This is a genomic window from Geodermatophilus sp. SYSU D00691, from assembly GCF_054050275.1.
Window position 1 is genome coordinate 1 of the sequence record NZ_JBJGYZ010000015.1, and the last position, 54,471, is coordinate 54,471.

General features: G+C 75.2%; 59 protein-coding genes, 1 pseudogene and 1 riboswitch (1 of these 61 only partly in view). Of the genes and pseudogenes, 14 read left to right on the forward strand and 46 right to left on the reverse strand.

Features of this window, described 5'->3' with window-relative positions:
- Positions 1-308 precede the first annotated feature (308 nt).
- The 8 genes from dapB to ACI797_RS12750 form a co-directional block, all read right to left on the reverse strand.
- Positions 309-1,130: a 4-hydroxy-tetrahydrodipicolinate reductase gene (gene dapB / locus ACI797_RS12715; protein ID WP_456858991.1), complete on the reverse strand. Its 822-nt coding sequence runs from the start codon at positions 1,128-1,130 to the stop codon at positions 309-311.
- A gap of 44 nt (positions 1,131-1,174) precedes the next feature.
- Entirely contained in the window at positions 1,175-1,537 is a 363-nt protein-coding gene (locus ACI797_RS12720) for a VanZ family protein (protein ID WP_456858992.1), read from the reverse strand.
- A 10-nt stretch (positions 1,538-1,547) separates the two neighbouring features.
- On the reverse strand, positions 1,548-2,912 hold the full coding sequence (locus ACI797_RS12725) for a M16 family metallopeptidase (RefSeq protein WP_456858993.1): 1,365 nt from the start codon (positions 2,910-2,912) through the stop codon (positions 1,548-1,550).
- A complete protein-coding gene (locus ACI797_RS12730) occupies positions 2,909-5,197 on the reverse strand; it encodes a polyribonucleotide nucleotidyltransferase (RefSeq protein ID WP_456858994.1) in 2,289 nt (762 codons plus the stop codon). Before ACI797_RS12730 ends, ACI797_RS12725 begins: the two co-directional genes overlap by 4 nt.
- A 266-nt stretch (positions 5,198-5,463) precedes the next feature.
- Complete coding sequence (rpsO, locus tag ACI797_RS12735; RefSeq protein ID WP_448627413.1) at positions 5,464-5,733, reverse strand: 30S ribosomal protein S15; 270 nt, start codon at positions 5,731-5,733, stop codon at positions 5,464-5,466.
- A 129-nt stretch (positions 5,734-5,862) separates the two neighbouring features.
- Complete coding sequence (locus ACI797_RS12740; RefSeq protein WP_456540333.1) at positions 5,863-6,840, reverse strand: bifunctional riboflavin kinase/FAD synthetase; 978 nt, start codon at positions 6,838-6,840, stop codon at positions 5,863-5,865.
- Between the two features lie 2 nt (positions 6,841-6,842).
- Positions 6,843-7,982, reverse strand: a complete 1,140-nt coding sequence (locus tag ACI797_RS12745) for a branched-chain amino acid aminotransferase (protein WP_456858996.1) — start codon at positions 7,980-7,982, stop codon at positions 6,843-6,845.
- A gap of 67 nt (positions 7,983-8,049) precedes the next feature.
- Positions 8,050-8,379: an antibiotic biosynthesis monooxygenase family protein gene (locus ACI797_RS12750; RefSeq protein ID WP_456858997.1), complete on the reverse strand. Its 330-nt coding sequence runs from the start codon at positions 8,377-8,379 to the stop codon at positions 8,050-8,052.
- A 51-nt stretch (positions 8,380-8,430) separates the two neighbouring features.
- On the opposite strand from ACI797_RS12750, the gene larB reads away from it, so the two are divergent.
- Together larB and ACI797_RS12760 are read left to right on the forward strand one after the other, a co-directional pair.
- Entirely contained in the window at positions 8,431-9,105 is a 675-nt protein-coding gene (larB, locus tag ACI797_RS12755) for a nickel pincer cofactor biosynthesis protein LarB (RefSeq protein ID WP_456858999.1), read from the forward strand.
- A 167-nt stretch (positions 9,106-9,272) separates the two neighbouring features.
- A riboswitch (cyclic di-AMP (ydaO/yuaA leader) is annotated at positions 9,273-9,417 on the forward strand.
- A gap of 8 nt (positions 9,418-9,425) precedes the next feature.
- On the forward strand, positions 9,426-10,559 hold the full coding sequence (locus ACI797_RS12760; RefSeq protein WP_456859000.1) for a LysM peptidoglycan-binding domain-containing protein: 1,134 nt from the start codon (positions 9,426-9,428) through the stop codon (positions 10,557-10,559).
- A gap of 61 nt (positions 10,560-10,620) precedes the next feature.
- Here the strand turns inward: ACI797_RS12760 and larE are convergent, their stop codons facing one another.
- Entirely contained in the window at positions 10,621-11,481 is an 861-nt protein-coding gene (gene larE / locus ACI797_RS12765; protein WP_456859001.1) for an ATP-dependent sacrificial sulfur transferase LarE, read from the reverse strand.
- 33 nt (positions 11,482-11,514) lie between these two features.
- Between larE and ACI797_RS12770 the strand changes: the two genes are divergently transcribed.
- Positions 11,515-12,333, forward strand: coding sequence for a hypothetical protein (locus ACI797_RS12770; RefSeq protein WP_456859002.1), 819 nt, complete (start codon positions 11,515-11,517; stop codon positions 12,331-12,333).
- Here ACI797_RS12770 and truB read toward each other — a convergent pair.
- The 11 genes and pseudogenes from truB to rimP all read right to left on the reverse strand — a co-directional run bounded on the left by truB (position 12,330) and on the right by rimP (position 21,868).
- Positions 12,330-13,247, reverse strand: coding sequence for a tRNA pseudouridine(55) synthase TruB (gene truB / locus ACI797_RS12775; protein WP_456859004.1), 918 nt, complete (start codon positions 13,245-13,247; stop codon positions 12,330-12,332). The genes ACI797_RS12770 and truB overlap by 4 nt on opposite strands.
- Positions 13,244-14,545, reverse strand: a complete 1,302-nt coding sequence (locus ACI797_RS12780; protein WP_456859005.1) for an MATE family efflux transporter — start codon at positions 14,543-14,545, stop codon at positions 13,244-13,246. The genes truB and ACI797_RS12780 overlap by 4 nt, the downstream gene beginning before the upstream one ends.
- Entirely contained in the window at positions 14,542-15,540 is a 999-nt protein-coding gene (locus ACI797_RS12785) for a DHH family phosphoesterase (RefSeq protein WP_456859006.1), read from the reverse strand. The genes ACI797_RS12780 and ACI797_RS12785 overlap by 4 nt, the downstream gene beginning before the upstream one ends.
- 4 nt (positions 15,541-15,544) lie before the next feature.
- A complete protein-coding gene (locus ACI797_RS12790; RefSeq protein WP_456859008.1) occupies positions 15,545-15,787 on the reverse strand; it encodes a hypothetical protein in 243 nt (80 codons plus the stop codon).
- The gene (gene rbfA, locus ACI797_RS12795; protein ID WP_456859009.1) at positions 15,784-16,272 is read right to left on the reverse strand and encodes a 30S ribosome-binding factor RbfA; all 489 of its coding nucleotides are present in this window, start codon (positions 16,270-16,272) and stop codon (positions 15,784-15,786) included. The genes ACI797_RS12790 and rbfA overlap by 4 nt, the downstream gene beginning before the upstream one ends.
- A gap of 80 nt (positions 16,273-16,352) precedes the next feature.
- A complete protein-coding gene (locus tag ACI797_RS12800) occupies positions 16,353-16,709 on the reverse strand; it encodes a DUF503 domain-containing protein (protein WP_456859010.1) in 357 nt (118 codons plus the stop codon).
- A gap of 26 nt (positions 16,710-16,735) precedes the next feature.
- Positions 16,736-18,568 (reverse strand): translation initiation factor IF-2, encoded by a 1,833-nt coding sequence (infB, locus tag ACI797_RS12805; protein ID WP_456540340.1) that lies wholly within the window; start codon positions 18,566-18,568, stop codon positions 16,736-16,738.
- Between the two features lie 969 nt (positions 18,569-19,537).
- Positions 19,538-19,678, reverse strand: a pseudogene (locus ACI797_RS12810) (translation initiation factor IF-2 N-terminal domain-containing protein); the annotation flags it as partial.
- Positions 19,679-19,737: 59 nt separating this feature from the next.
- The gene (locus tag ACI797_RS12815) at positions 19,738-20,139 is read right to left on the reverse strand and encodes a YlxR family protein (RefSeq protein WP_456859011.1); all 402 of its coding nucleotides are present in this window, start codon (positions 20,137-20,139) and stop codon (positions 19,738-19,740) included.
- Between the two features lie 8 nt (positions 20,140-20,147).
- Positions 20,148-21,266, reverse strand: a complete 1,119-nt coding sequence (gene nusA, locus ACI797_RS12820) for a transcription termination factor NusA (RefSeq protein ID WP_456540320.1) — start codon at positions 21,264-21,266, stop codon at positions 20,148-20,150.
- Positions 21,263-21,868, reverse strand: a complete 606-nt coding sequence (gene rimP, locus ACI797_RS12825; protein WP_456859013.1) for a ribosome maturation factor RimP — start codon at positions 21,866-21,868, stop codon at positions 21,263-21,265. The genes nusA and rimP overlap by 4 nt, the downstream gene beginning before the upstream one ends.
- 258 nt (positions 21,869-22,126) lie before the next feature.
- Here rimP and ACI797_RS12830 point away from each other — a divergent pair, with 258 nt between their 5' ends.
- From ACI797_RS12830 to ACI797_RS12840, 3 genes are all read left to right on the forward strand, one after another.
- Entirely contained in the window at positions 22,127-22,615 is a 489-nt protein-coding gene (locus tag ACI797_RS12830; RefSeq protein WP_456859016.1) for a hypothetical protein, read from the forward strand.
- 3 nt (positions 22,616-22,618) lie between these two features.
- The gene (locus ACI797_RS12835; RefSeq protein ID WP_456859018.1) at positions 22,619-23,080 is read left to right on the forward strand and encodes a ferritin-like domain-containing protein; all 462 of its coding nucleotides are present in this window, start codon (positions 22,619-22,621) and stop codon (positions 23,078-23,080) included.
- 93 nt (positions 23,081-23,173) lie between these two features.
- Positions 23,174-23,896, forward strand: a complete 723-nt coding sequence (locus tag ACI797_RS12840) for a hemerythrin domain-containing protein (RefSeq protein ID WP_456859019.1) — start codon at positions 23,174-23,176, stop codon at positions 23,894-23,896.
- 8 nt (positions 23,897-23,904) lie between these two features.
- Here ACI797_RS12840 and ACI797_RS12845 read toward each other — a convergent pair whose 3' ends face one another.
- The 6 genes from ACI797_RS12845 to dxr form a co-directional block, all read right to left on the reverse strand.
- Complete coding sequence (locus ACI797_RS12845) at positions 23,905-25,803, reverse strand: penicillin-binding transpeptidase domain-containing protein (protein ID WP_456859020.1); 1,899 nt, start codon at positions 25,801-25,803, stop codon at positions 23,905-23,907.
- 60 nt (positions 25,804-25,863) lie between these two features.
- Positions 25,864-26,346 carry a GyrI-like domain-containing protein gene (locus ACI797_RS12850; protein WP_456859021.1) on the reverse strand — a complete coding sequence of 161 codons (483 nt, stop codon included), beginning with the start codon at positions 26,344-26,346 and terminating at the stop codon, positions 25,864-25,866.
- A 112-nt stretch (positions 26,347-26,458) separates the two neighbouring features.
- Positions 26,459-27,310, reverse strand: a complete 852-nt coding sequence (locus tag ACI797_RS12855) for a GNAT family N-acetyltransferase (protein ID WP_456859022.1) — start codon at positions 27,308-27,310, stop codon at positions 26,459-26,461.
- Positions 27,311-27,317: 7 nt separating this feature from the next.
- Positions 27,318-28,478 carry a flavodoxin-dependent (E)-4-hydroxy-3-methylbut-2-enyl-diphosphate synthase gene (ispG, locus tag ACI797_RS12860; protein WP_456859023.1) on the reverse strand — a complete coding sequence of 387 codons (1,161 nt, stop codon included), beginning with the start codon at positions 28,476-28,478 and terminating at the stop codon, positions 27,318-27,320.
- Positions 28,479-28,543: 65 nt separating this feature from the next.
- Positions 28,544-29,920 carry a M50 family metallopeptidase gene (locus tag ACI797_RS12865; RefSeq protein ID WP_456859120.1) on the reverse strand — a complete coding sequence of 459 codons (1,377 nt, stop codon included), beginning with the start codon at positions 29,918-29,920 and terminating at the stop codon, positions 28,544-28,546.
- Between the two features lies 1 nt (position 29,921).
- Positions 29,922-31,094, reverse strand: coding sequence for a 1-deoxy-D-xylulose-5-phosphate reductoisomerase (gene dxr / locus ACI797_RS12870; protein WP_456859024.1), 1,173 nt, complete (start codon positions 31,092-31,094; stop codon positions 29,922-29,924).
- Between the two features lie 180 nt (positions 31,095-31,274).
- Between dxr and ACI797_RS12875 the strand changes: the two genes are divergently transcribed.
- Positions 31,275-31,586: a DUF2631 domain-containing protein gene (locus ACI797_RS12875; protein WP_456859025.1), complete on the forward strand. Its 312-nt coding sequence runs from the start codon at positions 31,275-31,277 to the stop codon at positions 31,584-31,586.
- A gap of 86 nt (positions 31,587-31,672) precedes the next feature.
- Here ACI797_RS12875 and ACI797_RS12880 read toward each other — a convergent pair whose 3' ends face one another.
- The 3 genes from ACI797_RS12880 to ACI797_RS12890 form a co-directional block, all read right to left on the reverse strand.
- Complete coding sequence (locus tag ACI797_RS12880) at positions 31,673-32,392, reverse strand: VIT1/CCC1 transporter family protein (RefSeq protein WP_456859026.1); 720 nt, start codon at positions 32,390-32,392, stop codon at positions 31,673-31,675.
- A gap of 73 nt (positions 32,393-32,465) precedes the next feature.
- The gene (gene rlmN, locus ACI797_RS12885; protein WP_456859027.1) at positions 32,466-33,641 is read right to left on the reverse strand and encodes a 23S rRNA (adenine(2503)-C(2))-methyltransferase RlmN; all 1,176 of its coding nucleotides are present in this window, start codon (positions 33,639-33,641) and stop codon (positions 32,466-32,468) included.
- Between the two features lie 84 nt (positions 33,642-33,725).
- Positions 33,726-34,136: a hypothetical protein gene (locus ACI797_RS12890; RefSeq protein WP_456859028.1), complete on the reverse strand. Its 411-nt coding sequence runs from the start codon at positions 34,134-34,136 to the stop codon at positions 33,726-33,728.
- A 142-nt stretch (positions 34,137-34,278) separates the two neighbouring features.
- Between ACI797_RS12890 and ACI797_RS12895 the strand changes: the two genes are divergently transcribed.
- Entirely contained in the window at positions 34,279-35,421 is a 1,143-nt protein-coding gene (locus ACI797_RS12895; protein ID WP_456859029.1) for a sensor histidine kinase, read from the forward strand.
- On the forward strand, positions 35,418-36,077 hold the full coding sequence (locus ACI797_RS12900; protein ID WP_456859030.1) for a response regulator: 660 nt from the start codon (positions 35,418-35,420) through the stop codon (positions 36,075-36,077). The genes ACI797_RS12895 and ACI797_RS12900 overlap by 4 nt, the downstream gene beginning before the upstream one ends.
- A gap of 7 nt (positions 36,078-36,084) precedes the next feature.
- Here the strand turns inward: ACI797_RS12900 and ACI797_RS12905 are convergent, their stop codons facing one another.
- Entirely contained in the window at positions 36,085-37,266 is a 1,182-nt protein-coding gene (locus tag ACI797_RS12905) for a hypothetical protein (protein WP_456859032.1), read from the reverse strand.
- A gap of 143 nt (positions 37,267-37,409) precedes the next feature.
- Here ACI797_RS12905 and ACI797_RS12910 point away from each other — a divergent pair, with 143 nt between their 5' ends.
- Positions 37,410-38,189, forward strand: coding sequence for a polyphosphate kinase 2 family protein (locus ACI797_RS12910; protein WP_456859034.1), 780 nt, complete (start codon positions 37,410-37,412; stop codon positions 38,187-38,189).
- Between the two features lie 175 nt (positions 38,190-38,364).
- On the opposite strand, the gene ACI797_RS12915 is transcribed toward ACI797_RS12910, so the two are convergent.
- The 3 genes from ACI797_RS12915 to ACI797_RS12925 form a co-directional block, all read right to left on the reverse strand.
- Entirely contained in the window at positions 38,365-38,985 is a 621-nt protein-coding gene (locus ACI797_RS12915) for a hypothetical protein (protein ID WP_456859035.1), read from the reverse strand.
- A gap of 242 nt (positions 38,986-39,227) precedes the next feature.
- Positions 39,228-39,890, reverse strand: a complete 663-nt coding sequence (locus tag ACI797_RS12920) for a TrmH family RNA methyltransferase (protein ID WP_456859036.1) — start codon at positions 39,888-39,890, stop codon at positions 39,228-39,230.
- The gene (locus ACI797_RS12925; RefSeq protein WP_456859037.1) at positions 39,887-40,870 is read right to left on the reverse strand and encodes a DUF2332 family protein; all 984 of its coding nucleotides are present in this window, start codon (positions 40,868-40,870) and stop codon (positions 39,887-39,889) included. The genes ACI797_RS12920 and ACI797_RS12925 overlap by 4 nt, the downstream gene beginning before the upstream one ends.
- An 18-nt stretch (positions 40,871-40,888) precedes the next feature.
- Here ACI797_RS12925 and ACI797_RS12930 point away from each other — a divergent pair, with 18 nt between their 5' ends.
- Complete coding sequence (locus ACI797_RS12930) at positions 40,889-42,022, forward strand: GNAT family N-acetyltransferase (protein ID WP_456859038.1); 1,134 nt, start codon at positions 40,889-40,891, stop codon at positions 42,020-42,022.
- On the opposite strand, the gene ACI797_RS12935 is transcribed toward ACI797_RS12930, so the two are convergent.
- The 5 genes from ACI797_RS12935 to rpsB all read right to left on the reverse strand — a co-directional run bounded on the left by ACI797_RS12935 (position 41,989) and on the right by rpsB (position 46,422).
- The gene (locus ACI797_RS12935) at positions 41,989-43,077 is read right to left on the reverse strand and encodes a phosphatidate cytidylyltransferase (protein ID WP_456859039.1); all 1,089 of its coding nucleotides are present in this window, start codon (positions 43,075-43,077) and stop codon (positions 41,989-41,991) included. The genes ACI797_RS12930 and ACI797_RS12935 overlap by 34 nt on opposite strands.
- 19 nt (positions 43,078-43,096) lie before the next feature.
- Positions 43,097-43,654 carry a ribosome recycling factor gene (gene frr / locus ACI797_RS12940; protein WP_456540298.1) on the reverse strand — a complete coding sequence of 186 codons (558 nt, stop codon included), beginning with the start codon at positions 43,652-43,654 and terminating at the stop codon, positions 43,097-43,099.
- A 67-nt stretch (positions 43,655-43,721) separates the two neighbouring features.
- Positions 43,722-44,501: a UMP kinase gene (gene pyrH, locus ACI797_RS12945; RefSeq protein ID WP_456859040.1), complete on the reverse strand. Its 780-nt coding sequence runs from the start codon at positions 44,499-44,501 to the stop codon at positions 43,722-43,724.
- Between the two features lie 142 nt (positions 44,502-44,643).
- Positions 44,644-45,459, reverse strand: coding sequence for a translation elongation factor Ts (gene tsf / locus ACI797_RS12950; RefSeq protein ID WP_456859041.1), 816 nt, complete (start codon positions 45,457-45,459; stop codon positions 44,644-44,646).
- A 42-nt stretch (positions 45,460-45,501) separates the two neighbouring features.
- Positions 45,502-46,422, reverse strand: a complete 921-nt coding sequence (gene rpsB / locus ACI797_RS12955; protein ID WP_456540295.1) for a 30S ribosomal protein S2 — start codon at positions 46,420-46,422, stop codon at positions 45,502-45,504.
- A gap of 303 nt (positions 46,423-46,725) precedes the next feature.
- Between rpsB and ACI797_RS12960 the strand changes: the two genes are divergently transcribed.
- The 3 genes from ACI797_RS12960 (at position 46,726) to ACI797_RS12970 (ending at position 48,162) form a co-directional block, all read left to right on the forward strand.
- Complete coding sequence (locus ACI797_RS12960) at positions 46,726-47,235, forward strand: murein hydrolase activator EnvC family protein (RefSeq protein WP_456859042.1); 510 nt, start codon at positions 46,726-46,728, stop codon at positions 47,233-47,235.
- Between the two features lie 9 nt (positions 47,236-47,244).
- Positions 47,245-47,850 carry a TMEM175 family protein gene (locus ACI797_RS12965; protein WP_456859043.1) on the forward strand — a complete coding sequence of 202 codons (606 nt, stop codon included), beginning with the start codon at positions 47,245-47,247 and terminating at the stop codon, positions 47,848-47,850.
- A gap of 75 nt (positions 47,851-47,925) precedes the next feature.
- Entirely contained in the window at positions 47,926-48,162 is a 237-nt protein-coding gene (locus ACI797_RS12970; protein ID WP_456859044.1) for a hypothetical protein, read from the forward strand.
- Between the two features lie 7 nt (positions 48,163-48,169).
- Here ACI797_RS12970 and ACI797_RS12975 read toward each other — a convergent pair whose 3' ends face one another.
- From ACI797_RS12975 to ACI797_RS13010, 8 genes are all read right to left on the reverse strand, one after another.
- Positions 48,170-48,598, reverse strand: coding sequence for a hypothetical protein (locus tag ACI797_RS12975; RefSeq protein ID WP_456859045.1), 429 nt, complete (start codon positions 48,596-48,598; stop codon positions 48,170-48,172).
- Positions 48,598-49,401, reverse strand: a complete 804-nt coding sequence (gene whiG / locus ACI797_RS12980) for an RNA polymerase sigma factor WhiG (RefSeq protein WP_456859046.1) — start codon at positions 49,399-49,401, stop codon at positions 48,598-48,600. The genes ACI797_RS12975 and whiG overlap by 1 nt, the downstream gene beginning before the upstream one ends.
- Positions 49,402-49,480: 79 nt before the next feature.
- Entirely contained in the window at positions 49,481-50,416 is a 936-nt protein-coding gene (locus tag ACI797_RS12985) for a tyrosine recombinase XerC (protein ID WP_456859047.1), read from the reverse strand.
- Between the two features lie 79 nt (positions 50,417-50,495).
- Positions 50,496-51,734, reverse strand: a complete 1,239-nt coding sequence (gene dprA, locus ACI797_RS12990) for a DNA-processing protein DprA (protein WP_456859049.1) — start codon at positions 51,732-51,734, stop codon at positions 50,496-50,498.
- Entirely contained in the window at positions 51,731-53,251 is a 1,521-nt protein-coding gene (locus ACI797_RS12995) for a YifB family Mg chelatase-like AAA ATPase (protein ID WP_456859050.1), read from the reverse strand. Before ACI797_RS12995 ends, dprA begins: the two co-directional genes overlap by 4 nt.
- Positions 53,248-53,607: a YraN family protein gene (locus ACI797_RS13000; protein ID WP_456540286.1), complete on the reverse strand. Its 360-nt coding sequence runs from the start codon at positions 53,605-53,607 to the stop codon at positions 53,248-53,250. Before ACI797_RS13000 ends, ACI797_RS12995 begins: the two co-directional genes overlap by 4 nt.
- Positions 53,608-53,687: 80 nt before the next feature.
- A complete protein-coding gene (locus tag ACI797_RS13005) occupies positions 53,688-53,996 on the reverse strand; it encodes a DUF2469 domain-containing protein (RefSeq protein WP_448627367.1) in 309 nt (102 codons plus the stop codon).
- On the reverse strand, positions 53,993-54,471 hold the 3' portion of the coding sequence (locus ACI797_RS13010) for a ribonuclease HII (RefSeq protein ID WP_456859052.1). The gene runs 289 nt beyond the window's last position; 479 of the gene's 768 nt are visible here — the last part of the coding sequence; its start codon lies off the right edge, out of view; it ends in the stop codon at positions 53,993-53,995. Before ACI797_RS13010 ends, ACI797_RS13005 begins: the two co-directional genes overlap by 4 nt.

Sequence of the window (54,471 nt, forward strand, 5' to 3'; positions counted from 1 at the left end):
CCCACCCCAACCCGAAACGAGCCGGGGCATCGGGGGTTGTTACTTGGCACTGACTTTCGGCACGCTGTTGAGTTCTCAAGGAGCGGACGCGCAACAAACCAGCCCTTCCGGGCGTCGTCGTTGGCGGCTTCTCTATGTTACGCCGTGCTGCGCATCGGGCTCACCCCGGGGGGTTCCTCCGGCCGGCCTCTCGGCCCGCGCGGCGCAGAGAAGACTGTACACCATCCCGCAGGGCCCGTGCAGGGCCCTCCAGGAGTTACCGTCCTCACCCTGCCCAACCCACCGGCGGGCGCCGGTGTTCCCGAAGCTCAGGTCAGGCCGAGGAAGCTCTCGATGCCCACGGTGAGGCCGGGACGACGGCCGATCTCGCGGACCGCGAGCAGCACGCCGGGCATGAACGACGCCCGGTCGTAGGAGTCGTGGCGCAGGGTGAGCGTCTCCCCCGGCGCCCCCATGAGGACCTCCTGGTGCGCGACCAGCCCCGAGAGCCGGACGGAGTGCACCGGGATGCCTTCCACGTCGGCCCCCCGGGCCCCGGCGAGGGAGTCCTCGGTGGCGTCCGGCGCCGGCGGGAGCCCCGCGGCCCGTCGTGCGGCGGCCACCTGGCGGGCGGTGCGGACGGCGGTCCCCGACGGGGCGTCGACCTTGTGCGGGTGGTGCAGCTCCACGACCTCGACCGAGGGGAAGAACCGCGCCGCCTCCTGGGCGAAGCGCATCAGCAGCACCGCGCCGATGCCGAAGTTCGGCGCGATGATCACGCCGAGGTCCGGCTTCGGCTGCAACCACTCGGCGACGGTGGCGAGCTTCTCCTCGTCGAAGCCCGTCGTCCCCACGACGCAGTGGATGTCGTTGTCGATGCAGAACCGGATGTTGTCCATGACGACGTCCGGGCGGGTGAAGTCGACGACCACCTGGGCGCCGGCGTCGGCGACGTTGAACAGCCAGTCGCCGGCGTCGACCATCGCGACCAGCTCCAGGTCCTCGGCGGCGTTGACCGCCTTGACCACCTCGGTGCCCATCCGACCCCGGGCGCCGAGCACACCGACGGTGAGGACGGGCGACTCGTCGCTCGCGGAGGGGCTCGCGGTGGGGTTCGCCTGCCGGCCGGTGTCGGGGGTGCTCCTGGTCACCGCGTCAGATTTCCCAAGCGGCGCCTCCGGCGCAACACCGCCGGTCAGCGTGCTGCGAGCCGCCGGGCGAGCACGCCCCAGAGGAGCAGCCCGAGGAGCACCCCGGCGACGTCGGCCACCCAGTCGGCCACCGACGACGAGCGGGCCACGACGGGCAGCGCCTGCAGCAGCTCGCTGGCCGCGGCGTAGAGGACGAGCAGCCCGGCGAGCGGTGCGCGCGGCAACCCCGCCCACCGCCCGGTGAACGCCAGGACGCCGAACAGCACCAGGTGGATCACCTTGTCCACGCCGGGTGGCGCCGACGGCACGTCGCCGGACGGCGCGAACAGCACCGCCAGCGAGACGAGCACCGCGACGGCGAACACCAGCCGCGCCAGCGCGCCGTGCTCGTGCATGACCTCGGTCACCACCCGACCGCTACAGGCGGTCCAGGTCGGACTCGCGGTAGGGCCCGACGACGGCGAGACAGGTCTCCCGGGTGAGGAGGTCGGCGGCGACCGCCCGCACCTGCTGCTCGTCGACGGCGTCGAGCCGGGCGAGGACCTCGCGCACCGGCAGGTACTCGCCGTAGGACAGCTCGCTCTTGCCCAGCCGGCTCATGCGGGAGCCGGTGTCCTCGAGGCCGAGGACCAGCCCGCCCTTGAGCTGGCCCCGCCCGCGGGCGACCTCCTCGGCCGTCAGACCGTCGGCGGCCACCCGCGCCAGCTCCTCGCGGACCAGGCGCAGCACCTCCGGCACCCGCTTGGGCGAGCAGCCCGCGTAGACGGAGAACGTGCCGGTGCCGGCGTAGTGGGTCAGCGACGACCCGACGCTGTACACCAGGCCCCGCTTCTCGCGGATCTCCTGGAACAGCCGCGAGCTCATGCCGCCGCCCACGGCCGCCTCGAGGACGGACGCGGCGTAGCGCCGGTCGTCCAGCCGCCCGATGCCGAGGCCGCCGTAGAGCAGGTGCGTCTGCTCCGTGCGGCGCTGGATCAGGCCGGTGGAGCTGGCCGGCTGGGCGAGGCTGACGTCGTCCCCGCGCCGGAGCTCGGCCGGCCGGGCCTCGCCGCCGAGCCGGTCGGCGAAGGCCGCCGTCACCAGGTCGAGGACCTGCTGGTGGTCCACCCGGCCGGCGGCGGTGACCACGATCGAGGGCATCGTGTACCGCTGCCGGTACCACCCGTCGACGTCGTCGCGGCTCAGGTTCTCGATGGAGTCCACGGACCCCAGCACCGAGCGCCCCAGCGGCGTCGCGCCGAACAGCGTCTCGGCGAACAGGTCGTGCACGGCGTCGGAGGGCTCGTCGTCGCGCATGGCGATCTCCTCGAGCACCACCGTGCGCTCCGACTCCAGGTCCGCGGCGGTGTTGCACGCCTCCGTGACCAGGTCGGAGAGCAGCGTGACGGCCAGCGGCAGGTCGCTGGCGAGCACGTTCGCGTAGTAGCAGGTGTGCTCCTTGGCGGTGAAGGCGTTCATCTCACCGCCGACGGCGTCCATGGCCGTCGCGATCTCCAGGGCGCTGCGGGTCGCCGTCCCCTTGAACAGCAGGTGCTCGAGGAAGTGCGAGGACCCGGCCAGGGCCGGCGACTCGTCGCGCGAGCCGACGCCCACCCAGATCCCCAGCGTCGCCGACAGGACGCCGGGCATGGTCTCGGTCAGGACCCGCAGGCCCCCCGGGAGCTCGGTGCGCTCCACCCGGCCGCCGACCTCGTCGAGGTCGAGCAGCTCGGTCTTCCCGACGAGCGACGGGGCGGGTGCGGCCGCACCCACCCCGTCGCCCAGAACCTCAGCCGTGGTCACTCACCCGCGGGGGCGGCAGCGGCCTCGGCGGGCGCGTCCGGCGTGCCGGAGGCGTCACCGCCGTTCGGGCCGTCGGCGGCGACCGGGACGAGGCTGATCTTGCCGCGGGCGTCGATGTCGGTGATCTCGACCTGCAGCTTGTCGCCTACGTTGACGACGTCCTCGACCTTGGCGATGCGCTTGCCGCCGCCCAGCTTGCTGATGTGCACCAGGCCGTCCTTGCCCGGCAGCAGCGAGACGAAGGCGCCGAACGGCGTGGTCTTCACGACCGTGCCGAGGAAGCGCTCGCCCACCTTGGGCATCTGCGGGTTGGCGATGGCGTTGATGCGGTCCACCGCCGCCTGCGCCGACGGGCCGTCGGAGGCGCCGACGTAGATCGTGCCGTCGTCCTCGATGGTGATGTCGGCGCCGGTCTCGTCCTGGATCGCGTTGATCATCTGGCCCTTGGGGCCGATGACCGCGCCGATCTTGTCGACCGGGATGCGCACCGTGGTCACGCGCGGGGCGTACGGGCTCATCTCGTCGGGGCCGTCGATGGCCTCGTTCATGACGTCGAGGATGTGCAGCCGGGCGGCGCGGGCCTGGGTCAGCGCCTGGGCTAGGACGTCGGACGGGATGCCGTCGAGCTTGGTGTCCAGCTGCAGGGCGGTGACGAAGTCCCGGGTGCCGGCGACCTTGAAGTCCATGTCACCGAAGGCGTCCTCGGCGCCGAGGATGTCGGTCAGCGCGACGTACTCGGTCGTGCCGTCGACCTCGTCGGACACCAGGCCCATCGCGATGCCGGCGACGGGGGCCTTGAGCGGCACACCGGCGTTGAGCAGGGCCAGCGTGGAGGCGCAGACCGAGCCCATGGACGTCGAGCCGTTGGAGCCCAGCGCCTCGGAGACCTGCCGGATCGCGTAGGGGAACTCCTCGCGGTCGGGCAGCACCGGCAGCAGCGCCCGCTCGGCGAGCGCGCCGTGGCCGATCTCGCGGCGCTTCGGGGAGCCGACGCGGCCGGTCTCACCGGTGGAGTACGGCGGGAAGTTGTAGTTGTGCATGTAGCGCTTGCGGGTCTCGGGCGAGAGCGTGTCGAGCTGCTGCTCCATGCGCAGCATGTTCAGCGTGGTGATGCCGAGGATCTGCGTCTCGCCGCGCTCGAACAGCGCCGACCCGTGCACCCGCGGCACGACCTCGACCTCGGCCGACAGCGGCCGGATGTCGGTGACGCCGCGGCCGTCGATGCGGACCTTCTCGCGCAGGATGCGCTGCCGCACGACCTTCTTGGTCACCGCGCGGAACGCCGCGGAGACCTCCTTCTCGCGGCCGGCGAACTGGTCGGCCAGCTTCGCCTTGACGTTCTCCTTGAGCTCGTCGGTGGCCTGCTCGCGCTCCTGCTTGCCCGCGATCGCCTGGACGGTGGCGAGCTCCGCGGCGGCCTCGGCCTCGACGGCGGCGTAGACGTCGTCCTGGTAGTCGAGGAAGCGCGGGAAGTCGGCGACCGGCTTGGCGGCCTTGTCGGCCAGCGCGCTCTGCGCCTCGCAGAGCACCTTGATGAACGGCTTGGCGGCCTCGAGGCCCTGCGCGACGACCTCCTCGGTCGGCGCGGTGGCGCCGCCGGCGACCAGCTGGATCGTCTTCTCGGTCGCCTCGGCCTCGACCATCATGATCGCGACGTCGCCGTCGGGCAGGACGCGGCCGGCCACGACCATGTCGAAGACGGCGTCCTCGAGCTCCTTGTGGGTCGGGAAGCCGATCCACTGGCCGTTGACCAGGGCGACGCGGGTGCCGCCGACCGGGCCGGAGAACGGCAGGCCGGACAGCTGCGTGGACGCCGAGGCGCCGTTGATGGCCAGCACGTCGTACAGGTGGTGGGGGTCCAGCGACAGGACGGTGATGACCACCTGGACCTCGTTGCGCAGGCCCTTGGCGAAGGTCGGCCGCAGCGGGCGGTCGATCAGCCGGCAGGTGAGGATCGCGTCCTCCGACGGCCGGCCCTCGCGGCGGAAGAAGGAGCCGGGGATGCGCCCGGCGGCGTACATCCGCTCCTCGACGTCGACCGTCAGCGGGAAGAAGTCGAACTGGTCCTTGGGCTGGCGGCCGGCCGTGGTGGCCGACAGCAGCATGGTGTCGCCCATGGTCACGGTGACCGAGCCGGCGGCCTGGCGGGCGAGCCGGCCGGTCTCGAAGGTGATGCTGCGGCTGCCGTAGCTGCCGTTGTCGATGACCGCGGTGGCGGTGGTGACCCCGTCCTCGGGGTCGAACTCAGCGGTGATCCCGCTGCTCTGGGTGGTGGGTGCGGACACGTGTCCTTCTCTCGTCGTCGCACGTGGCCCTCGTGGCCGTCGTGCGCTCTCCTCTTTCGTGGCGACCTGGCGCCGACTGCGGATCCGGAGCGACCGGTCTTCGATCGAAGCTCCCGGGAACGGTGTTCCCCGCTCCGGGGGGCGCATGCCCGGGAGCCACTACCGAGGACCGGCGGCGTCTGCGGACGGCGGCGGGTCGTCGCGTCCCGTGCGGCGGGTGCCGCACGAGAGAGGGGACCGCCCGGTGGACGGTCCCCTCGTCGTGCTTACCGGCGCAGCCCGAGCCGCTCGATGAGCGAGCGGTAGCGGTTGATGTCGGTCTTCGCCAGGTAGTTCAGCAGCCGCCGGCGGCGGCCGACCAGCAGGAGCAGGCCCCGCCGGCTGTGGTGGTCGTGCTTGTGCTGCTTGAGGTGCTCGGTCAGGTCGCTGATCCGGCGGGTCAGCATCGCGACCTGGACCTCCGGCGAACCGGTGTCGTTCTCGACCGTCGCGTACTCGGTCATGATCTGCTTCTTGACAGCGCTCTCGAGCGCCATAGGACGGCCTCCTGGCCAGGTCACGTGTGGCCCCCGGTCTGGGTCACGGGGGCAGCCTGCACACACGCCGGGTTCTCCGACGCCGGGTCCACGGTACCAGCGGGCCGATCACCCCATCCGGGGCGCGGGTCAGCCCGGCTCGGGGACGTCCAGCAGCACCCGGGTCCGGCGCACGTCGTCGTCCATGGCCGCGACGAGGGAGGCGACGTCGGCGAAGGCCGCCATGCCGCGCAGCCGCGAGACGAACTCGACCCCGACGTGCTCGCCGTACAGGTCGCCGTCGTAGTCGAGGACGAACGCCTCCACCGTGCGCCGGCTGCCCTGGAACGTCGGGTTGGTGCCGACCGAGATCGCGGCGGGGTAGCGCTCCTTGCTCGCCCCGCTGCGCGGGTCGCGCAGCACCAGGTGGCCGGCGTAGACGCCGTCGGCCGGGATCGCCGTGAACGGCGGGGTCTCGACGTTCGCCGTCGGGTAGCCCATCGCCCGGCCCCGGCGGTCCCCGCGGACGACGACGCCGTCCACCCGGTGCAGCCGGCCGAGCGCCCGCGCCGCGGTCTCCACGTCCCCCGCTGCCACGCAGGCGCGGATGTAGGTGGAGGAGATCGTGACGTCGTCCTCGCCGCCGTTCCCGCCGACGGCCGCCAGCGGCAGGCCCTCCACCGTGAAGCCGAAGCGCCGGCCCTCCTGGGCGAGGCTCTCCACGGTGCCGGCGGCCTTGTGCCCGTAGGTGAAGTTCTGGCCGACGACGACCTGGGCCGCGTGCAGGTGCTCGACGAGCACGGTGTGCGTGAAGGTCTCCGGCGAGAGCCGCATGAACTCCTGGGTGAACGGCAGCACGCACATCAGGTCGACGCCGAGCTCGGCGACCAACTCGGCCTTGCGGTCCATCGAGGTGAGGATCGCCGGGTGCGAGCCGGGCCGGATCACCTCCGCCGGGTGCGGGTCGAAGGTGAGCAGCAGGCTGGGCCGGCCGAGCGCGCGGGCACGCTCGACCGCCGTGCCGATCAGCTTCTGGTGCCCCCGGTGGACCCCGTCGTACATCCCGATGGTGACGACGGTGCGGCCCAGGTCGGCCGGGGTGGCGTCGAGCCCCCGCCAGCGCTGCACGCTCAGGAGACCCGGTGCAGCCAGCCGTGGGTGTCGGGCACCCGGCCGTGCTGGATGTCGAGGAGGGACGCGCGCAGCTCCATCGAGAGCGGACCGGGGCTGCCGTCGCCGATCACGAAGTCGCCGGTGCGGGCCCGCACCTCGCCGACCGGGGTGATGACGGCGGCGGTGCCGCAGGCGAAGGTCTCGGTGACGGTGCCGTCGGCGACGCCCTTGCGCCACTCCTCGACGCTGAACCGCCGCTCGGTGACCCGGTGGCCCCTCTCCCGGGCGAGGGTGATCAGCGAGTCGCGGGTGATCCCGGGCAGCAGGGTGCCGGTGAGCTCGGGGGTGACCAGCTCGGCGTCGGCGCCGGAGCCGAGGACGAAGAACAGGTTCATCCCGCCCATCTCCTCGACGTAGCGCTTCTCCACCGCGTCGAGCCACACGACCTGGTCGCAGCCGGCCGCGATGGCCTGCTCCTGCGCCAGCAGGCTGGCCGCGTAGTTGCCGGCGCACTTGACGTCGCCGGTGCCGCCGGGCGCCGCGCGGATGTAGTCCTCGGAGAGGTAGACCGACACCGGCTGGACGCCGCGGGCGAAGTACGGGCCGGCGGGGCTGGCGATGACCAGGAACAGGTACTCGTTGGCCGGCCGGACGCCGAGGAACGGCTCGGTGGCCAGCTGGTAGGGCCGGATGTAGAGGGTCTGGTCGGGGCCGGTGGGCACCCAGTCGCGGTCGGCGTCGACGAGCGCGTCCACGGCGGCGATGAACGCCGACTCGGGCACCGGCGGCATGGCCAGCCGCTTCGCGCCGCGCACGAAGCGGGCGGCGTTGGACCCCGGCCGGAAGGTGGCCACGCTGCCGTCGGGCTGGGCGTAGGCCTTGAGCCCCTCGAAGATCGACTGCGCGTAGTGCAGCGCCGCGGTGCTCGGGTCCATCTGCAGCGGCGCGTACGCGGTGAGCCGGGCGTCGTACCAGCCCTGCCCGGTGCGGTACCGCGCGACGAACATCGAGTCGGTGAAGTGCTTGCCGAACCCGGGGTCGGCCAGCACCTGCGCGAGCTCGGCGGCGGGGCGGCGCGGCACGTCCTCCACGACGACCGGCACGCCCTCGGAGAACACCCGGTCGGTGGTGCGGCTGTCGGCGAGCGTGTCGGTCATGGCTCCTACCTGCACGTGCGGGGGCGAGGCGGGCGCACCGGCCCGCCTCGTCACAGTATCCCGCTCGTCAGGCCGTGCCCGACTTCGGACCCGTGCTCTCGATGACCTCGTAGCTCCACAGGTGGTGGGAGTCGCTGGCCGCGGGGGCGAGGTCGCTGCCGCCGCCGGAGTGGGCGCGCGCGAAGTCCTGGCCGCTCTCCCAGGCCCGGTAGGCCTCCTCGCTGCTCCACCGCGTGTAGACCAGGTACTGGTCGGTGCCCTCCTGCGGGCGCAGCAGCTCGAACCACTCGAAGCCGTCGGTCTCCTCGACGGCCCCGGCCCGGCCGCGGAAGCGCTCCTCGAAGCGCTCCTGCTTGTCCTTGGGCACGGTGATCGCGTTGATCTTGACGATGCTCATGGCCGGTGCCCTTCCCGTCGCGGCTGGTAATCAATCCAGCATGCTCTGGGCGTGGACTCGCAGCGCACCGCACACCTGGGGTTCGCCCGGCTCGACGTCGACCGGGCCGCGCGGACCGGGACGCCGGAGGTGGTCTACGCCGCGGGCAAGACGCCGGAGCAGACCGTCGCCTGCCTGGCCGGTCTGCTCGAGGCCGGCACCCCGCTGGCCTGGGCGACCCGGGTGGACGACGCCACCGCCGCCGCCGTGGCGGCCCGCTGGCCCGACGCCGTCGTCGACACGGAGGCCCGCTGCGTCTTCGTCGGCACCCCGCCGGAGCCGTCCGGCGACGTGCTGGTGCTCACCGCCGGCACCTCCGACGGGCCGGTCGCGGCCGAGGTGGCGGCGACGCTGGCGGCGGCCGGTGTGCGCTGCCGCCGGGTCGACGACGTCGGGGTGGCCGGGGTGCACCGCGTGCTCGAGGTCGCCCCGGACATCGCGGCGGCCGACGTGGTGGTCGTCGTCGCCGGCATGGACGGCGCCCTGCCCAGCGTCGTCGCCGGGCTGACCGACCGGCTGGTCGTCGCGGTGCCCACGTCGGTGGGGTACGGCGCGGCGTTCGAGGGGCTCGCCGCCCTGCTCACCATGCTCACCGCGTGCGCTCCGGGGGTGCTCGTCGTGAACATCGACAACGGCTTCGGGGCGGGCGTGGCCGCTGCCCGCATCGCCCGCCCGCCGAAGGTGTGAGCCGGCTTTCACAGGTTGCGGCTGACCAGTCCGTTCACAGGCGACACGCCGTGGTGTGACCGCCGTCACGGCGACAGTTCACATAACCGCTCGTAGCGTTTTGGCTGCGCTCAGCAAACGGAGAGCGTGACGCGCCGGTCCGCCAAACCCTGTCCACCGGCCCGCGTCATCCGGAACAGCTTCAGGACAGGGGTGGGGGACCCACGTTCGCGGCGCGCGGGGGGCGCGCCTGGGGGTGAAGCCGCGTTGCGCGGCCGGGCACCGATCGCCCGAACCCGACAGCTCACCTCGCCGGCGGTGATCGGAGATCACACATCCCCATGGCAAAGCATCGCGCGCCCCGCTACGTCCGCACCAAGAAGGCCCTCGTCAAGGCCCCCGTCGCCGCCGGAGCCACGGCCGTCGGGCTCGGCATACTCACCACCCCGGCCAACGCCGCCACCACGCACGACTGGACCGGCGTCGCCCAGTGCGAGTCGAGCGGCAACTGGAGCATCAACACCGGCAACGGCTACTACGGCGGCCTGCAGTTCAGCCAGTCGACCTGGGAGGCCTACGGCGGCACGGGCTACGCGCCCCGCGCCGACCTGGCCACCCCGGCCCAGCAGATCGACGTCGCCGAGAAGGTCCTCGTCGGGCAGGGCATCGGCGCCTGGCCGACCTGCGGCAAGCACCTGACCGAGGGCACCACCCCGGCCGCGGCCCAGGCCCCCGCCGCCGCCCCCGAGGCCCAGCCGGCCCCGGCCCCCGCCCCGGCCGCCGAGTCCACCGAGGCCGACGGCCACGGGCAGCACGCCGCCCCGGCCGGCGACTACACCGTCGTCCGCGGCGACACCGTCGCGAAGATCGCCTCCGCCCACGGGCAGGCGTGGCGCGACCTCTACCAGCGCAACGTCGACGTGATCGGCAGCAACCCGAACCTGATCTTCCCGGGTCAGGTGCTGCTGGTCTCGGCGACGGTCGACACCGCCCCGGCCCCCTCGGGCTCGATCGGCGACTCGGCCCCGGTCGAGGCCCCGGCCGCCCCGGCCCCCGCGCCGGCGCCGGCCCCCGCGCCGGCGCCGGCCCCGGCGCCCGCGCCGGCCGCCGTCACCGCGCAGATCACGAACACCGCCGGCGCCACCAAGCCGCAGGCGCAGGCCGCGGCCGACAACGTGGTCACGAACGTCTCCGGGGCCGCCGGCATCACCATCGGCGGCACCCGCGCCAGCGCGGTGGACCCGCACGGCCACCCGTCCGGCCTGGCGCTGGACTACATGGTGATGTCCGACGCCGCCCTCGGCGACGCGATCGCCCAGTACCACGTCGACCACTGGGCCGAGCTGGGCGTGGAGTACATCATCTGGCAGCAGCGGATCATCACCTCGCCGGGCGCCGCGTGGAAGGCGATGGAGGACCGCGGCAGCGCCACGGCCAACCACTTCGACCACGTGCACGTCAACTACGTGGGCTGAGCCCCACCGGCACGCGACAGCGGCCCCTCCCCGGCGACCGGGGAGGGGCCGCTGTCGCGTGTCAGCGGTAGCGGACGGGGTCCGGCAGCAGCTCGTTCATCGAGCCGGAGCGGAAGCCCCGCGGGTCCAGCTCCACCCGCGCGAACCCGCCGACGGCGGCCAGCAGCTCCGGTCGCGCCCGCACGGCCGGCACCAGCGCGGCGTCGACCTCCACCCGTGCGACGTCGGCACCCAGGTCGCGCACCCGCAGGTCGCGCACCGGCAGCCCGGCACCGGTCAGCGCGGCCCGCAGCGACGCCTCGGCCGCCTCCACGCGGGCCAGGCCCTCGGCGCTCACCGGGACGCCGTACGCGATCCGGCTGGCCAGGCACGCCGCGGCCGGCTTGTCGGCCAGCGACAGCCCCCAGCGCCGGGCGGCGGCGCGGACGTCGTCCTTGGTCAGGCCGGCGCGGGCCAGCGGCGCCCACGCCCCGCGCGCGGCGGCCGCGGCGATGCCGGGCCGGAAGCCGGCGACGACGTCGTCGGCGTTGGTGCCGGTGACGACGTCGGCGATGCCCAGCCGGGCCGCCACGGGCGCCAGGACGTCGACGAGCTCGGTCTTGCAGAAGGCGCAGCGGTCGCCGGCGTTGGCCACGTAACCCGGGCGGGACAGCTCGTCGGTGCGCGGCAGCTCGTGCCGGACGCCGAGCCCGGCGGCGAAGGCCTCGGCACCCGCCCGCTCGGCCGCCGGCAGGCTCGGCGAGACCGCGGTCGCCGCGACCACCCGGTCGGCACCGAGCACCCGGACGGCGGCGGCCAGCAGCATGCCGGAGTCCACGCCGCCGGAGAACGCCACCAGCACGCCCGGCAGCGGGCGCAGCAGCCCGGCGAGGGCCGTGAGGCGCTCGTCGAGCTGCTGATCCGGTGAGATGGCGGCGACCACGTGCCCGAGGCTGCCACATCCCACGGGAGACCCATGACCGCGCTCGCGCTGCTCGCCGCCCTCGCGGCGATGCTCTCGAACAGCGCGGCCTCGCTGCTGGAGTCCGACGGCAGCCGGCGGGCGGCCGCCGGTCGGCCGGTGTGGCGCCAGCCGCGCTACCTCGTCGGCCTGGTCCTCGACGCAGCCGGCTGGCTGCTGTCCGTGGTCGCCCTGCGCTTCCTGCCCGTGTTCGCGGTCCAGGCGGTGCTGGCCGGCACCGTGCCGGTCACCGCGGCGGCGGCCTCCCGGGGGCTGCGCGGGTGGTCCCGCGCCCGGCTGCTCGCGCTGGCGGGGGTCGTGCTGGGGATCGCGCTGGTCGCGGCGGCCGCCGCCCCCGGGCGGGCGCCGCGGCGGCCCGCGCCGGCCACGCCGGTGCTGCTGGCCGCGGCCGGGGTCCTCGTGCTCGCCGCCGTCCCACTGCTGCGCTCCGGCCGTCCGCTGGCCCTGGCCGGAGCGGCGGGCGCGGCCTTCGGCGGGGTGTCGCTGGCCGTCCGGGCCGTGCACGTGCGCTCGGCGGGTTGGTCCTCGGTGCTGGAGCTGCTCGCCGAACCGCTCGCCTACGCCGTCGTGGTGTTCGGCGCCACCGGCACGGTGCTGCTGGCCCGCGCGCTGCGCGCCGGCGCCGTCGCGGCGGTGGTCGCCGTCCTGACCGTGACGGAGGTGGTGCTCCCGGGCCTGGTCGGGCTGGCGCTCCTCGGCGACCGGGTGCGGCCCGGGTGGGCGCCGGCCCTGGTGGCGGGGTGGCTGCTCACGGTCGCCGCGGTCGTCGTGCTGGCCCGGACGCCGGCGGGCGGGCGGGTCGGGACGCGCTAGCCGGGCGGGAAGCCGACGGCGACGCGGGCCGAGCGGCCGGCGTCCTCGACGAGGGCGACCAGCCGGCCGTCGGGGTCGACGGCGGCGTGCAGCCCGGGCGCCCCGGTGGCGGGGATGCGCTGCCCGAACACCAGCGCCTTCGCCTCCTCGGCGCCGACCGGCCGGGCGGGGAAGACGGTCGTCGCGGCCCGGGTCAGCGGGAGGTACCCCGCTCCCCCGCCGGCGACCAGCGCCGCGGCGGCGTCCTCCACCGGAGCGGCCTCGGCCACGGTGTACGGCCCCGACGCGGTGCGGCGCAGCGCCCTGAGGTGCCCGCCCACGCCGAGCGCCGCCCCGGCGTCGCGGGCGATCGCCCGGACGTAGGTGCCGGCCGAGCAGGTGACGGTCACGTCGACGTCGACCAGGTCGGGCCCGGGCCGGGTCACCCGGTGGACGACGAGGGCGTGCACGGTCACCGCCCGGGGGGCCAGCTCGACCTCCTCGCCGGCGCGCACGCGGTCGTAGGAGCGCCGGCCGGCGACCTTGACCGCGCTCACCGACGACGGCACCTGCTGGAGCGGGCCGGTCTGGGTCGCCAGCGCCGTCCGCACGTCGTCGTCGGTGAGGTGCCCCGCCGGCGTGCTGGTGAGCACCTCGCCCTCGCGGTCGTCGGTGACGGTGGCCTGGCCGAGGCGGATCGTCGCGTCGTAGGTCTTGTCGTGGCCGCCGACGTACCCGAGCAGCCGGGTGGCGGCGCCGACCCCGAGGATGAGCAGCCCGGTGGCCATCGGGTCCAGCGTGCCGGCGTGCCCGACCTTGCGCACCGACAGCGCCCGGCGGGCCCGGGCGACGACGTCGTGCGAGGTCATGCCGCCGGGCTTGTCGACCAGCAGCAGACCGGGCGGGACGTCGGCGTCGGGCCGTCTCGGGCTCATGCGACCACCCCAGCAGACAGCCACCGCCGGCCGGCCACCCGGGCCAGGACGGCGACCAGCCGCAGGGCGATGAACAGGTCCAGCCCGGTCCAGACCCCGGCCAGCCCCCAGCCCAGCGGGTGCGAGAGCAGCGAGAGCGGCAGGAACCCGACCAGCGCCGCACCGATCGTGGTGGTGCGCAGGTAGCCCACGTCGCCGGCGCCCATCAGCACCCCGTCGAGCGCGAACACGACACCGGCCAGCGGCTGCATCAGCGCCAGGAACCACCAGACCAGCGCGGCCTGCTCGAGGACGGCGGGGTCGGAGGTGAACAGCGGCGGGAGGACGTCGCGGAGCGCGAGCAGGACGACCGCGACCAGCGCGCCGGTGCCCAGGCCCCAGAGCGTGACCCTTCGGGCGGTCGCCCGCGCCTCGTCGGGCCGGCCGGCGCCCAGCGCGGAGCCGACCAGCGTCTGCGCCGCGATGGCGTAGGCGTCGAGCACCAGGGCCAGGAAGAAGAACAGCTGCAGCGCGATCTGGTGCGCGCCGAGCGGGGCGGCGCCCTCCCGTGCCACGACGCCGGCGGCGACGAGGAACGACACCTGCAGCACCGCCGCCCGCAGCAGCAGGTCGCGGCCGATGCCGAGCTGGGCGCGGATCGCCGCCGGCCGGGGGCGCAGCGGCAGCCCCTCGCGCCGCAGGGCACGGAGGAACAGCGCGGCCGAGACCGCCTGGCCCGCGACGTTGGCCAGCGCCGAGCCGGGCAGGCCCAGCCCGACCGGGTGGACCAGCAGCGGGCACAGCACGAGGCTGACGGCGCTGCCGGCCAGCACGTAGCGCACGGGCCTGCGCAGCTCCTGCACACCGCGCAGCCAACCGTTGCCGGCCAGCGAGAGCAGCAGCAGCGGGGCGCCGAGGGAGGCGATCCGCAACCAGGTCTCCCCCGCCTCGGCCACCGGTCCGGCGCCGCCGGCCAGCAGCCGGGACAGCGGCCCGGCCAGCAGCTGGAACAGCAGCAGGACCGCGGCGCCCAGGGCGAGCGCCAGCCAGGTGGCCTGCACGCCCTCGGCCACGGCGCCGGCGCGGTCGCCGGCCCCGGCCCGGCGGGCGGCGCGCGCCGTCGTCCCGTAGGCGAGGAAGTTCAGCAGCGCGGTGGCCCACGCCAGCAGCCCGCCGCCGACGGCCAGGCCGCCGAGCGCCACGGTGCCGAGGTGGCCGACGACGGCGGTGTCGACCAGCAGGTACAGCGGCTCGGCCGCGAGGACGACGAGCGCGGGAACGGCGAGCGCGAGGACGCCCCGCTGCGGCGGGGCGGTCACTCGGGGGCGAGTTCGGCCCTCAGCGCGGCGATCGTCGCCTCGCGGTCGAGCCAGCTCGTGTAGCCGGCGGCGGCGCGGTGCCCGCCCCCGCCGAGCGCCATCGCGACGCGGGCGACGTCGGTGGCCCCGCGGGAGCGCAGCGAGACCGACCACGAGCCGTCGTCCTGGCCCTTGAGCACGCAGGCGACGTCGGCCTCCTCGGTGGACCGGACGACGTCGACGAGCGCCTCGAGCTGCTCGCCGGGCAGGCCGTGCTCGGCCGCCTCGGCGGTGCTCGACCAGGTCCAGACCAGGCCGGCGCCCACCGCGGGCTCCAGCACGGCCCGGCCGGTGACGGCGGAGAGCAGCCGGAGCCAGCCGAACGGTGCCGTGTCGAACAGCCGGCGGCTGATCGCCGCGTGGTCGATGCCGGTGGACAGCAGCCGGGCGGCGAGCTCGTGGGTCTCCGGGCGGGTGCTGCCGAAGCGGAAGGACCCGGTGTCGGCGGCCAGCCCCGCGTAGAGGCAGGTGGCGATGGTGCGGTCGACGAGCACCCCGAGGCCGTCGAGCACCTCGGCCACCAGGGTCACCGTGGCCGGCGCCGCCGGGTCAATCAGCGACACGTCGCCGAAGCCGGGGTTGCTCGCGTGGTGGTCGATGACGACCGCCGTGCCCGCCGATCCCAGCAGCCCGGCCAGCTCCCCCAGCCGGCCGGGCGAGGCGGCGTCGAGGCTGACGAAGACGTCCGGCGAGGACGGCAGCTCCGACGACGGCACCAGCGCCTCGGCGCCGGGCAGCCAGCCCAGCGAGGCCGGCAGCACGAACGGGTCGGGGAAGGTCGGCAGCACGCGGGCGCCGCGGCGGCGCAGCCCCTCGGCCAGGGCCAGGGTGCTGCCGAGGGCGTCGGCGTCGGGCTGGACGTGACCGGAGAGGACGACGGTGGCGCGCGCGGCCGCCGCCTCGTCGAGGACGGAGGCGACGGTCCGCCGCGCGACCTTGCGCAGGGGAAGGCTCATGGCGTCAGGCGCCCGGACCGGGGTCGGCGACCGGCGGGGCGTTCCCCTCGTCCCCGACCCGCCCGCCACCGGGCGGGAAGGTGCTGCCGTCGTCGGGCTCGTCGGCGGCGATGCTCGGCGCCTCGCCGATCTCGCCCCGCTTGCCACCCTCCGTCGGGTCGCCGCCGGCGGGCTCGCCGCGGCCGCCCAGCTCCGCGCGGCCCTGGCCCTCGTCGGGGAGGTTCGGGTCCGGATCCACTTCACTCATGAACGGCTCCCGGAGTCGGCGGTCTCGTCAGCGATCTCATCGGCAGTCTCGTCGTCGTCCGGGTCCTCGGCGGGACGGCGGTACGGGTCGGCGTCCCCGGCGTAGCTGGCGCCCTCCCGGGCGCGGGCGAGCTCGGCGTCGGCGTGCTTGACCCGCTCGATGGCGGCGTCGAGCTCGCGCGCGGTGTCGGGGACGAGGTCGGCGACGAAGGTGAGCGTGGGGACGAACTTGACGCCGGTCTGCCGGCCGACGGTGGAGCGCAGCACCCCGGTGGCGCTGGCGAGGGCCTTGGCGGAGTCGGCGACCTCGGTCTCGTCGCCGAAGACGGTGTAGAAGACCGTCGCCTCGCGCAGGTCATTGGTGACCCGGGCGTCGGTGACGGTGACCATGCCCAGCCGGGGGTCCTTGATCTGGGTCTCGATCGCGGCCGAGACGATCTGCCGGATGCGGACGGCCAGTTTGCGGGCGCGGGCCGGATCGGCCATGGACCCTCCTCGGGACGGGGCGCACGCCACGTGCGCCCGGACGGACAGGGGACGGCGAGGGCTGCGCCGGTCGGAGCGGTTCAGTCGTCCTCGTCGGAGAACAACTGCCGGTGCGTCGACAGCAGGGTCACCTCCGGCCGCTCGGCCAGCAACCGCTCGCACGAATCGAGGACGTCGGTCACCTGACCGGCGTCCCCCGCCACCGTGGCGACGCCGATCTGCACCCGGCGGTGCAGGTCCTGGTCGCCGACCTCGGCGGCGGAGACGGCGAAGCGGCGCCGCAGCTCGGCCACGATGGGCCGGACCACGGCGCGCTTGCCCTTGAGCGAGTGGACGTCGCCCAGCAGCAGGTCGGCGGAGAGCGTGCCGGTGAAGATGAGGACCCTCCTGCCCACCACCGCTCGCACGCTCGCGGCGGGCCCCTGCAGGAGGGCCATCGGCTCTCCTGCAGGGGCCTCCTACGTCAGGCGCGCGGCTTCTCGCGGACCTCGAAGGTCTCGATGACGTCCTCGACCTTGACGTCGTTGAACGACCCCAGGCCGATACCGCACTCGTAGCCCTCGCGGACCTCGGTGACGTCGTCCTTGAAGCGGCGCAGCGACTCGACGGTCAGGTTGTCCGCGATGACGACGCCGTCGCGGATGACCCGGGCCTTCGAGTTCCGGTTGATCGTGCCGGACCGGACGATCGAACCGGCGACGTTGCCGATGCGCGGCACCCGGAAGACCTCGCGGATCTCCGCCGTGCCGAGCTCGACCTCCTCGAACTCCGGCTTGAGCATGCCCTTGAGGGCCGCCTCGATCTCCTCGATCGCCGAGTAGAGGACCGAGTAGTACCGGACGTCGACGCCCTCGCGGTTGGCCAGCTCGGTGGCCTGCCCCTCGGCCCGGACGTTGAAGCCGATGACGATGACGTCGTCGGCCAGCGCCAGGTCGATGTCGCTCTTGCTGATCGCACCGACACCGCGGTGGATGACCCGCAGCGAGACGTCGTCGCTCACCTCGATCTTCATGAGCGCGTCCTCGAGCGCCTCCACGGTGCCCGAGTTGTCGCCCTTGATGATCAGGTTGAGCTGACGGTTCTCCTTGAGCGCCGCGTCGAGGTCCTCCAGGCTGATCCGCTTGCGCATCTGCGCGTTCTGCGCGTTGCGGATGCGGGCCTGGCGCCGGTCGGCGATCTGCCGGGCGACGCGGTCCTCCTCGACGACGAGGAAGGTGTCACCGGCACGCGGCACCGAGGTGAGGCCGACGACCTGGACGGGCCGGGCCGGCAGGGCCTCCTTGAGCCGGGTGCCGTGCTCGTCGAGCAGCGACCGGACGCGCCCGAAGGCGTCGCCGGCGACCAGCGAGTCGCCGACCCGCAGGGTGCCGCGCTGGACCAGGACGGTGGCCACGGGGCCGCGACCGCGGTCGAGCTTGGCGTCGATGACGACGCCCTGCGCGTCCATCTCGGTGTTGGCCCGCAGGTCGAGCGCGGCGTCGGCGGTGAGCAGGATCGCCGCGAGCAGGTCGTCGAGGCCCTGGCGCGTGACCGCCGAGACGTCGACGAACATCGTGTCGCCGCCGTACTCCTCGGCCACCAGCCCGTACTCGGTGAGCTGCTGGCGGATCTTGGCGGGGTTGGCCCCCTCCTTGTCCACCTTGTTCACCGCGACCACGATCGGCACCTCGGCCGCCTGGGCGTGGTTGAGCGCCTCGATCGTCTGCGGCATGACGCCGTCGTCGGCGGCCACGACCAGGACGACGATGTCGGTCACCTTCGCGCCACGGGCACGCATCGCGGTGAACGACTCGTGACCCGGGGTGTCGATGAAGGTGATCGCCCGCTCCTGGCCGTCCAGCTCGGTGTCGATCTGGTACGCGCCGATGTGCTGGGTGATGCCGCCGGCCTCCCGCGCCACCACGTTGGTGTTGCGGATGGCGTCGAGCAGCTTCGTCTTGCCGTGGTCGACGTGACCCATGACGGTGACGACCGGCGGACGGGTCTCCCAGTCCTCCTCGTCACCCTCGTCGCCGAAGGTGAGGTCGAAGGTCTCGAGGAGCTCGCGGTCCTCGTCCTCCGGCGAGACGACCTGGATGTCCCAGCCGATCTCGGCACCGAGCAGCTGCAGCGTGTCCTCGTTCACCGACTGCGTCGCGGTGACCATCTCGCCCAGGTGGAACAGGGCGGTCACCAGCGCGGCCGGCTGGGCACCGATCTTCTCGGCCAGGTCGGTCAGCGAGGCACCGCGCGGCAGCCGGACGGTCTGGCCGTTGCCGCGGGGCAGGCTGACGCCGCCCATGCTCGGCGCGGCCATCTGGTCGAACTCTTGACGCCGCTGCTTCTTGCTCTTGCGACCGCGGACCGGACCGCGACCACCGGGACGCCCGAAGGCACCCGCGGTACCCGCACCGGAACCGCCGCGACCACGGCCACGGCCACCGCCGCCACCGCGGAAACCGCCGCCGGCACCGGCCGGGGCGCCACCGCCGCCGCCGCCACCGCCGCCGCCACCGGGACGGAAGCCGCCGCCACCGCCACCCGGGCCACCGCCCGGACGGCCGCGGCCACCGGCACCGCCGGGGCCGCCGCCGGGACGCCCGGCACCGGCCGGACGCGGCGGCATCATGCCGGGCGAGGGCCGCGGCGGCATCATGCCCGGGTTCGGGCGCGGACCGCCGGGACCGGCGGCCGGACGGGGACCGCCCGCGCCGGGACCCGGACGCGGGCCGCCGGGACGCGGACCACCCGCACCGGGAGCCGGGCGGGGACCGCCGGGCGCACCCGGACGGGGACCACCCGGACCGGCCGCGGGGCCCGGTCGCGGACCACCGGCCGACGGAGCCGGACGCGGGGTGCTGCTGAAGGGGTTGTTGCCCGGCCGCGGAGCCGGACGGGGACCCGGCCGCGGGCCGGGAGCGCCGGGCCGCGGAGCACCCGGCGCGGCGCCGCCGGCCGGGGCCGGACGCGGACCGGGGGCACCCGGACGCGGGGCACCCGGAGCCGGCGCCGGACGGGCCGGGGACGGCGCCGGGGCGGACGGGGCCGAGGCCGCCGGCGCCTGGGGCGCGGCGGGACGGGGCTCCGGACGCGGCCCGGGCGTGGGGGCCGCGGGGCGCGCTACCGGGGCCACCGGGGCCGCCGGGGCCGACGGGGCGGCCGGGGACGGCGCCGCGGCCGCGGGACGCGGCGCGGGAGCAGCCGGGGCGGAGGGACGGGCGGGCGCCGGCGCGGGCGCGCCACCGCCGTTGGAGCCGCCGGAGCCACCGGCGACGAAGGCCTCACGCAGCCGCCGGGCCACGGGGGCCTCGACGGTGGAGGAAGCGGACTTCACGAACTCGCCCTGCTCCTTGAGCTTGGCGAGCACGGCCTTGCTGTCGACACCGAACTCCTTGGCGAGTTCGTGTACGCGGGCTTTGCCTGGCACGGATCTCCTCTTCGAGGCCGGCGGCTCACCCGCTCGACCTGGTCGTTAGTGGTGCATGGTCATCGCTGGGACTTCACGGCTGACTCATCCGACGACGTCCTGACTTCGATGTGCTCACCGGCCTGGTGCCGGTTCGCCCGGGGTGCTGCTGGTCCTGCGGTGCTGCGCCCGTCCCGGTCCGCACCCGCGAGCGACTCCGGGGAGGCGCCGAGGACGTGGGCTCGGAGCGGACCGGCCTCCAGCGGGGCGCTGCAGCGCAGCGCCCGCCCGAAGGCCCGGCGTCGCTCCGCTGCGTGCAGGCACTCCGGTGTGGGGTGCACGGAGGCACCCCGGCCGGGGAGCCGGCGCCGCGGATCCGGGACCAGGGTCCCGCTCCGGGCGACGACACGCAGCAGCTCGGTGACCGGAACACGCTTCCGGCAGCCCACGCAGGTGCGCACCGGGATCGACGATTCGGCCACCGGTAACTCTAGCGCGCGGCAGGTCCCGGATGTTCCGCCCGGCGTGGCGGGGGCCGGTGACCTGCCCCTCTCGGGGGTTGCGCCTGGCCGGGGGGAGCCCCGGTGCGCAGCGGCGGCCGGCCGACGCCCGGGGAGGGCGTGGCCGGGTCGTCGGGCTGCGCGTCGCTGCGGATGTCGATCCGGCAGCCGGTCAGCCGGGCGGCCAGGCGGGCGTTCTGCCCCTCCTTGCCGATCGCCAGCGACAGCTGGTAATCGGGCACGATCACCCGCACCGCCTTGGCCGTCGGGTCGACGACCCGGGCGCTGCTGACCCGCGCCGGGCTCAGGGCCGAGGCGACGAACGTGGCGGGGTCGTCGGACCAGTCGACGATGTCGATCTTCTCGCCGTGCAGCTCGCTCATGACGTTGCGCACCCGCTGCCCCATCGGACCGATGCAGGCGCCCTTGGCGTTGAGCCCGGCGACCTTCGTCCGGACCGCGATCTTCGAGCGGTGGCCGGCCTCGCGGGCGACGGCCACGATCTCCACGCTGCCGTCGGCGATCTCGGGCACCTCGAGGGCGAACAGCTTGCGCACCAGGTTCGGGTGGGTGCGCGACACGGTGACCTGCGGCCCCCGGAACGTGCGCGAGACCGAGACGACGTAGGCCTTGATCCGGGTGCCGTGGGCGTAGGTCTCCCCCGGCACCTGCTCGGCCGCCGGCAGCACGGCCTCCACCTTGCCGATGTCGATCATCACCACGCCGCTGGCGTTGCGGCGCTGGTCGGCCTGCACGATGCCGCTGACGATGTCGCCTTCCTTGCCGGCGTACTCGCCGAAGGTCTGCTCGTGCTCGGCGTCGCGCAGCCGCTGCACGATGACCTGCTTGGCGGTGCTGGCCGCGATCCGGCCGAAGTCCGACGGGGTGTCGTCCCACTCGCGGACCACCTCGCCGTCGGGCCCCAGCTCCTGGGCCAGCACGGCCACCTCCCCGGTCTTGCGGTCCACGTGCACGCGGACGTGCTTGGCCGCGCCGTCGGCGTGCCGGTACGCCGTCACCAGCGCCGACTCGATGGCCTCGATCACCGTGTCGGCGGGGATGCCCTTCTCGCGCTCGACCGCCTTGAGCGCGGTCACGTCGATGTTCACCGTTCTCCTCCGTCGTCCCCCGCGTCATCCTCCCGCGCGTCGTCCTCCGCCGTCGCGTCCTCCGCCGTCCCGGGGACCGGCCGGCCGAACTCGACCTGCACCCGGCCGGTGCCCAGCAGCGCCCAGGGCACCTGCCGCGGCACCGGCGCCCGCTTCCGCGCCCCCGGCTTGCCCTGCGCCTCGACGGCGAGGGTGACGCCGTCCCCGTCGACGCCGGTGACCCGCGCGGTGACCTGCTCGGCGGCGCCGGCCGGGCCGACCGCGACGGTGACCAGGCGGCCGGTGTTGCGCCGCCAGTGCCGCGGCTCGGTGAGCGGCCGGTCGACGCCGGGGCTGGTGACCTCGAGGACGTAGGGAGCCCGGCCCAGGTCGCCGTCGTTGTCGTCGAGGGCCGCGGAGACGGCGCGGCTGACCTCCGCGATGTCGTCGAGGGTCACGCCGTCGTCGTGGTCGACCACCACGCGGACGACGCTGCGCCGGCCGGCCGGCGTGACCACGAGCTCCTCGAGCTCGAACCCGGCCGCGTCGACGACCGGCTGGATCCAGCCGGTCAGCCGCTCGGTCGCCGGGTCGGGCCGTCGGCTGCCGCGGGACGCGGGCACGGGCTCCTCCTCCTCGATCGCCGCCTGCGGGACGCGTGCGGGCACGGCGCGGCCCGCCGCCCGGGCGGTCCGGGTGCGGTCCGGCCGCGGACGGCGGGAAGAGGCCAGGCTACCGCCCGGCCGTGCCGCCGGGTCGGGGAGCCGGGAACCCGGCGGACGTGCCGGGCGGGACGTCTGTGACGCGCCCGGGGAGGACGGCGCGGCGCGCTCCCGGCGTCGTCCCGGCCTCCCGCGGGAGGGGCTGTCAGGATGGCGGTGATGGTCCCGCTCCCCGTCTCCGGCCCCCCGGTCCTCTCCCGGCGCACCCTCCTCGCGGGCACCGCCGCGGGGCTCGGGGTGCTGCTCGTCGGCTGCACCTCGTCCGACGACGGCGGGACGCCGGTCACCCCGGAGCAGGCCGACGAGCTGGCCGGGCAAGTCGCGGTGCAGGAGGCGCTGGTCGCCGCGTTCGCCGCCGCGTCGACCGCGGACCCGGCCCTCGGCGGCCAGGTGGCCGACCTCGCCGCCCAGGCCGGGGAGCAGCTGGACCGGCTGCGCGCCGCGGCGCCCGGGGCTCCCTCCCCGGCGAGCGGGTCCGCGGGGGCCACCCCTCCCTCGCCCGGGGAGGCGCGCGCCTGGCTGCGCACCGAGGTGAGCACGGCCGCCGACTCGCACGCGGCCGCCTGCCTCGACCAGCACGGGGCACGGGCGGCGCTGCTGGGGTCCGTCGCGGCCGGGCTGCGCGGCATGGGCGGGAGGCTGGCGTAGCCGATGGCCGACGATCTGCAGGTCGACGAGCGCACCGAGACCGAGGCGCTGGGCGAGGCGCTGGCCGCCGAGCACACCGCCGTGTGGGGCTACGGCGTCGTCGGCGCCGCGCTGCCGCCCGACGCCCGGGGTCCGGCCGCCGCCGGCGAGACCGCGCACCGCGACGCCCGTGACCGCCTGGTGGCGCTCCTCGACGAGCGGGGGGCCGACCCGGTGCCGCCCGAGGCCGCGTACGCGCTGCCGTTCCCGGTGCTCTCCGGCACCGACGCCGCGGCGCTGGCCGTCGTCCTCGAGGACGGCGTCGCCGGCGCGTGGGTGCGGGTGCTGGCCGGGGCCGCCGACCGCGAGGTGCGGCTGCTCGCCGTCGAGCAGCTCAGCGCCGCCGAGCTGCGGGCCGTCGGCTGGCGCACCGCGGCCGGCCGGGCCCCGACGACGACGCCGTTCCCCGGCCTCCCCGCGGGATAGCGGCCGACTTCAGCGCTTCTTCAGCGCCCGCCCGAAACCTCCTCCCTGCCCGGGACGCACCGCTCCCGGGACCAGGCACCCGAGGAGGACCCCATGACCGCCACCCTGTCCGCTCCGCCGCAGCTCGCCCTGCCCGGTCAGGTGCACGCCGCACCCGGTCGGCACGACCTGAGCGGCATGTTCGTCGCCCACCACGGCTTCCGCCGCGACCTGTCCCGGTTCGCCGCCGCCAGCCGCGCCACCCCGGTCGACGACGCGGAGACCTGGGCGGCGCTGGCCGCCCGCTGGGAGCGGTTCGGCGAGATCCTGCACCACCACCACGTCACCGAGGACACGGCGATCTGGCCGGAGCTGTTCGCCGCCGTCGACGCCCAGGGCGATCGCGGCGCGCACCTCACGCTCGACGAGATGGAGGCCGAGCACGACGTCGTCGACCCGATGCTGGCCGCCTGCGCGGCCGCCTTCGCCGAGATGGCCGCCGCTCCCACCCCGCAGGCGCGCGACCACCTCGCCGAGGTCGTCCACGCCGCCGGCGACAGCATCTCGTGGCACCTGTCGCACGAGGAGACCGAGGCGCTGCCCATCCTGCAGCGGCACCTCTCCGCGAAGGGCTGGAAGGCGGCCGAGCGCATGGCGAGCTCGGAGCGGTCGCCGCGGAAGGTCGCCTTCCTGGTGCCGTGGCTGGCCGACGAGCTCCCCGAGCCGGTGTTCGACCAGTTCGCCCGGGCGGCCAACCCGGTGCTCAACGTCGTGCTGACGATGACCCGGGCCCGCTACCAGCGCAACGAGGCCCGGTGCTTCCGGCACATCTGGTGAAGGGCCCCTCAGCCGAGGTTGCCCAGGAAGGTGTCGGTGATCGCGACGGCGGCGCTGCTCGACCCGCCGCCCTCGACGAGGACGGCGAAGGCGATGTCGCCCTGCGGCCCGCCCAGCTGGTAGCCGACGAACCAGCCGTGCGCGGGAGGCGGGTCGCCGCTGCCGAACTCGGCCGTGCCGGTCTTGCCGTAGACCTCGCCGCGGTCGGCCAGCGCCGTGGCGGTGCCGCTGAGCACGACCTGCCGCATCAGCGGCCGCAGCGCGTCGAGCACCCCGGCCGGCGGACCGGTCGGCGCCGTCCCGGCCGGGTCCCCGCCCACCACCTCGACCGGCGGGGCCGGGGTGCCGCTGGCGATGCCGGCGGCGACCAGGGCCATCTGCGCCGGGCTCATCAGCACCTCGCCCTGCCCGATCTGGTCGGCGGCCTTGGTCGTGCCCGTGGCGTCGGCGGGCACCGCCCCGCTGAAGATCCCGATCGGCAGGTCCCACTCGGTGCCGACGCCGTACGCCGCCGCGGCCTGCGCCAGGGCGTCGTCGGGCAGCTGGAGCCCGAGCTGGATGAAGGTCGTGTTGCAGGACTGGGCGAACGCCTCGGTGAACGGCACGGTGCCGAGGTCGAACCGGTCCTCGTTCTCGAACTCGCGGCCCTCGACGGTGGTCGTGCCCGGGCAGGGCACGGGGGTGTCGGGGGTGACGGCGCCTGCCGACAGCAGGGCGGTCGCCGTCATGGTCTTCATGCTCGACCCGGGCGGGAACTGGCCGCGCAGGGCGTTGCCGGCGTCGGCGGCCGCGTTGGAGGAGACGGCGAGGACCTCCCCGGTCCCGGGGCGGACGACGACGACGTGCGTGGGCAGGGTCTGCGTCGCCGCCGCGGCGTCGGCGGCCAGCTGCACCGCCGGCACCAGCGGGGTCTGCACCGGCGTCCCGGCCGCGGGGGCGACCGAGGCGATCTCGCGGCCCTCGTCGCCGGTGCTCTCGTCGAGGCTGACCACGTCGACGGTGAAGCCGGGCGTGCCGGTGAGCTCCTCCTGGAAGGCGCGCTGGAGACCGGAGAGGCCGAGCTGGTCGCCGGCGGCGTAGGGCGCCTCGCCGTCCTCGCCCTGCGACTCCTCGAGGATCTCGGCGGTCGCCGGGCCGACCCGACCGAGCAGGGCGAGGCCGAAGCGCGACGTCGGCGCGAGCAGCCGGGTCTCGGTGGGGAAGACGGCGCCGGGCAGGTCGAACACCTGGGCGCGGATCGCCTCGAAGTCCGGCCGGCGCAGCGTGATGACGGGGACGAACTGGCCGGGCTGCGCGCCCTGGACGTCCGCGACGATCTGCTGCGGGTCGACCCCGGTGGCGGCACCGAGCGAGGCCGCGAGCGCCGGCAGGTCGGTCACCTGCCCGGGGTCGACGCCGACGTTGACCACCTCGGTGGGCGTGAACAGCGGGGCGCCGGTCGCGTCGGTGATCGGCGCGCGTTCGGGCAGCAACCGGGTCAGCTGGAGGCGCTGCCCCTCCGCGAGCTCGGGGTTGACGACGGTGGGCGCGCTGACCACCTGCCAGCCGTCCTCGGCCTCGCGCAGGCCGAGCGTCGCCTCGTAGGTCCAGTCGGGCGCGGCGGCGAGGTCCCAGGTGGCGGTCCAGGCCACGGTCGCGTCCTCGCCGTCGACGGCGACCTGCCCGAGCTCACCGGTGAGGGTCGCGTCGGGCAGGTCCTGGGCGGTCTGGTCGAGCAGCGCGGTCGTGGCGTCGGGGTCGCTGGTGAGCCGGGCCGCGGCGGCGGTGTCCCCGCCGGCCCACGCGTCGAGGAACTCCTGCGCCGCCGCCCGGACGTCGTCCTCGGAGCCGCCGGAGCAGGCGGTGAGCAGGGGTGCGGCGAGGACGGCCGCGGTCAGCAGGAGGCCCGAGCGCCGACGGATGTGCACGCCGGTCACTGTCGCAGACCCGCGGACCGGATCCGTCCGGACCCGCGGAGGCGCCGCCGGTCAGACGTGCAGCGGGGGCGGCGGCACCGGCGGGAGGCGGCGGCAGGGCACGGTCACCACGGTGACCGCGGAGGCGCCCGGCAGGTCGACGTAGGACTCCCACGGGTCGCCGGTCGCCACGTACTCGTTGCCGGCCAGCCACTCCCGCAGCGTCTCGTAGGTGAACCCGACGGTGTTGTGGTCGCCGTCGTGCGCCGCGGTCACCATGGGGCCGCCGGGCAGGGTCCCGACGGTCACCCGCCCCGCCGGCCGGACGTCGTCCTCGACCGGCAGCCCGGCCTCGACGTCCAGGCCCCGCCCGGTCGCGCGGTAGCGGGCGAAGGGCGGCCCGACGGCGGTCAGGTGCTGCCGGGCCAGCAGCGCCCGCACCTCGTCGTACGCGCGGGTGAGGAACTCGTCGAACTCGGAGTTCCCCACGTGCCCGTGCACGACCGCCACGCGCTGCGGCTCGTGCTCCACCAGTTCGATCAGCCCTGCGGTCATCGCGGCTCCCGGGAGGACGGCCCGCCGTGGGACGGCTGCCCCGGTGCGGGCAGTGCACATGGTGGCCCGACGGCGCGGCGCCCGACACCCCCTGCGGCGCGGACGGCCGTGGTCAGAACAGGACGCTGGCGTACCGGCCGACCTCGCGGAAGCCGACCCGCTGGTAGGCCACGCGCGCGGCGGTGTTGAAGTCGTTGACGTAGAGGCTCACCACCGGCGCGATCGAGGCGCGGGCGTACTCGACGACCGCCGCCGTCCCCGCCGTGCCGACCCCCCGGCCGCGGTAGGCCGGCGCCACCCAGACCCCCTGGATCTGGCAGGCGGCCCGCGAGACCGCGCCGATCTCGGCCTTGAACAGCACCTCGCCGCCCTCCATCCAGGCCAGCGACTGCCCGGCGCGCACCAGCTCCGAGACGCGGGCGCGGTAGCCGACGCCGCCGTCGGTGCGCAGCGGGCTGACCCCGACCTCCTCGGTGAACATCGCGACCGCGGCCGGCATGAGCAGGTCGAGCTCCGACAGCCGGACCGGGCGCACCCGCGGCTCGGGGGGCACGGCGGGCGGGCCGTCGATGGCCATCAGCGGCTGGCGCGGGCGGTGGTCGCGGCAGGGGCCCCAGAACGGCGCGAGCAGGTCCCACATCGGGTCGACGGAGGTCGCCGGGCCGACGATGGTCGAGCAGCGGCGGCCGGTCCGGCGGGCCCGCTCGGCGAACGCCGTCGCGGCGGCGCGCTCGGCCCCCGGCACGGCGAACGGGATGAGGTTGGCCCCGGCCAGGCACACCGCGTCCAGGCTGCTGCCGCTGCCGATCCCCCACAGCGGCGCCCCGAGCGCGGCGGCGTCGGTGCCCGCGGCCTCCACCCGGCCGGCGATCACGCAGGCCGCGACCGGGTCGGTGGCGAGCAGCCGGGTGACGGCGCGCTCGTCGGACTCGTCGAGGACGCGGGCGGTCGGGGTGCCGAGCACGGGACCGTCAGGAGACGGTGACGACGGGCGAGCCGGGGGGCGCACCCTCGGCGGGCTGCTCCCCCGCCAGACGCATGGCCTCCTCGATGAGCGTCTCGACGATCTGCGACTCGGGGACGGTCTTGACGACCTCGCCCTTGACGAAGATCTGCCCCTTGCCGTTGCCCGAGGCCACGCCGAGGTCGGCCTCGCGGGCCTCGCCCGGCCCGTTGACGACGCAGCCCATGACGGCGACGCGCAGCGGCACCTCCAGCCCGTCGAGGCCGGCGGTGACCTCGTCGGCCAGCTTGTAGACGTCGACCTGCGCGCGCCCGCAGGACGGGCAGCTGACGATCTCGAGGCCGCGCTCGCGCAGGTTCAGCGACTCCAGGATCTGGGTGCCGACCTTGACCTCCTCCACCGGCGGGGCGGAGAGCGAGACGCGGATGGTGTCGCCGATGCCCTTGCTCAGCAGGGCGCCGAAGGCGACGGCGGACTTGATCGTGCCCTGGAACGCCGGCCCGGCCTCGGTGACCCCGAGGTGCAGCGGGTAGTCGCACTGCGCGGCGAGCAGCTCGTAGGCCCGCACCATGACGACCGGGTCGTTGTGCTTCACCGAGATCTTGATGTCGCGGAAGCCGTGCTCCTCGAACAGCGAGCACTCCCACAGGGCCGACTCGACCAGCGCCTCCGGCGTGGCCTTGCCGTACTTGGCGAGCAGCCGCTTGTCGAGCGAGCCGGCGTTGACGCCGATCCGGATCGGGATGCCGGCGTCACCGGCCGCCTTGGCGATCTCGCCGACCTTGTCGTCGAACTTCTTGATGTTGCCCGGGTTCACGCGGACGGCGGCGCACCCGGCGTCGATGGCCGCGAACACGTACCGCGGCTGGAAGTGGATGTCGGCGATCACCGGGATCTGCGACTTCCTCGCGATGGCCGGCAGCGCCTCGGCGTCGTCGGTGTCCGGGACGGCGACCCGCACGATCTGGCAGCCGGCGGCGGTCAGCTCGGCGATCTGCTGGAGCGTGGCGTTGACGTCGGCGGTCTTCGTGGTCGTCATCGACTGCACGCTGACGGGGAAGTCGCTGCCCACGCCGACCCCTCCGACGTCCAGCTGCCGGGTCTTGCGTCGCGGGGAGAGCACGGGCGGAGGCGCCGCGGGCATGCCGAGGCTGACGGGGATCGCCATGGCTCCTAGTATCGCCCGCCCGCGCGCCGGGTGCCGCCGACCGCCCTGTGACCTGCTGCGCTGCCTCAGCCGAGGGTGATCGGGTTGACCACGTCGGCGATGAACAGCAGCGCCGAGAGCACGAGGAACACCCCGGCGACCGCGTACGCGACGGGCATCAGCCGGGCGATGTCGAACGGCCCCGGGTCGGGCTTGCCGCGCAGCCGCGCGACGGTCGACCGGGCCTTCTCGTACAGCGCGCCGGCGATGTGCCCGCCGTCGAGCGGGTAGATGGGCAGCAGGTTGAACAGGAACAGCACCAGGTTGATCGAGGCGAGCAGGCTGAGGAACAGGCTGACCTTCTGCTGCCCGGTCCAGTCCTCCTGGGCGAAGACCTCCCCGGAGATGCGGCCGACCCCGACCACGCCGATCGGGCCGTTCGGGTCGCGCTCCTCGCCGAGGAAGGCCGCCCGGAACAGCTGCGGGATCCGCTCGGGGATCTGCACCAGCTTCTCGACCGACTGCGAGATCACCATCCCGAAGTAGCCGGGCACGTCGGCGAACGACTGCCGCGCGAACCCCGCGGTCGGGCTGACCCCGAGGTAGCCGGCGGTGGTCGTCTCGTCGCTGCCGGCCTCGACGTAGACGGTGTTCTCGATCGGGGTGACGGTCACGTCCCGCCGTTCGCCGTCCCGTTCGACGGTGAGGACGACGTCCTGGCCCGGGGCGCTGCGGATCGCCTCCTGCACCGTCGTCCAGCTGTCGAAGGCGTCGGTCTCCAGGGGGCTGCCGTCGATCGCCACGATCGTGTCGCCGGGGCGCAGGCCGGCCGCGGCCGCGGGGCTCTCCTGCGGCAGCGCGCAGCCCGCCGTCCCCTCGGTGCACCGCTGCCCGGCGTCGGCACCGGAGGTGACGATCGGCTCGGAGCACGGGTCCTCGTCGCCGGCGGTCACCGCCCCCGCGGGCAGCACGCAGGCGGGGACGCTGCCGAGGGTGGTCGTGAACACGTTCGTGCCGACGGCGGTCAGGACGACGGTGAAGAACACGACCGCGAGCACCAGGTTGTGGAACGGCCCGGCGAACATGACGATCACGCGCTGCCACCAGGGCTTGGCGTAGAACACGCGGCCCTCGTCGCCGGGGCGGATGTCGTTGAGCGCCTGCCCGCGCACCTCGGCGATGAACCGGCGCATGCGGGTGGCGCGCGTGCTCTCGCCCTCCTCGGCGGGCGGGATCATGCCGACGATGCGGATGTAGCCGCCCAGCGGCACGGCCTTGACGCCGTACTCGGTCTCGCCCTTCCTGCGCGAGAACACCGTCGGGCCGAACCCGACCATGAACTGGGGCACGCGCATGCCGAACTTCCGCGCCCAGAAGAAGTGGCCGTACTCGTGGAAGCCGATGGAGAACAGCAGGCCGATCGCGAAGGCGACGATCCCCAGGACGGTCAGCAGTGCGGACAGGTCAGCCTCCGGCGATGGCGGCGCGGGCGTGCTCCCGGGCCCACTTCTCCGCGGCCAGCACGTCCTCCACGCACGTGGGTGCGCCGAGCTCCGGCGCGGCGTCGAGGGTACGCGCGACGACGTCCACGATGGCTGTGAACGCGAGCTCGCGCCGCAGGAAGGCCGCGACGGCCTCCTCGTTGGCCGCGTTGAACATCGCCGGGACGACGCCGCCGGCCTCCCCGGCCCGCCGGGCCAGCCGGACCGCCGGGAACGCGTCGGCGTCGAGGGGCGCGAACTCCCAGGTGCTCGCCGTCGACCAGTCCAGCGCCGGCTGCACGTCGGGCAGCCGGTCCGGCCAGGCCAGCGCCAGCGCGATCGGCAGCCGCATATCCGGCGGGCTGGCCTGGGCGATCGTCGCGCCGTCGGTGAAGGTGACCATCGAGTGCACGATCGACTGCGGGTGCACCACGACGTCGATGTCGGCGTAGGGGACGTCGAAGAGGAGGTGCGCCTCGATCAGCTCGAGGCCCTTGTTGACCAGGGTCGCGGAGTTGACCGTCACGACCGGCCCCATGGCCCAGGTGGGGTGGGCGAGCGCGTCCTCGACGGTCACGTCCGCCAGCTCGGCGGCGGTGCGGCCGCGGAACGGCCCGCCGCTGGCGGTGAGCACCAGCCGCGCCACCTCGCTCACGTGCCCGCCGCGCAGGCACTGGGCCAGCGCCGAGTGCTCGGAGTCCACCGGCACCAGCTGCCCCGGCTTCGCCGCGGCGGTCACCAGGTCGCCGCCGGCCACCAGCGACTCCTTGTTGGCCAGCGCGACGGTGTTCCCCGCCCGCAGCGCGGCCAGCGTGGGCCCGAGCCCGATCGAGCCGGTGATCCCGTTGAGGACGACGTCGGCCGGGCGGGCGGCCAGCTCCTCGGCGGCCCGCGGCCCGGCGAGGATCTCCGGCAGCGCGTACTCCCCCGAGGCCCAGCCGCGCTGCTGCGCCGCGGCGTAGAAGGCCAGCTGGAGGTCCTGCGCGGCGGTCGCGCGTGCGACGGCGACGGTGCGCACGCCGAGGGTCAGCGCCTGCTCGGCCAGCAGCCCGACGTCCCCACCGCCGGCGGCCAGCGCGGTGATCCGCAGCCGGTCGGGGTTCTGCCGCGCCACCTGGATCGCCTGGGTGCCGATCGAGCCGGTCGAACCCAGCACGGTGACCTCACGGGGAGCACTCACCATGCCCCCGGTTCGCTCCCGCGGGTCGCTCCGCTCCTCGCTCGTTCCTCGCTGCGATGCTCACGCCGCTGTCCGCTCACACCCGAAGTCTCCCCGACGACGCGCGCGGCCGTCCCGGGCGGTTTCCCGAGCGCCGGTACTGGCAAGATGACGCCCGTGGTCCAGGAATCGCGCTCGCACAGCCCCGCGACGACCCGGGTGAACCAGCCCGGCCGCGAGGAGGCCGTCGTCCGTGCCGGAGAGCACCCTGTGGAGCACGAGCGGCCCGAGGACTGGGGCTGGCACGGCGAGATGGGGAAGTGGGGCCGCCGCACCTGGTGGCTGGCCGCGGTGTTCATCCTCGCCCTGCTGATCGGCAACCACGAGGGCAACGTGGAGAACGTCTGGCTGATCGGCACGGCCGCCCTGATGGTGCTGGTCTTCCTGCTGGACCGGGTGCGCCGGAAGAACGCCTGGCGCGCGAAGTGAAGGACCTCGTCGCCCCCCACGACTCGCACGCTCGCCGTGGGGCCCTGCGACGAGGCCGTCCGAGCCGGGCCTGACGGGCCGCGGCTTCAGCTGACCGTCGTGCCGATCGCCAGGCCGATGAGGTAGGTCGCGCCCGCCGCGACCGCACCGAACAGCAACTGGCGCAGCCCGGCGTACCACCACGGCCGCGGGGTGAAGCGCGAGGACAGCGCGCCGGCGACGAAGAGGCCGACGCCGCCGGAGAGCAGCGCCACCCACAGCAGCGGGAAGCCGAACAGGTACGGCAGCAGCGGGAAGACCGCGCCGATCGAGAAGGTCAGCAGCGACGAGAACGCGGCGACCCACGGCGACGGCTTGTCGGCGGGGTTGATCCCGACCTCGGCGACGATGTGCAGCCGCAGCGCCGCCTCCCGGTCGCGGTGCAGCTGCTCGGCCACCTCGTCCGCGAGCGCGGAGTCCACGCCGCGGGCGCGCATCATGTCGGCCAGCTCCTCCACCTCGCCGGCCGGGTTGCGCTCCATCTCCCGGCGTTCCTTGTCGACCTCGAGGTCGAGCTGCTCGTTCTGCGTCTTGACCGAGGTGTACTCGCCGAGCGCCATCGAGATCGCGCCGGAGATCAGCCCGGCGAACCCGGTGAGCACGATCGCCCGCGAGGAGACACCCCCACCGCCGACGCCGGCCACCAGCGCGGTGTTGCTCACCAGCCCGTCCATCGCGCCGAACACCGCCGCGCGCAGCCACCCGCCGGAGACATCGGCGTGGGTGTGCCCGTGCGCCTCGGGTGCCGGCAGGACGGCGTCGCTCACGCGTCCTCCTCGCTGGCGCTCGTCGGAAGCGCTCGCGGCGCTGCTGCACTCATCGGTGAGCTCGCACGCTCGCTCACATGTCGGCTTCCGCGCCCAGCGGCACCGCCGGCTCCACCGCGGGGGTGGGCAGCGCGACGGCGGGGACGCCGTCCACGCGGTCGGCGGCGGCGAGCTGGCCGCAGGCGCCGTCGATGTCCTGGCCGCGGGTGTCGCGCACCGTCGTCGCCACCCCCGCGGCGCGCAGCCGGGCCACGAACTCGCGCTGCGCGGGCAGCGGGCTGGCGTCCCATGGGCTGCCCGGCGTCGGGTTGAGCGGGATGAGGTTCACGTGCGCGAGCCGGCCCGCCAGCAGCCGGCCGAGCAGGTCGGCCCGCTCGGGCTGGTCGTTGACGTCGCGGATCAGGGCGTACTCGACGGAGTAGCGCCGGCCGGTGCGGCGGGCGTACTCGTCGGCGGCCTCGACGACCTCGGCGACCTTCCACCGGGTGTTGATCGGCACGAGGGTGTCGCGCAGCTCGTCGTCGGGGGCGTGCAGGCTGACGGCGAGGGTGGCGTGCAGCCCCTCCTCGGTGAGCCGGCGGATGCCAGGCACCAGGCCGACGGTCGAGACGGTGACCGACCGCTGCGAGAGCCCGAGGCCGTGCGGCGCCGGCGTGACGAGGGCGTCGAGCGTGCGGCGCACCCGGGCGTAGTTGGCCAGCGGCTCGCCCATGCCCATGAAGACGACGTTGGACAGCCGCCCCGGGCCGCCGGGCAGCTCGCCGCCCGCCATCGCCGCCGCGGCGGCGACCGCCTGGCCGATGATCTCGGCGGCCGAGAGGTTGCGGGTCAGGCCCTGCTGGCCGGTGGCGCAGAAGGGGCAGGCCATGCCGCAGCCGGCCTGGCTGGAGATGCAGACCGTCGCCCGGTCGGGGTAGCGCATGAGGACGCTCTCGACCAGCGCGCCGTCGTGCAGCCGCCAGAGGGTCTTGCGGGTGCGGCCGCCGTCGGCGGACAGGTGCCGCACGGGCGTCAGCAGGCCGGGCAGCAGCGCCTGCGCGAGGTCCTCGCGGGCGGCGGCCGGCACGTCGGTCATCTGCGCGGGGTCGGTGACGCCGCGGAAGAAGTGCCGCGCCAGCTGGTCGGCGCGGAACGGCGGCTGCCCGAGCTCGGCGACGGCGGCGCGCGCCTCCTCGCGGGTCAGGTCGGCGAGGTGGCGCGGCGGCTTGCCCCGGCGGGGGGCGTCGAACACGAGCGGGAGGGCAGTCATGGCGCCGTCCATGGTCCCACCCGCCGGCCGCCGGCGACGGGCCCCGAGGGGAAGCTCACTCCCCGGGGCCCGGCCGGCAGCGGATCACGCGCTGCGGCGCGTGCGGGTGGTGGCGGCGACCAGGGCCAGCAGGACCAGCGTCGTCACCGTGAACGCGATGGCCTCCGGCTCGTCGTAGACGAAGAACTTGACGAAGCTGAACGCCACGTCGGCGACGGCGAGGCCGACCGTGAACGGCAGCACCCGGGGGTCGCGGCCGAGCCGAGCGGCGATGACGAGGTAGCCGACGCCCAGCACGACCGACCACACGCCCACCGACCAGTCGCCGATGCCCTGCGGGTCGCCTCCCTGCTCGGCCGTGGCGAAGAACAGGAAGTAAGCGGTCGCGCCCAGCTTCAGGGCGCCGAAGAGGGCGGCGAGGACCCGGGTGGTGGTCACGAGGGCCGGGCGGGCGGCGGCCGGCGGGGCGGGGCGGGCAGCGGTGGTGGTGGTCACGGGGGCTCCTTGGACGGATGTCGACGAGTGCGGCGGGAACGCTAGGGACGCCGCGACCGGCGGGCATCGACCCGCGGGCGGCTTCCGCGCTCAGCCCTCGGGCTGATGGCGGCGGGCCGGATCCGCCCTACGCTTCCGGTCCGTGAGCCGGTTCGCGCACCCGTCGGTCGTGCCGCCACGGGCCGACGTGCTCGTGGCGGCGGCCTTCCTGGCCGCGTCCCTGGCGCAGGTGGCGATCGCGCCCATCGCGTCCCCGGCCGTCTCGGTGCTGGTCGCGTTCGCGATCACCGTGCCGCTGGCCTGGCGGCGGGTGCAGCCCGCGGCGGCGGCCCTGGTGGTGACGGCGGCGTGGACCATCCCCACGCCCGGCGGCTACCTGCTGCTCGGCTACGTGATCGCCGGGCTGCTCTTCTTCTCCCTCGCCCTCTACGACCCGAACACGTGGCGGGTCGTGGTGGTCACCGCGGTGTCCCTGACGGTCAGCGTGGTCGTCACGCTGCTGGGACCCGAGATCTGGCAGGCCGCCATCGGCGCCGCCCTCGCCATCGCCGGCCCCGCGGTCGCCGGCCGGCTGGTGGCCCACGACCGGGCGCAGAACGCGCGGCTGCGGGAGCTGACCGCCGAGCTGGTGCGCGAGCGGGACGCCGCCGAGCGGGTCGCCGCCGCCGAGGAGCGCACCCGCATCGCGCGCGAGCTGCACGACGTGATCGGTCACGAGATCACCGTGATCGCGCTGCAGGCCGACGCCGCCGCTGCCGCGCTGGCGCGCGCACCGGAGCGGGCCGCGGTGCCGATCGACCGCATCCGCGCCACGGCGGCCCGCACCCTCACCGAGATGCGCCGGGTGGTCGGCCTGCTGCGGGACCCGGCCGACGACGACGAGGACCTGCGCCCGCAGCCGGGGCTGGCCGACCTGCCCACGCTGGTCGAGGACGCCCGCGCCGGCGGCGCCGACGTGGACCTGCTGCTGGACCTGCCCGCGGCCGCTCCCCCGCCGAGCCTGCAGCTGACCGTCTTCCGGATCGTCCAGGAGGCGCTCACCAACGCCCGGCGGCACGCCCCCGGCGCGCCCGTCCGCGTGCGGGTCGGGACGGGTCCGGAGGGCCTGTGCGTGGAGGTGCGCAACCGCACCGGTCGCACCGCCGGGGAGCCGGGCGGCGGCCACGGCCTGGTCGGCATGCGGGAGCGGGCGCGGATGCACGGCGGCTCGGTGGACGCCCGCCCCACCGCCGACGGCTTCGTCGTCCGGGCCCGGCTGCCCCTCGTGCTGGAGGCCGCGCCGTGACCTCGGTGGTGCTCGTCGACGACCAGGCGCTGGTGCGCGACGGGCTGCGGCTGATCCTCGAGCTCGCCGGCGTGGAGGTCGCGGGCGAGGCGGCGGACGGCGAGGAGGGCGTCGCGGTGGTGCTGGACCGCCGTCCCGACGTCGTGCTGATGGACCTGCGGATGCCCCGGATGGACGGCATCGAGGCCACCCGGCGCCTCGTGGCGGCCGGCTGCGCCAGCCGCATCCTCGTGCTGACCACCTTCGACGGCGAGGAGCACGCCTACCAGGCGCTGCGCGCCGGTGCGACCGGGTACCTGCTCAAGGACGTCGGCGGCGACCGGCTGGTCGCCGCGGTGGAGTCGGCCGCCGTGGGCGAGATGCCGCTCGCGCCGGCGATCGTGGCGCGGCTGGTGGCGCACTACGTCCGCACCCCGCAGGCGCCGCCGGCCGCGACCGACCGCCTGGCGCCGCTGAGCGAGCGGGAGACGGAGGTGCTGGGCCTGATCGGTGCCGGGCGCTCCAACCCCGAGATCGCCGAGGAGCTGTTCATCTCGCTGGCCACGGTGAAGAGCCACGTGCGGCACATCCTGGCCAAGCTGGACCTGCGCGACCGCGCCCAGGCGATCGTGCTCGCGCACGAGTGCGGCCTGGTCGAGGCCCTGCCCCGCGGCTGACCGGCGGTCAGGCGCCCGCGGTCGGCGCGGGCGTGGCGGTCGGCGGGGGCGTCGCGGTGGGCGTCGCGGGGTCGCCGTCCTCCTCCCCGTCGCCCTGCCCCCCGTCGCCGTCGCCGTCCGGGTCGTCGGCCGGCGGCGGCGTGGGGGTCGGCGTCGTCGTGGGGTCGGGCTCGTCGGTGGGGGGCGGCGTCGGGGTCGGTTCCGGCTCGACCGTGGGGTCCCCGGGGTCGACGTCGGCCGGGACCTCCGGGACGACCGGTGGGGCCGGCGGCACGGGGACGACGGGGGCCGGCGGCGGCGCCGGGGTGGCGGTCGCCGTGCCGCGCGGCGCCGGGGCCTGCACGCGCGCCGGGACGGCGGCCGGGACGACGGCCGGGACGACGGGCACGACGGCCGGGGCGACCGACGTCGGCGGCGCCGTCGACGAGGGCGAGGGAACGGGCCGCGTCGGGGCCCGCGGCGGCGTCGGGGTGGCGGTCCGGCTCGGGGTCACCGTCGAGGTCGCGGTGTCGGCGGCCGGGCGCGGCTCGTCGGACCCCCCGGCCACCAGGGCGGCACCGGTCAGGACGCCGGCGACCAGCAGGCCGGCGGCGATCGAGAGCCGGGCGCGCCGGTGGGGCCGCGGGCGGGCGGTGACGACGACGTGCGGGACGACGGCCGGCGCGACCCCGGCGACGGCGGACGCGGGGACCGCGACGGGCACGGCGGGAACCGGCTCGTCGGGGACCTCGGCGGCCCCCTCGTCACCCTCCTCGGAGGCGTCGTCCTCGGAGGCATCGTCCTCGGAGGCGGCGTCCTCGGAGGCGGCGTCCTCGGAGGCGGCGTCCTCCGCCTCGATGTCCTCGGCCTCGACCTCATCGGCCTCCACCGCCGGCCCCTCGACCTCGGGGGCGTCCTCGGGTTCGTCGTCCTCGGGTTCGTCGGGCCGGGGTTCGTCCTCCCCCGGCTCCTCGTCCTGTTCGACGTCGGCCGGTGTCCCGTCGACCGCGGGGTCTTCAGGTCCCGGCTCCTCCGCGGGCACCGGCTCGGGGTCGTCCACCGGCGCCGGCTCCGGGGCCTCCTCGGCCTCGTCCAGCCATCCGGGCAGCCAGTCGGAGTCCCACTCCCCCGTCTCGTCCGGTGGCGCAGGGGTCTCCTCCGTCCCCGGCTCCGTCGACGCCTCGGCGTCGTCCGGGCGGGTCGTGCCCATGCCGTTCCCTCCTCACCACCCCCGTGATGAGCTCCACGCGCAGTGATCGATCGCTGACGCGCTGTGTTCAGACAGCCATGGTGCAGGACGATGCCGCCACCTCCCGGCAGGCGCGGCCGGTGCGTTCGGCCCAAGCTCGGGACATGAGCCGGCTCTCCGACGTCGACATGAGCGTCCGACTGGGCAAGTCCGAGGCGAAGAAGGAGCTCACCGCGGCACAGCGCCGCCTCGTCCACCTGCGGCTGCTGCTGGGCGGCCAGATCGGGCCCGGGGAGATCGGCCCGCCGCTGCTGGTGCTGTTCGAGGGCTGGGACGCCTCGGGCAAGGGCGGGGCGATCAAGCGGCTGGTCGAGGAGCTCGACCCGCGGCACGTGCGGGTCGCGCAGTTCGCCGCGCCCACCTACGACGAGAAGCGGCACCACTTCCTGTGGCGGTTCTGGCCGGTGCTGCCCGGCTGGGGCGGCATGGCCGTGCTGGACCGCACCTGGTACGGCCGGGTGCTGGTCGAGCGGGTCGAGGGCTTCGCCCCGGAGGAGGCGTGGCAACGCGCCTACGGCGAGATCGTCGACCTCGAGGACACGCTCGCCGCCGAGGGCACGGTGATCGTCAAGTTCTGGATGCACGTCTCGCCGGAGGAGCAGCTGCGGCGCTTCGAGTCCCGGCGCGACGACCCCTACCGCGCCTGGAAGCTCACCGACGAGGACTGGCGCAACCGGGGCAGGCGCGAGCAGTACGAGGCGGCGGTCGAGGACATGCTGCAGCGCACCGACACCGTCGTGGCGCCGTGGCACGTGATCGCCGGCGACGACAAGCGCTGGGCGCGGGTGGCGGTCGTGCGCACCGTCTGCGAGGCGGTGGAGGCGGCGCTCCGGGCCCGCGGCGTCGACCCGGACCCGCCGCTCTCCCCCGCCGGGAATGGCTGACACGAATGCCGACAGAGGACATCACACCATCACGCAGACGTCGTCGACCGGGAATTGGCGCACCGGTCCACGCGCCCGCGGAATGGGGCGAGAACCTCCACGGCGGCGATCAGGTGGCGCCTTTCCGAGAAGGTTCTCGCCCTGTCCCCGACAGTTCCGGAATGGTCGGGTCAGCTCACTTCCGGTGACCTCGGTCGCCGTGCCCCTGCCCGTGCCCGTCCCCGCCACCGTCGAGCCAGGTGCAGAGGTCCACGACGTGGGCGCGCACGTCGATCTCCTCGGCCAGGACCTCACCGGTCTCCGGGTCGAGCGTGACGTGGAACGTCACGGAGCCGTGCTCGAAGTAGGCGAGGTGGGGCAGGCCCGCCTCGGCGAAGGCGGCCAGGTCGACCGGGTCGGGGTTCGGGGCGACGAACGAGGCCCCGAAGGTGGCCAACGTGACCTGCGTACCGTCGCCCGAGACCACTTCTCGGGCGGGACCGGAGACGTCCAGCTCGTCGATCGTGGCGCCGTCGGCCCGCTCGAGGTCCAGCGTCAAGTCGCCGCGGAACCTGGTCACGATCGCCCCGTCGCCACGGGTGGTCTGCCGGACCTCCACCTCCCGCACGTCACCGGGCTCGACCAGGACCGTCGTCCCGCAGGCCTCGATCTCGAAGCCGTCGTAGTAGTTCGGTATGAGCGTCTCGACCGGGACGAAGCCCCCGCCCCCGTTCCCGCCCGGGTCCGCGAGCGCCGGGCCGGATCCCATTCCGACCAGGACCGCCGCCACGGCTCCGACCGTCAGGCTTCGTCGCATGACATCTCCCCGTTCCGTGAATTGCATCTCCGCCGACCGTTCCACCCGCCATTCCCGGAGGGTGAGGTCGCAGAGCATTGCACAAGCGGTCACGATTACGCATTCCCCGACAGCAGATCTGGTCGATTTTTTCGCTCTCCCCGCACGGACGATCCATGATCGGTCACGCCCCGTCGACAATGATCTGTCGAATGGCAGAGAACGTGACGAGACAATTGCGCACGGCAACCGCCCACGTCCGCCTAGTGGAGGCCCTGGCCCCCCGCTGCCCGTCCGATGCCGGCGTGCTGCCGGATCCAGGCGTGCATGGCGATCCCGGCCGCGACGCCGGCGTTGATCGAGCGGGTCGAGCCGAACTGGGCGATCGAGACGGTGAGCGCCGCGGCGGCGCGCGCCTCGGGGGTGAGGCCCGGGCCCTCCTGGCCGAAGAGCAGCACGCACCGCTCGGGCAGCTCCGCGGTCTCCAGCGGCACCGCGCCCGGCGCGTTGTCGACCGCGACCACGACGAGGTCCTCGGCGGCGGCGAACGCCGCCAGCCCGGCGACGTCGGGGTGGTGGCGCAGGTGCTGGTAGCGGTCGGTCACCATGGCGCCGCGCCGGTTCCAGCGACGCCGGCCCACGACGTGCACCTCGGCGGCCAGGAAGGCGTTCGCCGTCCGCACGACGGTCCCGATGTTGAGGTCGTGCCCGAAGTTCTCGATGGCGACGTGGAACGGGTGCCGGCGGGTGTCGAGGTCGGCGACGATCGCCTCGACGGTCCAGTACCGGTAGCGGTCGGCGACGTTGCGCCGGTCGCCGTGCGCGAGCAGCTCGGGGTCGTAGCGCGGGTCCGCCGGCCACGGTCCCGGCCAGGGTCCGACGCCGACCGTCGTCCCCCACTCCGTCGGGCCCGGCTCACCGCTCACCCGGTCATGATCTCCTGCGCCCCGGGCAGCCAGTCGAGCCGGCCGCCGTGGGGCGCGGTCCGGGCCAGGGGCCGGCCGTCCAGCGCGAGCACGAACCGGCCGTCGTCCGGGCCCACCTCGAGCTGGGGCAGCACGCCCCTCGCCTCCTGGGCGAGCCAGCGCACCGGCAGCGACCGCACCAGGTCCACGAAGGCCGCCCGGCGCTCGCGCGGCGGGTACAGCAGCACCGCGGTGTGGAGGACGACCACGGTGCTGCCCGGGGCGACGAGGTCCAGCGCGTCCGGCAGCCGGTCGACGAGGTCCCCGCGGAGCACCCGCGCAGGTTCGGCGGCGGCGATCGCGGCCGCCGCGGCGAGCCGGGCCAGCCGCTCGGCGGCGGGTGGGCCGGGCCAGACGAGCGTGCGCAGCCAGGCGAGGTCGTCGGGATCCGCCGGGTCGAGCGGGTCGAGGTCGATGCCGATCCGGGCCACCACCTCCGGCAGGCGGTCCGGCACCGGTCCCTCCCCCGAGGTGGTGCAGCGCAGGTGGACCGGACTGCGCGGCCCCACCGGCCGGCCGTCGTACTCGTAGCTGTACCGGTCGGGGTACAGGCACAGCCCGGCCGAGGAGCCCACCTCCACCAGCGACAGCGGCCCGGGCAGGGCGCCGAGCACGGGGAGCAGCGCGGTGCAGCGGGCGGGCTCGTTCGTCTGCGTCGACCGGCTGAGCACGGTGCGCCGGAGCCGGTCGGCGTGCCCGACGACGAGCCGGTGCAGCTCGGCGGGGTCGCGCACGTCGCCGAACAGGAAGCGGAGGGCGGCGAACAGCAGCGGCGGCTGGCGGCCCTTCCCGTCGGGGAGCCCGGCGAGGAAGTCCAGGACCGCGGGGTCCTCCGCCACGGCCGCGGCCAGCTCGGCGTAGCGCGGCGACGAGACGGGGGCGTCGACCTCGGCGAAGTGCCGGAAGCCCCGGACGATCCGGTCACGCTCGTCGTGGCTCACCGGGGCAGGATGCCCGCCGTGAGCGACGGCGTCCTGGTGCACCTGATCGAACCGGCGGACTGGCGGGCCGCCCTCGCGGCGGGGGCGGTCCGTCCGCCGTCCCTGGCCGAGCAGGGTTTCGTCCACCTGTCGAACCCCGAGCAGGTGCACCTGCCGGCCGAGCGGCTGTTCCCCGGCCGGCGCGACCTCGCCCTGCTCGTCGTCGACCCGGCACGCCTCCCCGACCCGGTGCGCTGGGAGCCCGGTGTGCACGGCGACCCGGCCGCGATGCGCTTCCCGCACCTGTACGGGCCGCTGCCGGTCGGCGCCGTGGTCGCCGTGGCGCCCTGGCGCCCACCGGTCCCCCCGGTGCTGCCGCGCCCGGACGACGCGCTGGGCCGGGCGCTGGCGCTGCAGCTCTCGCTCCCGGTGCGCCGGGCGGCCGAGGTCCGCGACGTCCCGGGCGGCGTCGCCGTCCTCGACGGCCGCTTCCCGCACTCGCGGGACGACAACCGGCTGCTGCTGTCCGACCCCGTGGGCGCCGACACCGTCGCCGCCACGGCCGCGGAGCTGGCCGCCGACGCCGGCTGGGGCACCCGGGCCGCGACGCTGCGCTGGCCCGGTGCCGAGCAGGCCGCCAAGGCGCTCGCGGCGCAGGGCTGGTCGGCCGACGAGCTGGTGCTCATGGTCCGGCCGGCCGGGCCGGTCGCCGGCGGCGAGCGGGCCGAGGTGGTGCCGCAGGAGGACGTCCACGAGCTGTGGGACCGCTCCTGGCGGGAGGAGCTCGCCCGCCTGGGCGACGGCCTGGACGAGGTCGTCGCGCAGCTGATCGGCCGGGAGCCGCGCAACGACGCCGTCGTCGCCGTCACCGACGTCGTGGTGCGGGAGGAGGCCCGGGTCGTGGCCGCCGGGCAGCTGCGGGTCGACGGCGCGACCGCGGCCGTCGAGTCGGTGCTCACCGACCGGTCGGCGCGCGGCCGGGGCCACGCCGACGTCGTCCTCGCCCAGATCCTGACCCTGGCCGCCGAGGCCGGCTGCGACCTGGTCGTCCTGGAGGCGGCCGGCGACGACTGGCCGCAGCACTGGTACGCCCGGCGCGGCTTCGAGCCGGTCGGCTCGACGTGGGACGTGTCGGCGCCCTACACCGGGGCGAAGACCGACAGCAGCAGGTAGGCCAGCGCGGCGGAGGGCAGCAGCGAGTCCAGCCGGTCCATGATCCCGCCGTGGCCGGGCAGCAGGTGCCCCATGTCCTTGATGCCCAGGTCGCGCTTGATGAGCGACTCGCCGAGGTCGCCGATGGTCGCCGAGGCCGCGATCGCGGTCCCGAAGACGAGCCCGGTCCACCACGGGGCGTCGAACGCGAGGGTCAGCACGGCCGTGGCGACGGCGACGCAGGCCACGATCGAGCCGGCCATCCCCTCCCACGACTTCTTGGGGCTGATCGACGGCGCCATGGGGTGCTTGCCGAACAGGACGCCGGCGGCGTAACCGCCGACGTCGCTGCAGACCACGGTGCCGATGAAGACGAGCACGCGGGCCACGCCGTCGTCCGGGACGAGCAGGAGGACGGCGAAGCCCGCGAGGAGGGGCACGTAGAGCGCGACGAGCACGCCCGAGGCGGTGTCGTGCAGGTAGCCGTCGGGCCCGTCGCCGAGCCGCCAGAGGACGACGGCGAGCACGGTGAGCAGGAACCCGACCACGAGTCCGGACGGGCCGCGGGTCCACGCCAGCGCCAGCATGGCGACCGCACCGATGACGACCGGGACCATCGGCGCGCGGAAGTCGCCGGCCCGCAGGGCGCGGGTGAGCTCGACGACGCCGACCAGCACCGCCGCCGTCACCACGAGCAGGAACGCCGGGCGGTAGACCAGCAGCGAGACCAGGATGACCGCGCCCAGGCCGAGCCCCACCGAGATGGCGGCGCCGAGGTTGCGGCCCGCCCGCCCGGACGACGGCGGTGCGGGCGCCTCCGGCTCCGGCCCCGACTCCGGCGCGGCCGGCTCCGGCGGGGGCGGCGGCTCCTGGTCGGCGACCGCCAGCTCCGCGGTGCCGTCGCCGACCGGCGGCGGCACCGGCGGGACCGGGGGCGGCCCCGGCCGGGCGCCGACGATCGGGATGGGACCGGTGTCGGCGGACGGCGGCTGCGAGCCGCGCCCCGACCCGAGCACGGGCAGCTCGACGGTGCCCGGCTCGGGCGGGCCGGGTCGGCGCGCGGGCGGGAGGGTCATGGGAAGAGGACCGGCCGGCTCAGACCTCGAGGAGCTCGGCCTCCTTGTGCTTGACCGCCTCGTCGATCTGGTGGACGTGCTGCGAGGTCAGGTCGTCGAGCTCCTTCTCCGCGCGGCGCACGTCGTCCTCGCCCGCCTCGCCGTCCTTGGCGATGCGGTCGAGCTCCTCCTTGGAGCGGCGGCGGATGTTGCGGATGGCGACCTTGGCGTCCTCGCCCTTGCTGCGGGCCATCTTCACCAGGTCGCGGCGGCGCTCCTCGGTCAGCTGCGGGAAGACCACGCGGATGATCTGGCCGTCGTTGGTGGGGTTGACGCCGAGGTCGCTGTCGCGGATCGCCTTCTCGATCGCCCCGAGCTGCCCGCTGTCGTAGGGCTTGATGACGGCCATGCGGGCCTCGGGCACGGTGATCGAGGACATCTGCGGCACCGGGGTGGGGGCGCCGTAGTAGTCCACGAGGATCTTGTTGAACATCGACGGGGCGGCGCGGCCGGTGCGCACCGACCCGAGGTCCTCGCGCGCGACCGACAGGGCCTTGTCCATCCGCTCCTCGGCGTCGAGCAGGGTGTCGTCGATCACGGGTCTCTCCTCCTGCCGGCGGGACGTCCCGCCGGGTGTCGTGTGCGGGTGCTGAGCGGCCGGTCGGTCAGGTCGGCTGGCTGATCAGCGTGCCGATCTTCTCACCTGCGACCGCACGGGCGATGTTGCCGTCCTGCAGCAGGTTGAACACGACGATCGGCATGGCGTTGTCCATGCAGAGGCTGATGGCCGTCGCGTCGGCCACCTTGAGCTGCTCGGCCAGCACGGTCGCGTACTCCAGCTGGTGGTACATGCGGGCGTCCGGGTTGGTGCGCGGATCGGAGTCGTAGACGCCGTCCACCCCGTTCTTGCCCATCAGGAGCACCTGGCACTCGATCTCCAGCGCCCGCTGCGCGGCCACGGTGTCGGTGGAGAAGTACGGCATGCCCGCGCCGGCGCCGAAGATGACCAGCCGGCCCTTCTCGAGGTGCCGGATCGCCTTGCGCGGGATGTACGGCTCGGCCACCTGGCCCATGGTGATCGCCGTCTGGACGCGGGTCTGCAGGCCCTCCTTCTCGCAGAAGTCCTGCAGCGCGAGGCAGTTCATGACGGTGCCGAGCATGCCCATGTAGTCGGCCTTGGTGCGGTCCATGCCGGCCTGCGAGAGCTCGGCGCCGCGGAAGAAGTTGCCGCCGCCCATCACGACCGCCACCTGGGTGCCGTCCGCGACCACCTCGGCCAGCTGGCGGGCGATCCCGCTCACGACGGCGGGGTCCACGCCCACCTTGCCGCCGCCCATGGTCTCGCCGGAGAGCTTGAGCAGCACCCGCTTGTAGCCGCCGCCGTCGGCGGGGGCGAAGGCGGTGGGGGCGGACAACGGTGCTTCCCGGTCGGCGATGTCGGTCAAGGGCTCATCCTCACTCGGTCGGGCTGGGTGGAATCCTGCCGCACGTCTGCGGCCGCGGGCGCGTCGGACCGTGCCCGGACGCGCCACCGGCCCCGTTCCACGAGGGGAACGGGGCCGGTGACACGAGAGGCGCTCAGGGCTCTTAGGCCTGGCCGACCTCGAACCGGGCGAAGCGGTCGACCTGCAGGCCGGCCTCGTCCAGGATCTGCTTGACCGTGCGCTTGGGCTCGGTGATCGACGGCTGCTCGAGCAGGACGAAGTCCTTGTAGTAGGCGTTGACCCGACCCTCGACGATCTTGACGATCGCCTGCTCGGGCTTGCCCTCCTCCTTGGCGGTCTGCTCGGCGACCCGGCGCTCGGTCTCGACGGCCTCCGCCGGGACCTCCTCGCGGGAGAGGTACCGCGGGCGGGCCGCGGCGATGTGCATCGCCAGGCTCCGCGCGGCCTCCTCGTCGCCGCCCCGGTACTGCACCGCGACACCGATGGCCGGGGGCAGGTCGGTGGCGCGCTTGTGCAGGTACACCGCGGTCGGCCCCTCGAAGAGGGCGAACCGCGAGAGGACCAGCTTCTCGCCGATGCGGGCCGACTCGGCCTCGATCAGCTTCTCGACGGTCTGGCCGTCGACCTCGGTGGCCAGCAGGGCCGCCACGTCGGCCGGGTTCTGCTCGATGGCGATCTCGAGCAGCCGCTGGGCGAGGGCGACGAAGTCGGCGTTCTTCGCGACGAAGTCGGTCTCGCAGTCCAGCTCCAGCAGCGCGCCGCCCTTGCTGACGACGACGCCGTTGGTCGTCGAGCGCTCGAGGCGCTTGCCGACGTCCTTGGCGCCCTTGATGCGCAGCAGCTCGATCGCCTTGTCGTACTCGCCGTCGGCCTCGGTGAGGGCCTTCTTGGCGTCCATCATGCCGGCGCCGGTGGCGTCGCGGAGACGCTTGACGTCGGCAGCGGTGAAGGCAGGCATGTCTCTATCCCTTTGGTGTTCGGTACTGGTCCAGGACGGCGATCAGCCGTTCTGGGCGCCCTGGGTGCCGGTCTCGGTGCTGCCGGTGGCGGGCACGCCCTCGACCGGGGCGACCTGCTCGGCGGTGACCGCCGGCGCCTCGGCCGGGGTCTCCGGCAGCGGGGTGGCGCCCTCCTGCTGACCGGTCAGCAGCTCGCGCTCCCAGTCGGCCAGCGGCTCGTCGCCGCCGATGACGGGCTCGCCGCCGCCCTCGCGGCCGGCGTTGGCCTGCTGCGCGGACCGGGCCATCAGGCCCTCGGCGACGGCGTCGGCGATCACGCGGGTGAGCACCGTGATGCTGCGGATCGCGTCGTCGTTGCCCGGGATCTTGTAGTCGACCTCGTCGGGGTCGCAGTTGGTGTCGAGGATCGCGACGACCGGGATGCCCAGCTTGCGGGCCTCGCCGACGGCGATGTGCTCCTTCTTGGTGTCGACGATCCAGATGGCGCTGGGCACCTTCTGCATGTCGCGGATACCGCCGAGTGAGCGCTCCAGCTTGGCCTTCTCGCGGGTCAGGCCCAGCTGCTCCTTCTTGGACAGGCTGACCAGCACACCGGTCTGCTCCATGTCCTCGAGCTCCTTGAGCCGCTGCAGCCGCTTGTGCACGGTCTGGAAGTTGGTGAGCATGCCGCCCAGCCAGCGCTGGTTGACGTAGGGCATGCCGACCCGCTGCGCCTGCTCGGCGACGACCTCCTGCGCCTGGCGCTTGGTGCCGACGAAGAGGATCGAGCCACCGTGCGCGACGGTCTGCTTGACGAACTCGTAGGCGTTGTCGATGTACCCGAGCGTCTGCTGCAGGTCGATGATGTAGATGCCGTTGCGCTCGGTGAAGATGTAGCGCTTCATCTTCGGGTTCCAGCGGCGGGTCTGGTGCCCGAAGTGGACGCCGCTGTCGAGCAGCTGCTTCATGCTGACGACTGCCATCGCAGTGCAGCCCTTCTGTCTGCGCGCGGCCCGCTGGACCGCGCTCCTCGGTTGACGCGGGCACCGGGTGGTGCGCCGCCCTGGCGTTCCGCGGCGCCACTCCCCCGGCGGTTGCCCGCAGGGACCGAGGTGGCGACTGCCCCGCCGTGCGGCGGGATGGAGAACGCGCGAAGTCGACCCGTCGCAGACGGATCGCACGACCAGCATACCCGCCCCCGCGGGCCGCCCTTCCCGGCCGTCGGCGCCGTCCACAACCCCCCGTCGGGCCTGGGCTCCGACCCGCCGGCGGGGGACGGTGACCCCGTGCCCGCCCGCGTCCTGCTCGTCGCCGTCCTCGCCCTCGCCGTCCTGGCGCCCGCGCGGGCGGCGGCCGCCCCGGAGACCCCCGCCGTGCCGGCCGGGGCGTGGTCGTGGCCGCTGGCCGGCCCGCCCCCGGTCACCCGGCCCTTCGAGCCGCCGGCCGGGCCGTACGGTGCCGGCCACCGCGGCGTCGACCTCGGCGCCGCCCCGGGGGCGGCGGTGCTGGCGGCCGGCGACGGGGTGGTCGCCTTCGCCGGGATGGTGGCCGGACGGCCGGTGGTCAGCGTCGACCACCCCGGCGGGCTGCGGACGACGTACGAGCCGGTCGACGCCGTCGTCGCGGCCGGCCAGGCGGTCCCCCGCGGGGCGCCGATCGGCACGCTGCTGGCCGGCCACAGCGGCTGCCCGGTGGCCGCATGCCTGCACTGGGGGGTCCGTCGGGGTGAGGTCTACCTCGACCCGCTCTCGCTGCTGGTGCGGGTGCGGCTGCTGCCGTGGGCGCGGGGTCCCTAGCCTGCGCGGGTGCGCACCGAACGCGGGCTCGACCGGTTCGTCACCTTCCTCGACGCGGTCGTGGCGATCGCCATCACGCTGCTGGTCCTCCCCCTGGCGGAGCTGTTCGCCGGGGAGGCGCAGCAGGCGGGCCTGGGGGCCGTGCTGGTCGAGGAGGCGCCCGACTTCGGCGCGTTCTTCCTCAGCTTCGCCGTCATCGCGCAGCTGTGGCTGGTCCACCACCGGCTGGTCGAGCCGGTGGGCGCCTACGACCGGGCGTTCCTGCTGCTGAACCTGGTCTGGATCCTCACCATCGTGCTCCTGCCGTTCGCGACGCAGGTGGTGAGCAGCGAGTACGGCAGGGAGCGGCTGGCGGTGCTGCTCTACATCGGCACGATCACGGTGAGCTCGGCCTGCCTCTCGGGGGTGTCGCTCCTGCTGTGGCGCCGTCCCGCGCTGCGCCGGGGCGACGCCGGGCCGGCCGAGCCGCCGCGGGAGGGGTTGGCCACGACCGGGCTGCTCGTCGTCGCGCTGGTGCTGGGGACCGCGGTCCCCGCGGTGAGCTACTGGGCGATGTTGCTGCTGTTCCTCACCTCGCCGCTGGAGGCCTGGCTGCGCCGCCGGTGGCCCGGCTAGGGTCCGCCGGCGTCCGGGACCGGGAGGCGGGGATGGCGGAGCCCACGCGGGGCGACTGGGTCGAGTAACCGGGTCATGTGCGTCGTCGGCGCGGCCTGCGGCGCGGTCATCGGCGCCGCTGTCTGCGGGCTGCTCGCCGCCCTGGTGCTGGCCGGGCTCGACGCGACGGTAGGGGTGACCCCGCCCGACCTCGACCGGCTGCCCGACACCCCGGGTGAGTGGGCACTGGCCGCGGGCGTGCTCGTCTTCGGCCTCGTGGGCGCGGTGATCGGTGCGCGCGAGCCCACCCGGCCCGGGGCGACGCACGGCTGAGGCCGCCTCAGCCGGCCAGGCGGCCCTGGATCGCCTCGACCATGCGGTCGCGGGCGGTCGCGTTGTCGGGCGAGCGGTTCGGCTTGCGGCGCCCGGCGAGCACCCCGATCTCCCAGGTGGTGCCGTCGCCGGTCGTGAGGACGAGCGTGGGCGGGCGCATCAGGCCCGGCTTCGCGCCGGTGCGGACCGCGGCGAGGGCGTCGGGCGCCCGCGTCCGGCTCTTCCCCGGGGTGAACCGCCAGACCACGAGCTGCGTCCGGCTCGACGGCACCGGCGCGAACACCAGCCGGGCGCTGGTCAGGAGCAGCTCACCGGGGATCGACGAGAGCGTGCCCGGGTGCACCGCGGCGACCGCGCGGGCCAGCTCGGTCTCGCCGTCCTCGAGCGGCACCCGCACGACCTGCGCGCTGCCGCCCGCGCGGTCCCGGAGCCCCATCAGGCGATGTCGGCGAGCTTGGTGCGCAGGTGCAGGACGGCCTTGGTGTGCAGCTGGCAGATCCGGCTCTCGGTCACGCCGAGGACCCGGCCGATCTCGGCGAGGGTGAGCCCCTCGAAGTAGTAGAGGCTGACCACGACCTTCTCCCGGTCGGGCAGGTGCTCGACGGCACGGGCCAGCAGCTGGCGGGCCTCGCCGTGCTCGGCCATGGCCTGCGGGTCGAGGGCGGTCGAGTCCTGCAGGGTGTCGACCAGGCGGGGCGAGCCGCCGCCGTCCTCGTCGACCAGCAGCTCGTCGAGCGCGACGACGTTGACCAGGGACAGCTGGCCGAGGAACTTGCGGACCTCCTCGACCTCCATGCCCATCTGCTCGGCGACCTCCTCGTCGGTGGGCGTGCGCTGCAGCCGGGTCTCCAGCTCGGCGACGGCCCGCTCGAACTGGCGCGCCTTCATGCGCACCGAGCGCGGGATCCAGTCCGTGCTGCGCAGCTCGTCGATGATCGCGCCCCGGATGCGCGCCATCGCGTAGCTCTCGAACTTCACCTCGCGGGTGGGCTCGTAGCGGGTGATCGCGTCGATCAGCCCGAACGTGCCGTAGGAGACGAGGTCGGCCTGCTCGACGTGCGAGGGCAGACCGCTGCCCACCCGGCCGGCGACGTACTTCACCAGCGGCGCGTAGTGGAGGATGAGCCGGTCCCGCAGCTCGGGGGCGCGGTCGGCGACGTACCGCTCCCAGAGGTCGGCCAGGGCCGCGTCGGCGTCCTCGCTGTGCTCGTCCAGCCGGTGGATGGTCGCCTCAGGCACGATCTGCGCTCCTCGGTCCTGCGTGTGCTGCCGTCTCGGTCGGGAGGATTCCCCGTACGTCCCGCACTCGACCGTCCTCTCAGGCTCTGGGGTGCGCTTGCGCGTGGACCGCACGGAGCCGTTCGACCGTCACGTGCGTGTAGATCTGCGTGGTCGCGAGGCTAGCGTGGCCCAGCAGCTCCTGGACCGACCGCAGGTCGGCGCCGCCCTCCAGGACGTGCGTCGCCGCCGAGTGCCGGAACCCGTGGGGTCCGATGTCGGGGGCGCCCGGCACGGCCCGGACGGCGCTGTGCACCACCCGCCGCGCCTCCCGGGGGTCCAGCCGCCGGCCCCGGACGCCCAGCAGCAGCGCCGGTCCGGAGTCGGCCGTGGCCAGCGCCGGGCGGCCGCGGACCAGCCAGGCCTCGATCGCCCGCTCGGCGGGGACGCCGTAGGGCACGCTGCGCTCCTTGCGGCCCTTGCCCAGCACCCGCAGCAGCCGCCGGCCGCGGTCGACGTCGTCGACGTCGAGCCCGACCAGCTCGCTCACCCGGATGCCGCTGGCGTAGAGCAGCTCGAGGACGACGGCGTCGCGCAGGGCCACCGGCTCGTCGGCGCCCGCCGCGGACTCGAGGACCGCGCGCGCCTGGTCCGGGGCCAGCACGTCGGGCAGCGTGCGGTGCGACTTGGGGCTGACCAGCCGCAGACCGACGTCCTCCGCCGCCCGGCCGCTGCGGCGCAGCCACGCGGTGAAAGAACGCGCGGCCGCGGCCGAGCGCGCCGTGGTCGCCCGGCTGTGCCCGGTGGTGCGGCCCTTGGCCAGCCAGCTGCGCAGCGACGCGAGGTCGAGGTCGTCCGGGGTGCCGCCGCCGCGCCGGGCGAGGTGGTCGAGCAGGCGGACGACGTCGCCGACGTAGGCGCGGACGGTGTGCTCGGACAGGTCGCGGGCGGAGACGAGGTGCTCCTCGAACGCGTCGAGCGCCTCGGCCAGCGCAGGGAGCAGTCCCGCGCGCAGCTCTGCCGTCGATGCCGTCACGGCGGAAACCGTCCGTGGCGAGGGCGCGCCGGTCAAGGCGCCGCGCCGTCGGGTTGCCCGCAACCGACCCCGACGGCGGTCAGCGGGCGGGCTTGGGCGGCGGGGTGAGCCGCCACCCCGTGCCGGTCCACTGCACGAGGTCGGCCAGCTCGAGGGCCGGCAGCACGCGCAGCACCTCGACGACGTCGCAGCCGGCCACGGCGGCGAGCCGCTCGGGGGCCACGCCGATCCGCACCGGGCAGGCGTCGAGGACGCGCCGGGCGACATCGGAGAGCCCGTCCCGGGCGGCGGCCGGGCGGTCCGGCGGCGGGGCGAGGTCGAGGCCGAGACCGCCCACCTCGTCGAGCACGTGCGCGGCGGAGGCCACCAGCCGCGCCGGCCGCTCGTCGCCGGTCCCCCGCAGCAGCTCGTGGCAGCCGACCGACATCGCGGACGTCACCGGCCCCGGCACCGCCATGACGGACTTGCCCAGCTTCCTCGCCCGGTTCGCGGTGGCCATCGCCCCGGACCGGGCCGCCGCCTCCACCACCACGGTGCCGCGGGTGAGCGCCGCGATGATCCGGTTGCGCACGAGGAACCGGTGCTGGTGCGGCGCCGCCCCCGGTGGCCACTCGCTGACCAGCAGCCCGCTGTCGGCGATGCGGTGCAGCAGGGCGCCGTTGCCCGCCGGGTAGGGCCGGTCGACGCCGCAGGCCAGCACGGCGACGGTCGGCCCGTCGGCCGCCAGGGCGCCGCGGTGGGCGGCCGCGTCGATGCCGAAGGCACCGCCGGAGACCACGGTCCAGCCGCGCCCGGCCAGCTGGTGGCCGAGGTCGCCGGCGACGTGCTCGCCGTAGGCCGTGCAGGCACGGGAACCGACGATCGCCACCGACCGGTCGGCGAGCTGGTCGAGCCGGCCCGGGCCGCGCACCCAGAGCGCCAGCGGGGGCACCGGGGCGGTCGTGCGGTCGGACTGGTGCTTCGGCTCGTCGGGCTCCTCGGCGGTGGCCAGGGTGAGCGCGTGCAGCGGGAAGGCCGGCCACTCGTCGTCGTCCTCGGGCACCACCAGCCGGGCCCCGCACCGCTCGGCGCGGCGCAGGTCCGCGAGGGTGTCGTCGCGCTCGGCGCGCGCACCGAGCAGGCCCAGCACCCGGGGGGACGCCGTCCGGGCCCGGATCCGGCGGACCGCCTCCACCGGGCCGTGCCGGTCGACGAACCGCCAGAGGTCGACGGTGCCGGGCTCCACGGCCCGGCTGAGCCAGGCGCGGGCCCGCAGCAGGCCGGGGGTGCGCTCCCCCGGCGCCGCGGCCGCCTCGGCGAGGTCCTCGTCGAGGCTCACGCCGCCGCCCGCTGCAGGCGCATGCCGAGGGCCTCGGCGACGTCGTCGGCGTCCGGCACCGTGCGACCGGCGAGGTCGGCGACGGTCCACGCGACCCGCAGCACCCGGTCGTAGCCGCGGACCGACAGGGCGCCGCGCTCCAGCGCCCGCTCGACCAGCGTGAGCGACGACCGCGGGACCGTCCACCGCTCGCGGAGCAGCCGCCCGGGCACGTGCGCGTTGAGGGCGTACCCGCTCCCCCGCAGCCGCTGGGCCGCCGCGGCTCGCGCGGCGGCCACCCGGGCGGCCACCGCCGCCGACGGCTCCGGCGTCCCCAGGCCGTCCAGCCACGCCGCCCGGGTGACGGGCGGCAGGTCGACCCGCAGGTCGATGCGGTCGAGCAGCGGACCGGACAGCCGGGACTGGTACCGCCGCCGCTCGAGCGCGCTGCAGGTGCAGGCGGCGTCGCCCGCCGCGCTGGCGCACGGGCACGGGTTGGCCGCCAGCACCAGCTGGGCGCGGCACGGGAAGGTCGCCGAGCCACCGACCCGCTGGATGGTCACCGAGCCCCGTTCCAGCGGCTGGCGCAGCGTGTCGAGCACCGCACGCGGGAACTCCGGCGCCTCGTCGAGGAAGAGCACCCCGCGGTGCGCCCGGCACACCGCGCCCGGCCGGATCTGGCCCGACCCGCCGCCCACGAGCGAGGCGAGGGTGGCCGAGTGGTGCGGTGACTCGAAGGTCGGGCGGGTGATCAGCGGCGCCCCGGGCGGCAGCGTGCCCGCGATCGAGTGGATCGCCGTGACCTCGAGCGCGGCGTCGTCGTCGAGCGGCGGCAGCAGCCCGGGCAGCCGTTCGGCCAGCATCGTCTTGCCCGCCCCCGGCGGGCCGGTCAGGTACAGGTGGTGCCCGCCGGCGGCGGCGACCTCCACGGCCCGCCGTCCCGCGGTCTGGCCGACGACGTCGGCGAGGTCGGGCCCGGGCCGCGGCGGCGGCAACGTCCCGCGGACGTGCGGGACCAGCCGCTCGCCGCCGGTGAGGTGGTCGACGAGCCCGGCCAGCGTGGGCGCGGCGAGGACCTCGGCGCCGGCGACCAGCGCCGCCTCGTCGGCGTTGGCCGGCGGCACCACGACCCGCCGGTGCCCGGCGCGGGCGGCCGCCAGGACGGCGGGCAGGACCCCGCGGATGCCGCGCACCGACCCGTCGAGGCCGAGCTCGCCGAGGAGCACGAGGCGTTCCACGTCGGGGCCGCGGACGACCTCCGCGGCGGCCAGCACGGCCACGGCGAGCGCCAGGTCGAAGCCGCTGCCCTGCTTCGGCATGGACGCCGGCGACAGGCTGATCGTGACCCGGCGCTGCGGCCAGCTCGCCCCGACCGTCGTGATGGCCGCGCGCACCCGGTCGACCGACTGGCGGACCACCGCGTCGGGCAGCCCCACCAGCGCCGTGTGCGGCACCCCGGAGGCCGCGTCGACCTCGATCTCGACCAGCGCCCCGGAGACGCCGACCAGCCCCACCGACCACGTGCGGGCGAGCGTCACGAGAACGCCCCGCGCAGGTGGGTGACCAGCGCCGGCCGGTCGGGCCGCACGAGCACGCCGACGACGTCGAAGCGCAGGTCGGGCGCGTGCTCGTCGTGCGCGGCCAGCCAGCGCTGGGCCAGCGTGCGCAGCCGGCGCTGCTTCGCGGGGGTCACCGCCTCGACCGGGTGGCCGAAGCCGGTGCCGCGCCGGGTCTTCACCTCGCAGAAGACCAGCGCGTCGCCCTCGCGGGCCACGATGTCGAGCTCGCCCTCGCGGCAGCGCCAGTTGCGGTCGAGCAGGCGCAGGCCCGCGTCGGTCAGGTAGGCGGCGGCGACGCGCTCGCCGTGGACCCCCAGGTCCGAGGTGGTGGACACCCCCCGAGCCTCGCCCGCCGCCGGGCGGTGCGGACCGCTCGACCGCGGTCTGTGGATCCGGCTCCCGGCTGTGGACGGAGCTAGGAGGAGGGCAGCTCGAGGTCGGGCTTGTCCAGCTCCTCGACGTTGACGTCCTTGAACGTCAGCACGCGCACGTTGCGCACGAACCGAGCCGGCCGGTACATGTCCCACACCCAGGCGTCGCTGAGCTTGAGCTCGAAGAACACCTCGCCGCCGGCCTCGCGGACCTGCAGGTCCACCGAGTTGGCCAGGTAGAACCGCCGCTCGGTCTCCACCACGTAGGTGAACTGGCGGACGATGTCCCGGTACTCGCGATAGAGCTGCAGCTCCATCTCGGTCTCGTACTTCTCGAGATCCTCGGTGCTCATCGCCCAGTCCCCGGCGTCATGGGTCCATCATCGACCATCCCGGCGGGACCGGTCAGCTGGAGGGCCCGCCCGGCGTGGGCGGCGAGGCGGGCATCGCGGGCCCGGGCCACGTTGATGAAGCGCATCCGGTGCTCCGGGCAGGGTCCGTGCCGCTCCAGGGCGGCGCTGTGCACGTCGGTGATGTAGCCCTTGTGGCCCGCGAAGTCGTACTCGGGCCAGCGCTCGTGCAGCTCGAGCATCATGCGGTCCCGCGTCACCTTGGCCAGCACCGAGGCGGCGGCCACGCAGGCGGCCACCCGGTCCCCCTTCCACACGGCGAGGGTGGGCCGGGCGAGGCCGGGCACCGGGAAACCGTCGGTGAGCACGTAGTCGGGCGACGGGTCGAGCGCGCACACCGCCCGGCGCAGCGCCTCGAGGTTGGTGACGTGCATGCCGCGGGCGTCGAGGTCCTCGACCGGGATGACGACGACCGACC

What these genes read in the sequence shown, in the direction of transcription:
- ACI797_RS12840 (WP_456859019.1), top strand. Translation starts at nt 23,174, where the DNA reads ATGACCGCCACCCTGTCCGCTCCGCCGCAGCTCGCCCTGCCCGGTCAG.
- ACI797_RS13005 (WP_448627367.1), bottom strand. Translation starts at nt 53,996, where the DNA reads ATGAGCACCGAGGATCTCGAGAAGTACGAGACCGAGATGGAGCTGCAG.
- truB (WP_456859004.1), bottom strand. Translation starts at nt 13,247, where the DNA reads ATGAGCCCGAGACGGCCCGACGCCGACGTCCCGCCCGGTCTGCTGCTG.
- tsf (WP_456859041.1), bottom strand. Translation starts at nt 45,459, where the DNA reads ATGCCTGCCTTCACCGCTGCCGACGTCAAGCGTCTCCGCGACGCCACC.
- ACI797_RS12760 (WP_456859000.1), top strand. Translation starts at nt 9,426, where the DNA reads ATGGCAAAGCATCGCGCGCCCCGCTACGTCCGCACCAAGAAGGCCCTC.
- ACI797_RS12830 (WP_456859016.1), top strand. Translation starts at nt 22,127, where the DNA reads ATGGTCCCGCTCCCCGTCTCCGGCCCCCCGGTCCTCTCCCGGCGCACC.
- ACI797_RS12970 (WP_456859044.1), top strand. Translation starts at nt 47,926, where the DNA reads ATGTGCGTCGTCGGCGCGGCCTGCGGCGCGGTCATCGGCGCCGCTGTC.
- ACI797_RS12905 (WP_456859032.1), bottom strand. Translation starts at nt 37,266, where the DNA reads ATGGGCACGACCCGCCCGGACGACGCCGAGGCGTCGACGGAGCCGGGG.
- rlmN (WP_456859027.1), bottom strand. Translation starts at nt 33,641, where the DNA reads ATGACTGCCCTCCCGCTCGTGTTCGACGCCCCCCGCCGGGGCAAGCCG.
- ACI797_RS12800 (WP_456859010.1), bottom strand. Translation starts at nt 16,709, where the DNA reads ATGGCCCTCCTGCAGGGGCCCGCCGCGAGCGTGCGAGCGGTGGTGGGC.
- rpsO (WP_448627413.1), bottom strand. Translation starts at nt 5,733, where the DNA reads ATGGCGCTCGAGAGCGCTGTCAAGAAGCAGATCATGACCGAGTACGCG.
- ACI797_RS12915 (WP_456859035.1), bottom strand. Translation starts at nt 38,985, where the DNA reads ATGCGACGAAGCCTGACGGTCGGAGCCGTGGCGGCGGTCCTGGTCGGA.
- ACI797_RS12850 (WP_456859021.1), bottom strand. Translation starts at nt 26,346, where the DNA reads ATGACCGCAGGGCTGATCGAACTGGTGGAGCACGAGCCGCAGCGCGTG.
- ACI797_RS12745 (WP_456858996.1), bottom strand. Translation starts at nt 7,982, where the DNA reads ATGACCGACACGCTCGCCGACAGCCGCACCACCGACCGGGTGTTCTCC.
- rpsB (WP_456540295.1), bottom strand. Translation starts at nt 46,422, where the DNA reads ATGGCAGTCGTCAGCATGAAGCAGCTGCTCGACAGCGGCGTCCACTTC.
- ACI797_RS12790 (WP_456859008.1), bottom strand. Translation starts at nt 15,787, where the DNA reads ATGAGTGAAGTGGATCCGGACCCGAACCTCCCCGACGAGGGCCAGGGC.
- ispG (WP_456859023.1), bottom strand. Translation starts at nt 28,478, where the DNA reads ATGGCGATCCCCGTCAGCCTCGGCATGCCCGCGGCGCCTCCGCCCGTG.
- ACI797_RS12910 (WP_456859034.1), top strand. Translation starts at nt 37,410, where the DNA reads ATGAGCCGGCTCTCCGACGTCGACATGAGCGTCCGACTGGGCAAGTCC.
- ACI797_RS12750 (WP_456858997.1), bottom strand. Translation starts at nt 8,379, where the DNA reads ATGAGCATCGTCAAGATCAACGCGATCACCGTGCCCAAGGACAAGCAG.
- rbfA (WP_456859009.1), bottom strand. Translation starts at nt 16,272, where the DNA reads ATGGCCGATCCGGCCCGCGCCCGCAAACTGGCCGTCCGCATCCGGCAG.
- infB (WP_456540340.1), bottom strand. Translation starts at nt 18,568, where the DNA reads ATGGCCGCGCCGAGCATGGGCGGCGTCAGCCTGCCCCGCGGCAACGGC.
- ACI797_RS12770 (WP_456859002.1), top strand. Translation starts at nt 11,515, where the DNA reads ATGACCGCGCTCGCGCTGCTCGCCGCCCTCGCGGCGATGCTCTCGAAC.
- ACI797_RS12785 (WP_456859006.1), bottom strand. Translation starts at nt 15,540, where the DNA reads ATGAGCCTTCCCCTGCGCAAGGTCGCGCGGCGGACCGTCGCCTCCGTC.
- ACI797_RS12935 (WP_456859039.1), bottom strand. Translation starts at nt 43,077, where the DNA reads ATGACCCTCCCGCCCGCGCGCCGACCCGGCCCGCCCGAGCCGGGCACC.
- ACI797_RS12835 (WP_456859018.1), top strand. Translation starts at nt 22,619, where the DNA reads ATGGCCGACGATCTGCAGGTCGACGAGCGCACCGAGACCGAGGCGCTG.
- ACI797_RS12975 (WP_456859045.1), bottom strand. Translation starts at nt 48,598, where the DNA reads ATGGGGCTCCGGGACCGCGCGGGCGGCAGCGCGCAGGTCGTGCGGGTG.